53 protein-coding genes and 1 tRNA gene (2 of these 54 cut by a window edge) are annotated in these 56950 nt (G+C 61.5%); 18 read left to right on the top strand and 36 right to left on the bottom strand.

Translation table 11 applies throughout. The features are described from left to right. From WA237_RS01400 to WA237_RS01420, 5 genes are all read right to left on the bottom strand, one after another. Positions 1–204, bottom strand: partial view of an ABC transporter ATP-binding protein gene (locus WA237_RS01400; protein ID WP_336096384.1) — the 5' end (the start) only. It extends 1422 nt beyond the left edge of the window; only the first 204 of its 1626 coding nucleotides appear in the window; its start codon is at positions 202–204; its stop codon lies off the left edge, out of view. A 4-nt stretch (positions 205–208) separates the two neighbouring features. After that, positions 209–1048 (bottom strand): ABC transporter permease, encoded by an 840-nt coding sequence (locus WA237_RS01405; RefSeq protein WP_009812695.1) that lies wholly within the window; start codon positions 1046–1048, stop codon positions 209–211. Next, positions 1045–2022, bottom strand: coding sequence for an ABC transporter permease (locus WA237_RS01410; RefSeq protein WP_040617815.1), 978 nt, complete (start codon positions 2020–2022; stop codon positions 1045–1047). Before WA237_RS01410 ends, WA237_RS01405 begins: the two co-directional genes overlap by 4 nt. Positions 2023–2088: 66 nt before the next feature. After that, on the bottom strand, positions 2089–3639 hold the full coding sequence (locus WA237_RS01415) for an ABC transporter substrate-binding protein (protein ID WP_336096385.1): 1551 nt from the start codon (positions 3637–3639) through the stop codon (positions 2089–2091). A gap of 180 nt (positions 3640–3819) precedes the next feature. Next, positions 3820–4857 (bottom strand): histone deacetylase family protein, encoded by a 1038-nt coding sequence (locus WA237_RS01420; protein ID WP_336096386.1) that lies wholly within the window; start codon positions 4855–4857, stop codon positions 3820–3822. A 238-nt stretch (positions 4858–5095) separates the two neighbouring features. Between WA237_RS01420 and WA237_RS01425 the strand changes: the two genes are divergently transcribed. The 3 genes from WA237_RS01425 (at position 5096) to WA237_RS01435 (ending at position 8411) form a co-directional block, all read left to right on the top strand. Beyond that, the gene (locus WA237_RS01425; protein ID WP_336096387.1) at positions 5096–6460 is read left to right on the top strand and encodes an aspartate aminotransferase family protein; all 1365 of its coding nucleotides are present in this window, start codon (positions 5096–5098) and stop codon (positions 6458–6460) included. Between the two features lie 126 nt (positions 6461–6586). Continuing rightward, positions 6587–7333 carry an SDR family NAD(P)-dependent oxidoreductase gene (locus WA237_RS01430; RefSeq protein ID WP_009812701.1) on the top strand — a complete coding sequence of 249 codons (747 nt, stop codon included), beginning with the start codon at positions 6587–6589 and terminating at the stop codon, positions 7331–7333. Positions 7334–7586: 253 nt separating this feature from the next. After that, complete coding sequence (locus tag WA237_RS01435; RefSeq protein WP_336096388.1) at positions 7587–8411, top strand: DUF995 domain-containing protein; 825 nt, start codon at positions 7587–7589, stop codon at positions 8409–8411. 24 nt (positions 8412–8435) lie between these two features. Here the strand turns inward: WA237_RS01435 and WA237_RS01440 are convergent, their stop codons facing one another. Further along, positions 8436–9278, bottom strand: a complete 843-nt coding sequence (locus WA237_RS01440; protein WP_336096389.1) for a glycosyl hydrolase — start codon at positions 9276–9278, stop codon at positions 8436–8438. 546 nt (positions 9279–9824) lie between these two features. Between WA237_RS01440 and WA237_RS01445 the strand changes: the two genes are divergently transcribed. The 5 genes from WA237_RS01445 to WA237_RS01465 all read left to right on the top strand — a co-directional run bounded on the left by WA237_RS01445 (position 9825) and on the right by WA237_RS01465 (position 15212). Continuing rightward, entirely contained in the window at positions 9825–10868 is a 1044-nt protein-coding gene (locus tag WA237_RS01445; protein ID WP_336096390.1) for a UDP-glucuronic acid decarboxylase family protein, read from the top strand. Continuing rightward, entirely contained in the window at positions 10865–11863 is a 999-nt protein-coding gene (gene galE, locus WA237_RS01450; RefSeq protein WP_336096391.1) for a UDP-glucose 4-epimerase GalE, read from the top strand. Before WA237_RS01445 ends, galE begins: the two co-directional genes overlap by 4 nt. Beyond that, positions 11847–13694, top strand: coding sequence for a glycosyltransferase family 2 protein (locus WA237_RS01455; RefSeq protein WP_442970232.1), 1848 nt, complete (start codon positions 11847–11849; stop codon positions 13692–13694). Before galE ends, WA237_RS01455 begins: the two co-directional genes overlap by 17 nt. 3 nt (positions 13695–13697) lie before the next feature. Further along, positions 13698–14609 (top strand): beta-mannosidase, encoded by a 912-nt coding sequence (locus WA237_RS01460; protein ID WP_336096392.1) that lies wholly within the window; start codon positions 13698–13700, stop codon positions 14607–14609. Positions 14610–14927: 318 nt separating this feature from the next. Continuing rightward, positions 14928–15212 (top strand): hypothetical protein, encoded by a 285-nt coding sequence (locus tag WA237_RS01465; protein WP_336096393.1) that lies wholly within the window; start codon positions 14928–14930, stop codon positions 15210–15212. Positions 15213–15222: 10 nt separating this feature from the next. Here WA237_RS01465 and WA237_RS01470 read toward each other — a convergent pair whose 3' ends face one another. Further along, positions 15223–15861: a hypothetical protein gene (locus tag WA237_RS01470; RefSeq protein WP_336096394.1), complete on the bottom strand. Its 639-nt coding sequence runs from the start codon at positions 15859–15861 to the stop codon at positions 15223–15225. Positions 15862–15969: 108 nt separating this feature from the next. Here WA237_RS01470 and WA237_RS01475 point away from each other — a divergent pair, with 108 nt between their 5' ends. Further along, positions 15970–16413 (top strand): enoyl-CoA hydratase, encoded by a 444-nt coding sequence (locus tag WA237_RS01475; protein ID WP_336096395.1) that lies wholly within the window; start codon positions 15970–15972, stop codon positions 16411–16413. Continuing rightward, on the top strand, positions 16410–17345 hold the full coding sequence (locus WA237_RS01480; RefSeq protein WP_336096396.1) for a cation diffusion facilitator family transporter: 936 nt from the start codon (positions 16410–16412) through the stop codon (positions 17343–17345). The genes WA237_RS01475 and WA237_RS01480 overlap by 4 nt, the downstream gene beginning before the upstream one ends. Positions 17346–17362: 17 nt before the next feature. Here the strand turns inward: WA237_RS01480 and ruvB are convergent, their stop codons facing one another. Genes ruvB through ruvC form a run of 3 tightly spaced genes read right to left on the bottom strand, consistent with a single transcriptional unit; the run spans position 17363 to position 19575 of the window. Beyond that, on the bottom strand, positions 17363–18391 hold the full coding sequence (ruvB, locus tag WA237_RS01485; RefSeq protein ID WP_009812712.1) for a Holliday junction branch migration DNA helicase RuvB: 1029 nt from the start codon (positions 18389–18391) through the stop codon (positions 17363–17365). A 6-nt stretch (positions 18392–18397) separates the two neighbouring features. Further along, entirely contained in the window at positions 18398–19075 is a 678-nt protein-coding gene (ruvA, locus tag WA237_RS01490) for a Holliday junction branch migration protein RuvA (RefSeq protein ID WP_336096397.1), read from the bottom strand. Beyond that, the gene (gene ruvC, locus WA237_RS01495) at positions 19072–19575 is read right to left on the bottom strand and encodes a crossover junction endodeoxyribonuclease RuvC (RefSeq protein ID WP_009812714.1); all 504 of its coding nucleotides are present in this window, start codon (positions 19573–19575) and stop codon (positions 19072–19074) included. The genes ruvA and ruvC overlap by 4 nt, the downstream gene beginning before the upstream one ends. A 346-nt stretch (positions 19576–19921) precedes the next feature. Here ruvC and WA237_RS01500 point away from each other — a divergent pair, with 346 nt between their 5' ends. After that, positions 19922–20104, top strand: coding sequence for a DUF1127 domain-containing protein (locus tag WA237_RS01500; RefSeq protein WP_040617819.1), 183 nt, complete (start codon positions 19922–19924; stop codon positions 20102–20104). 138 nt (positions 20105–20242) lie between these two features. Here the strand turns inward: WA237_RS01500 and WA237_RS01505 are convergent, their stop codons facing one another. The 4 genes from WA237_RS01505 to WA237_RS01520 form a co-directional block, all read right to left on the bottom strand. After that, on the bottom strand, positions 20243–20584 hold the full coding sequence (locus WA237_RS01505; RefSeq protein ID WP_216015749.1) for a hypothetical protein: 342 nt from the start codon (positions 20582–20584) through the stop codon (positions 20243–20245). Between the two features lie 112 nt (positions 20585–20696). Next, positions 20697–21560, bottom strand: a complete 864-nt coding sequence (locus tag WA237_RS01510; RefSeq protein ID WP_336096398.1) for a 50S ribosomal protein L11 methyltransferase — start codon at positions 21558–21560, stop codon at positions 20697–20699. An 18-nt stretch (positions 21561–21578) separates the two neighbouring features. Next, positions 21579–22811, bottom strand: coding sequence for an MFS transporter (locus tag WA237_RS01515; RefSeq protein ID WP_336096399.1), 1233 nt, complete (start codon positions 22809–22811; stop codon positions 21579–21581). Positions 22812–22995: 184 nt separating this feature from the next. Beyond that, positions 22996–25275, bottom strand: a complete 2280-nt coding sequence (locus WA237_RS01520) for a primosomal protein N' (protein ID WP_336096933.1) — start codon at positions 25273–25275, stop codon at positions 22996–22998. 48 nt (positions 25276–25323) lie between these two features. Here WA237_RS01520 and fsa point away from each other — a divergent pair, with 48 nt between their 5' ends. The 4 genes from fsa to WA237_RS01540 all read left to right on the top strand — a co-directional run bounded on the left by fsa (position 25324) and on the right by WA237_RS01540 (position 28543). Next, entirely contained in the window at positions 25324–25977 is a 654-nt protein-coding gene (gene fsa / locus WA237_RS01525; RefSeq protein ID WP_336096400.1) for a fructose-6-phosphate aldolase, read from the top strand. A 213-nt stretch (positions 25978–26190) separates the two neighbouring features. Then, complete coding sequence (locus WA237_RS01530) at positions 26191–26898, top strand: DUF484 family protein (RefSeq protein ID WP_336096401.1); 708 nt, start codon at positions 26191–26193, stop codon at positions 26896–26898. Further along, entirely contained in the window at positions 26895–27812 is a 918-nt protein-coding gene (locus WA237_RS01535) for a tyrosine recombinase XerC (RefSeq protein ID WP_336096402.1), read from the top strand. The genes WA237_RS01530 and WA237_RS01535 overlap by 4 nt, the downstream gene beginning before the upstream one ends. Positions 27813–27847: 35 nt before the next feature. Next, entirely contained in the window at positions 27848–28543 is a 696-nt protein-coding gene (locus WA237_RS01540) for a CDP-alcohol phosphatidyltransferase family protein (protein WP_040617820.1), read from the top strand. A gap of 181 nt (positions 28544–28724) precedes the next feature. Here the strand turns inward: WA237_RS01540 and WA237_RS01545 are convergent, their stop codons facing one another. Then, positions 28725–29177: a methylated-DNA--[protein]-cysteine S-methyltransferase gene (locus WA237_RS01545; protein WP_336096403.1), complete on the bottom strand. Its 453-nt coding sequence runs from the start codon at positions 29175–29177 to the stop codon at positions 28725–28727. An 83-nt stretch (positions 29178–29260) separates the two neighbouring features. Beyond that, a complete protein-coding gene (gene trpA / locus WA237_RS01550) occupies positions 29261–30052 on the bottom strand; it encodes a tryptophan synthase subunit alpha (protein ID WP_336096404.1) in 792 nt (263 codons plus the stop codon). A gap of 245 nt (positions 30053–30297) precedes the next feature. On the opposite strand from trpA, the gene ychF reads away from it, so the two are divergent. Next, a complete protein-coding gene (gene ychF / locus WA237_RS01555; RefSeq protein ID WP_009812726.1) occupies positions 30298–31395 on the top strand; it encodes a redox-regulated ATPase YchF in 1098 nt (365 codons plus the stop codon). 242 nt (positions 31396–31637) lie between these two features. Continuing rightward, a tRNA-Ser gene (locus WA237_RS01560) sits at positions 31638–31727 on the top strand. A gap of 918 nt (positions 31728–32645) precedes the next feature. On the opposite strand, the gene WA237_RS01565 is transcribed toward WA237_RS01560, so the two are convergent. From WA237_RS01565 to WA237_RS01635, 15 genes are all read right to left on the bottom strand, one after another. Beyond that, positions 32646–33914, bottom strand: coding sequence for a glycosyltransferase family 4 protein (locus WA237_RS01565; RefSeq protein ID WP_336096405.1), 1269 nt, complete (start codon positions 33912–33914; stop codon positions 32646–32648). Next, the gene (locus WA237_RS01570; protein WP_336096406.1) at positions 33904–35109 is read right to left on the bottom strand and encodes a hybrid nucleoside-diphosphate sugar epimerase/sugar transferase; all 1206 of its coding nucleotides are present in this window, start codon (positions 35107–35109) and stop codon (positions 33904–33906) included. The genes WA237_RS01565 and WA237_RS01570 overlap by 11 nt, the downstream gene beginning before the upstream one ends. Before the next feature lie 10 nt (positions 35110–35119). Next, positions 35120–36265 carry a non-hydrolyzing UDP-N-acetylglucosamine 2-epimerase gene (wecB, locus tag WA237_RS01575; RefSeq protein ID WP_336096407.1) on the bottom strand — a complete coding sequence of 382 codons (1146 nt, stop codon included), beginning with the start codon at positions 36263–36265 and terminating at the stop codon, positions 35120–35122. Continuing rightward, a complete protein-coding gene (locus tag WA237_RS01580; RefSeq protein ID WP_336096408.1) occupies positions 36262–37398 on the bottom strand; it encodes a polysaccharide biosynthesis C-terminal domain-containing protein in 1137 nt (378 codons plus the stop codon). The genes wecB and WA237_RS01580 overlap by 4 nt, the downstream gene beginning before the upstream one ends. Continuing rightward, positions 37380–38426, bottom strand: a complete 1047-nt coding sequence (locus WA237_RS01585) for a polysaccharide biosynthesis protein (protein ID WP_336096409.1) — start codon at positions 38424–38426, stop codon at positions 37380–37382. The genes WA237_RS01580 and WA237_RS01585 overlap by 19 nt, the downstream gene beginning before the upstream one ends. Before the next feature lie 115 nt (positions 38427–38541). Beyond that, the gene (locus WA237_RS01590; RefSeq protein ID WP_336096410.1) at positions 38542–39711 is read right to left on the bottom strand and encodes a glycosyltransferase family 4 protein; all 1170 of its coding nucleotides are present in this window, start codon (positions 39709–39711) and stop codon (positions 38542–38544) included. Next, a complete protein-coding gene (locus WA237_RS01595) occupies positions 39711–40304 on the bottom strand; it encodes an acyltransferase (protein ID WP_336096411.1) in 594 nt (197 codons plus the stop codon). Before WA237_RS01595 ends, WA237_RS01590 begins: the two co-directional genes overlap by 1 nt. Next, positions 40291–41373 carry a glycosyltransferase family 4 protein gene (locus WA237_RS01600; protein WP_336096412.1) on the bottom strand — a complete coding sequence of 361 codons (1083 nt, stop codon included), beginning with the start codon at positions 41371–41373 and terminating at the stop codon, positions 40291–40293. Before WA237_RS01600 ends, WA237_RS01595 begins: the two co-directional genes overlap by 14 nt. After that, entirely contained in the window at positions 41364–42623 is a 1260-nt protein-coding gene (locus WA237_RS01605) for an O-antigen ligase family protein (protein ID WP_336096413.1), read from the bottom strand. The genes WA237_RS01600 and WA237_RS01605 overlap by 10 nt, the downstream gene beginning before the upstream one ends. A 2-nt stretch (positions 42624–42625) precedes the next feature. Then, complete coding sequence (locus WA237_RS01610; RefSeq protein WP_336096414.1) at positions 42626–44113, bottom strand: lipopolysaccharide biosynthesis protein; 1488 nt, start codon at positions 44111–44113, stop codon at positions 42626–42628. 9 nt (positions 44114–44122) lie between these two features. After that, complete coding sequence (asnB, locus tag WA237_RS01615; RefSeq protein ID WP_336096415.1) at positions 44123–46012, bottom strand: asparagine synthase (glutamine-hydrolyzing); 1890 nt, start codon at positions 46010–46012, stop codon at positions 44123–44125. 70 nt (positions 46013–46082) lie between these two features. Beyond that, on the bottom strand, positions 46083–47381 hold the full coding sequence (gene tviB / locus WA237_RS01620) for a Vi polysaccharide biosynthesis UDP-N-acetylglucosamine C-6 dehydrogenase TviB (RefSeq protein ID WP_336096416.1): 1299 nt from the start codon (positions 47379–47381) through the stop codon (positions 46083–46085). After that, positions 47374–48399, bottom strand: coding sequence for an NAD-dependent epimerase/dehydratase family protein (locus WA237_RS01625; RefSeq protein WP_336096417.1), 1026 nt, complete (start codon positions 48397–48399; stop codon positions 47374–47376). Before WA237_RS01625 ends, tviB begins: the two co-directional genes overlap by 8 nt. Beyond that, a complete protein-coding gene (locus tag WA237_RS01630) occupies positions 48387–48773 on the bottom strand; it encodes a MarR family EPS-associated transcriptional regulator (RefSeq protein WP_336096418.1) in 387 nt (128 codons plus the stop codon). Before WA237_RS01630 ends, WA237_RS01625 begins: the two co-directional genes overlap by 13 nt. A 686-nt stretch (positions 48774–49459) precedes the next feature. Then, a complete protein-coding gene (locus tag WA237_RS01635; protein ID WP_336096419.1) occupies positions 49460–50833 on the bottom strand; it encodes a site-specific integrase in 1374 nt (457 codons plus the stop codon). A gap of 900 nt (positions 50834–51733) precedes the next feature. Here WA237_RS01635 and nusG point away from each other — a divergent pair. Next, positions 51734–52243 (top strand): transcription termination/antitermination protein NusG, encoded by a 510-nt coding sequence (nusG, locus tag WA237_RS01640; RefSeq protein WP_336096420.1) that lies wholly within the window; start codon positions 51734–51736, stop codon positions 52241–52243. Positions 52244–52371: 128 nt separating this feature from the next. On the opposite strand, the gene WA237_RS01645 is transcribed toward nusG, so the two are convergent. The 5 genes in view from WA237_RS01645 to WA237_RS01665 are tightly spaced (at most 30 nt apart) and all read right to left on the bottom strand, a layout consistent with a single transcriptional unit that may run on beyond the window. Then, positions 52372–53307 (bottom strand): 3-hydroxyacyl-CoA dehydrogenase NAD-binding domain-containing protein, encoded by a 936-nt coding sequence (locus WA237_RS01645; protein ID WP_336096421.1) that lies wholly within the window; start codon positions 53305–53307, stop codon positions 52372–52374. Continuing rightward, positions 53307–54047, bottom strand: coding sequence for an SDR family NAD(P)-dependent oxidoreductase (locus WA237_RS01650; protein WP_336096422.1), 741 nt, complete (start codon positions 54045–54047; stop codon positions 53307–53309). Before WA237_RS01650 ends, WA237_RS01645 begins: the two co-directional genes overlap by 1 nt. Next, positions 54047–55465: a gamma-aminobutyraldehyde dehydrogenase gene (locus WA237_RS01655; RefSeq protein WP_336096423.1), complete on the bottom strand. Its 1419-nt coding sequence runs from the start codon at positions 55463–55465 to the stop codon at positions 54047–54049. Before WA237_RS01655 ends, WA237_RS01650 begins: the two co-directional genes overlap by 1 nt. 30 nt (positions 55466–55495) lie before the next feature. Continuing rightward, positions 55496–56431: a 3-keto-5-aminohexanoate cleavage protein gene (locus WA237_RS01660; RefSeq protein WP_336096424.1), complete on the bottom strand. Its 936-nt coding sequence runs from the start codon at positions 56429–56431 to the stop codon at positions 55496–55498. Positions 56432–56445: 14 nt separating this feature from the next. Then, positions 56446–56950, bottom strand: the 3' portion of a protein-coding gene (locus WA237_RS01665; protein WP_336096425.1) for an SDR family NAD(P)-dependent oxidoreductase. Its footprint extends 287 nt past the window's final position; the window shows 505 of its 792 coding nt (coding positions 288–792); its start codon lies beyond the right edge, outside the window; it ends in the stop codon at positions 56446–56448.

A 56950-nucleotide genomic window follows, 5' to 3' on the forward strand; every position in this document is an offset into this window, starting at 1 on the left:
TTCGATCGTGCCGGACACCGGGGTGAGCCCCGGCGGCAGCAGGTTCATGATCGTGTTGGCGGTGACGGATTTGCCCGAGCCACTTTCGCCGACGATGCAGAGCACCTCGCCCGCCGCCACGTCGAACGTGATGCCGGTCATGGCATGGGGCCGGTCGGCCCCTTCGGGCAGGGCGACGCTCAGGTCTTTGACAGAAATCACCATGGTCTCACCGTCCTTTCCGCGCCAGACGCGGGTTGAGCGCATCATTGAGCCCTTCGCCGATCAGGTTCAGCGCCAGCACGGTGAAGAGGATGGCAAGCCCCGGAAAGACGCAGATCCACCACGCCTGCCGCAGCACGGTGCGTCCGGCGCCGATCATATAGCCCCAGCTCATCACATTGGGATCGCCCAGCCCGAGGAAAGACAGCGCGCTCTCGAGCAGGATGGCGCTCGCCACCATGAGCGAGGCCAGCACGATGATCGGCGAGATGGCGTTGGGCAGGATCTGACGGAAGATGATATTCATCGGCGACAGGCCCGACAGGATCGCCGCCTGCACATATTCCCGAGATCGCAGCGACAGGAATTCGCCGCGCACCAGACGCGCCACCGGTGGCCAGCTCACGATGGAGATGGCGAGGACGATGCCGCTCAGCGAGGGTTGCAGGATGGCGACGATGACGATGGCCAGCGCAAAGCTCGGGATGGTTTGAAAGAACTCGGTGAAACGCATCAGGATGTCGTCCCAGATGCCGCCGAAATAGCCCGCGAGCGCCCCGATCGGCAAGCCGATCAACAGCGCCACCAGCGTCGAGACCAGCCCGACGATCAGCGACACCCGCGCGCCATGCGCCAGCCCGGCGCCAATGTCGCGGCCGAGAACATCGGTGCCAAAATAGAACCCGTCGAGCGCCATTGGCGGCTGAAACGGGCGCTGCACCATGGTCCAGGGCGATTGCGGATAGATGAACGGGGCGATGACCGCGACGATCACCACGATCGACAGCAGGATGAGACCGGCCACCGCGCCCTTGTTGCGGAGGAAGTTTTTCATAAACGCGTTCATGTGTTCAGCTCGATACGGGGATCGACCAGCAGGTAGATGAGGTCGGTGATCAGGTTGAAGAGGAGGACCATCGCCGAAGAGATCAAAAAGACCCCGAGCAGCACATTATAGTCGCGCTGCAACAGCGCATCGAACATCAGCCGCCCGATGCCGGGCCAGGCAAAGACCGTTTCGGTCAGCACCGCGCCGCCGACGATCTGTCCGGCCTGAAGCCCGGCGAGGGTCACCACCGGCAGGATCGCGTTGCGCAGGATATGGCGGCGGGCGATGCGCCCTTCCGACAGGCCCTTGGCGCGGGCGGTCTTGACGAAATCCTCGGCCGCGGTTTCGAGAAAGGAGGCGCGGGTCATGCGGGCATAGATGGCGGTGAAGAAGAGCCCCAGCGTGGTCGCGGGCAGCACCAGATGATGCGCCACGTCGAGCCAGTAGCGAAAGCCTGTCAGCTCGCTGCCGATGCTTTCCATCCCGTAGGACGGGAACCAGCCGAGCTGTACCGAGAAGAGAAGGATTGCCATGAGCGCCACCCAGAAGAGCGGCGTGGCATAGAGCAGGAGCGCCGCCACGGTGATCGCGGTATCGGCCCATTTGCCGACGCGAACCGCCGCCATGACGCCTGCGACCACGCCCAGCACGATCGACAGCACGAAGGCCGCGCCGGTGAGCAGGAGCGTCGCGGGAAGCCGGTCCATGATGAGATCCCAGACCGGCGCGTCCTGCCGGTAGGAATAGCCCATGTCGAGCTGCAGCAGCCCGGAGATGTATTTCCAAAGCTGGATATGGAAGGGCTGATCGAGGCCGAATTTTTCGCGCAATTGCTGCAGGAAAAGTTCGTCAGAGGCCCCCGCCTCGCCCGCCATGACCGCCGCCGGATCGCCCGGGGCCGCGTGAATGAGACAGAAGTTGAGGATGACGATGGCGAAGAGGATGACCGCCGCCTTCGCAAGCCTCATGAGAATATATCGCAGCGTTTGCATGGGTCCGCCTGTGTTGGGGTGGCCCGGACGGATGTCGCCCGGGCCGTGGGTCAATTACCGAAGGGCTCAGCGGTCGAGCCAGGCGTCCTTGAACCCGTCGTTCACGCCGATGGCGGTGGTCACGAGATCCTTGACGTCGCAGCGGTAGATCGTCGGGAAGGACAGTTCGAGCAGCCAGGCCGCGGCCACGTCTTCGACGATCTGGGCTTGGGCCTTGGTGTAGAGCTCTTGGCGCTCGGCCGCGCTGGCCTTGAGGGCCGCATCGGCAAAGAGCTGATCCACCTCGGCATTCTCATAGCCCGAAACGTTGTTCCAGGGGCTGCCCTTGGCGATGTTGGAGGAGATATAGCTCCGCCCCACGCCGAGCGCCGGATCGCCATATTGGTAGAGATAGGTGAAGCCGAGATCGAAATCCCAATCCGAGAGCTTCTGGTTCCAGCCCGCCACATCGGTGGCGACGATCTCGGTTTTTACACCAACCGCGTCGAGGTTCTGCTTGACCGCTTCGGCCCAGCGGTTCCAGGTCTCGCCATAGGGCAAGGGCAGGATGCGCACCGGGGTGCCGTCATAGCCGACGTCGTCCAGAAGGGCCTTGGCCTTTTCGGGATCGAACTCGTATTTTGCGACGTCCGTGTCGTAGAAACGGGTCTTGGACGACACCGGGCCATGGGCCACTTCGGCATAGCCGTTCCAGATCACGTCCTTCATGAACTCGCGGTTCATCGCATGCATGAGCGCCTGACGGAATTTCGGCTTGGCGGTCCAGCCTTCGCGGTTGTTCACCCACATGAAGGAATGCGGCGCGAAGAATTCCCAGCCCTCGGTGGTGGTGCAGACATTGTCCATACCGGCAAGGCGCGGCACGTCGAAATTCTCGACCGAGCCGCCGGGCAGCACGTCGATCTGGCCGGTCTCAAAGGCCACGGCGCGGGCCGCCGCATCGGGGATCACCTGCCAGTAAATCTCGTCGAGATAGGGCAGACCGTCGATGTAGTAATCCTCGTTCTTCACGAGATGGATATAGCTGCCCTTCTTCCATTCCTGAAACTTGAACGGGCCGGTGCCGATGGGCGTGGCATTGGCCGGGTTGTCCTTGAAGCTGGTGCCTTCGTAGATGTGCTTGGGCACGATCGGCATGGTGCCCGCCTCGAACATGCCGAGGAAGGGGCCGAAGGGGTTTTTCAGCTGAAACACCACGGTTTCGGCATCGGGGGCGGTGATGCTCTCGACATGTTCGAGACCGACGCGGAACCGCGCATGGGTTTCGCGCAGAAAGACATCGGCGGAGAACACCACGTCATCGGCCGAGAAGTCTTCGCCATCATGCCATTTCACGCCGCTGTGCAGCTTGAACGTATAGGTGAGCCCGTCGTCCGAGACGGTCCATTCCTTGGCGAGCGACGGCTGCGGATTGAGATCCTTGTCGTAGCGCAGCAGGCTTTCATAGATGTTGCCCGCGACGTTCTGGGTCGGGCCGTTCTGGATCAGCCCGAGCATCAGCCCCGGCGGTTCCGGCTGGACGACGACATTGATCCGGCCGCCCGATTTGGGCTCGGCCATTGCGGCTGTCGCCACCATGGCGGCGCCGATCAGGCCGGAAAGAAGTGCTTTCTTCATGGGTGTTTTCTCCTGTTGGTTCCCCGGTGTTTCCCGGTTTTTAACTTTGTGGCGAGCGGCCAGTTGGACCCTCTTTGCCAAGGCTGGCAAAGCCGGGATGGCGCCCCTGCGCACAGCGTAGCCCCCTTGATGCAACATGCAACACGATTCCTTGGGCGGGTCCGTGAACGGGCATCCGCGTCACGCCGACACGCCTGCAGAACAGGCACCCCCAAGGAAAGATGCGAGGTTTTCACTCAGTATTTCAGAGACATAACCGCCCTCCTGGCAATAGACCGTAGGAAGACCGAGCCCGGCAATCGCCGCGCCGATGCGGAAAAATCCGCCCGTTGTGACCGACGCGCCGGCATAGGGATCGGCCTCTGACGCGTCGAGCCCGGTGGCCACGACGAGCGCCGTGGGCGCATAGAGCGCGATCCGATCCAAGGCCGCATCAAGGCTGCGCATATAGAGATCATCGCCGGTCGCGGGCGGCAGCGGCAGGTTGAGATTATAGCCCTCCCCCACACCCGCACCGCGTTCGCAGGCGTGGCCCCAATGGAACGGGTAGAACTCGGCCGGGTCGCGGTGGATCGACACGGTGAGCACATCAGCGCGGTCGTAGAAAATCCCCTGGGTCCCGTTGCCATGGTGGATGTCGATATCGAGGATCGCCACCCGCGCGTGACGGGTCCGCAAGGCCTGCGCCGCGATGGCGGAATTGTTCAGAAAGCACGAGCCGCCCGCCATGTCGCCATAGGCATGATGCCCCGGCGGCCGACAGAGCGCATAAGCCTGAGGCGCGCCCTGCATCACGATCTCGGCCGCGGTCAGCGCCGATTGCGCGGACCTGTAAGCCGCCGCAAAGCTGCGCGGCCCGATGGGACAGTTGGTGTCGCTCATATGCCAGCCGGTCTGGCCGACGACGCTTGTCGGATAGGTTGCGGCATAGTGGTTGGGGTGAATATTGGGCACCACTTCGGGACCGGGATCGCCGGGAAGCGCCTGCCAGCGGTCATAGGCCGAGGTGAAATACTGCAGATATTCCGGCGAATGGACCGCCGCAATCGGCCCCATGCCGAAATCCTGTGGCATCTCGACCGGAAGCCCGAGCTGGGCCAGCCCGGCGAGCAGATGCTCTGTCCGGTCCGGCGAATCCCTGCTGCGCTCGACCCGGCCTTTGACGAGGAAAAACGATGGGTCATGCCCGGCCTGATCCGGATGGTAAATTGCCCGCAAATCCTTGGCTTTCTTGTTGAAACATTCATCCCCTGCCGCGGCAGCGCGCGGCAATTCCCGAACAGGCTGCACGATCCGTTAACCCAATGCAATAAATTTGTTGTGTGTTATATCTTATTGGCTAAGGTCGGATTGTCACCGCCGGTCATCGACTCGGCGCGATCAATTGTCATTTCAAGAAAGCCCTTGTTTTACAGCGTCGGGGATGACGCGTCGCAAGGCTCAGGGAGGCCAAAACATGTCCGTCAACCCAAACTCTATCGAGGCGCGCGACGTCGCCTATCACATGCACAGCTATACCAATGCCCGCACCCATCAGGCGAATGGCCCGGTGGTCATCGACCGTGGCGAGGGGGCCTATGTGTTCGACAGCACGGGCAAGAAGTATTTCGAGGCCATGTCGGGCCTGTGGAGCGCGGGGCTCGGCTTTGGCGAAGAGCGGCTGGTCAAGGCGGCGAGCAACCAGATGGCCAAGCTGCCCTATTACCACAATTTCAATTCCAAATCGCACGGGCCGGCGATTGATCTGGCGGAAAAGCTGATCAGCATCGCGCCGGTGCCGATGAGCAAGGTGTTCTACACCAATTCCGGATCGGAGGCGAATGACACGGTGATGAAGCTCATCTGGTATCGCTCGAACGCGATGGGCAAGCCGGAGAAGAAGAAGATCATCAGCCGTCAGCGTGGCTATCACGGGGTGACCATCGCCTCGGCGAGCCTCACCGGTCTGCCCAACAACCACCGGTCCTTCGACCTGCCGATTGCCAATGTGCTGCACACCGGCAGCCCGCATCACTATCGCGACGCGCAGGACGGCGAGACGGAAGAGGCCTTTGCCAGCCGCCGTGCCGAGGAGCTCGAACAGATGATCCTCGCCGAGGGGCCCGAGACGATCGCCGCCTTTATCGGCGAGCCGGTGATGGGGGCTGGCGGGGTGATCGTGCCGCCCGCGACCTATTGGGAAAAGATCCAGGCGGTGCTGCGCAAGTATGACATCCTGTTGATCGCCGATGAGGTGATCTGTGGCTTTGGCCGCACCGGGCAGATGTTTGGCAGCCAGACCTTCGGGATCGAGCCCGATATCCTCGTCATGTCGAAGCAGATCACCTCGACCTATTTCCCGCTCTCGGCCTTCATGATGAATGAGCGTGTGTTCGAACCCATCGCGGATGAGACGAACAAGATCGGCGTGTTGGGCCATGGGTTTACCGGTGGCGGCCATCCTGTCGGCGCGGCGATTGCGCTCGAAACCCTCGCCATCATTGAAGAGCGCGACCTCGTGGCGCGGGCGCAGGAGTTGGGCGCGCATATGCAGTCGAGACTGCGCGGGCTCTCCGATCATCCGCTGGTCGGTGAAGTACGGGGCGTCGGCATGATCGCGGCGGTCGAGCTGGTCCTCGACAAGGCAGCCAAAACCGGCGGCGAGACCCCCGGTGCACTCGGGGTTCAGGCCAATCGGCAGCTTGAGGCCAAGGGAGTGATTTCGCGCAACATGATGGATGCGATGGCGTTTTGCCCGCCGCTCGTCTCGGCGCAGGCGGATCTCGATTTCATGGTCGACACGCTGGCCGAGACGCTCGACGAGATGCAAGCAGCGATGTGACGCGACGGGGGCGCGCGCCACGGCGGCGCCCCCTTCCCCGGTCACTTCCTCCGGGCCATCCCCCCTTGCCCGGCAGGCGCGCAGGGCATAGGTCATTTGCAACGGGGCCCAACAGGACATCTGGACATGACGGCGCAAGCGGACAGACCCATCGTCGCGGTGACCGGCGCGAGCCGGGGCATCGGACATGCCATGGTGAAGGATTTCCATCAGGCGGGCTGGGAGGTATTTACCCTCGCCCGGACGCCGTTTTCCAAGGTCTGCCCCTGGGCCGAGGGCATCGTCAAACATATCGAGGTCGATCTGTCCGATCCGAGCTCGATCCTAGCCAGCTGTGAGGATCTCAAATCGCGGCTGGGGGACCGGGGGCTCAACGCGCTGGTCAACAATGCGGGGATTTCGCCCAAGGATGACGCGGGCGGCAGGCTCTCGGCGATGGAGACATCGCTGGCGACCTTTCAGCAGGTGCAGATGGTGAACCTTCTGGCGCCGATGGTGCTGAGCCAGCAGCTCCTGCCGTCGCTGCGCCGGGCGCGCGGGGCCATCGTCAACGTGACCTCTATTGCCGGTACGCAGATCCACCCCTATGCCGGTGCGGCCTATGCCATTTCCAAGGCCGGGCTGTCGGCGCTGACCCGCGAGCTGGCTTATGAGCTGGCCGAAAGCGGGGTGCGGGTGAATGCGGTGTCGCCGGGCGAGATTGCCACCTCGATCCTGTCGCCGGGGACCGATGAGCTGGTCGAGCGGCATGTGCCGATGAAGCGGCTCGGCGACCCCAAGGAAGTGGCCGAGGTCGTGACATTCCTGTGCAGCGCCAAGTCCTCCTATGTGAACGGCGCGGAAATCCCGATCAACGGCGGTCAGCACCTCTGAGCGCCCCTGATTCTCTGGCGAATTGCCGCACTCTGCCCTCCTAGCAGAGGGGGCAAACGCCCCTATGCCGTGAGATCATCAACGCCAAATAAGCGGTTGTGAAGATGCGCAAATCGCCCCCAGACGTCGGGGCGCAGAGCGGGTCGCACCTGTGCTGCGCCCGCCAACCCACTGGATTTTTTCGGGATTTTTCGATAGACTGAGGGATAGGGGAAATTTTTTAGGTAGTATCGCTATGAAGAAATTCATTCACATGGCGGCTGTTCTTACGCTGCTCGGCACGGGCAGTGCCGCAAACGCAGAGACCATTCCATCGCCATATAGCACGCTCGACGGGCAAGAGGTCATCTCGCTCTACAGCGACAAGACATGGCCTTGGAGCAAGGGCCACGCCTATTTTGGCCCGGCCGGTCAGTTTCAGGCCACCACCGGACCGCAGGACAGCGCTACGGGGCGCTGGTACGCGACCTCGAACGGCAAGCTGTGCTTTGCCGGGGAGTGGACGAGCGGCAGCACGTCATCACCGTCGAAACGCTGCTGGCAGCATGTGCGCGACAGCGATGGGCAGCTCTGGCAGGCCCCGGTCGGCGGCACTGGCCAACGGTCCAACTGGACCCGGTTCGACAGTGCCGAGATGCTGATCGACGGCAATCCGCGCAAGCATCTCTACATGACGGCCAGCGGTCAGCGCGAACGGATCGTGGCGACGCGGCTTGCCGCCGATGATCTGGCGCGGCTCTATACGGATCGGACCTGGCTCTGGGACGAAGGCTATGCCTATTTCGCGCCCGGTGGCGGGCTCACCGCCGCGATGGGGCGCGAGTCCTATGGCGAGGGGCGCTGGTTCACCAATGCTAAGGGGCATCTGTGCATCAATTCGACCTGGCACAGCCCACAATATGCGCCGCGCAGCTCGACGCGTTGCTGGCTTCATGCGCGCGATGCCGAGGGCAATATCCATCAGACCGATGCCGAGGATATGACCGCATGGTACAGGTTTGACCCGAAGGCGAAGCTGCGCCACGGCAATCCCAATGCGCGCCAATTCGCGGCGATCAAGACCCGGCTGTCGCAGTAACGCGCCGGGTCAGCCGGGCAGTGATTATTGGCGGGACGCCACCTGGCGACCGCCAAGCCGCCCGACCACCCTATCGAACCGTTTGCCCGTGGGCGTCGGCGATAGATCGTCTGAGACCAGATTGATCTGTGGCACCGTGCCCTTCCAAGGATAGGGGTTGGCCGCAAACCAGGCGTGGCGTTCGACAAAGGGCAGAGCTTCCATCATTTCAATCGCCGCCTGTGCGAAATCGGCGCTTTGACCATAGCTGACCGAGCCGGGGCGTGACCAATCGATGAGTGCAAACTCGGTCACCCAGATCGGCCGCCGGTATTCGCGATGCACCGCCTGCAGCCAGCGCCGGAATTTCCCCACATCGCCATCGCGGGAATAGTAATGGACCGCCATGAAATCGACGCGCAGCCCGCGCGCCTCGACCTGATCCATGAAGCGGCGCTGCCATGATCCAGGGCCAAGCGTGCCGTCCTGGGTCGTGGCCGGGCTGCCGAGACGCACGCCCTTGGCCATCAGGCGCGGCCAGAGCGCCACCGCCCGCTCAACCGAGAGCCCCGCCTGATGTTTGCCACTGCGCCCGTCCGGTTCGTTGAAGCCAAGAAGCGCGCGCACCGGGCCGGAGGCGCGGATCGGTTTGCCGACATCCTTGGCACTATGGATCATCGGCACGAATTCGACCTGCCGCGAGCGGCGACCGGGGGCATAGAGCTGATCCGCGCGCCAATTGTAGTACCAGCCGAGGCCCGGGCTCTGTTCGATCCAGTCGAGCATCGTGTGGCGGGAGTTTTCCCAAGCCCCGACGCCCGCCTTCTGGGCCAGCGCCGCACCGGTTAGGCAGGCGTATATCAGGAAGGCAGTGGTGATCTGGCGCATCTCGGTCCCTCGGCTCTGTCACGCCAAAGGGATGCAGGGCTGCGGCAGGTGTATCTTGCCCCAAAGCCCGCGGCATGTGCTGTCGCGGGCATGGGTTTGTGTGTACTTTCTTCGGTTTACCTGCTCGTAACCTGCCTGACCCCTTGGCCTAGCTCCTTTGATGATATATAGATACTCCTATACGCCGCAAGATATAGGCGCCCCTTGCCGAGAATCGCGCAAGATGTTGCCACTCCCCTAGGCAACGGGTCGTAAATCTATGTTGGGTGGCGCACAGGAAACCTATTTCGGGTTGAGACGCCGCTGCGCGACTCGACCTATAGTTGTATTTCCGGCCAATTTTGCCCCATTTTCAACAAATTGATTTGACGGCGTCACCGGGCCGCCGCCTAATTAAGTCATTGTTATAACTTTCTAGAACGAACGAGTGCTTGGGGTTCAATTCATAATAATTGGCGTGGGCGGCCAGTCACCGCAGGGTTTAGATAGCGGCTAGGTAACATCTTCGAGCAGGCGCTTTAGCTAGAACTTCGCGAGGGGGAAGCGATGCTCGGTTTTGATAAGTCACACCATGGCCAGACGGCCAGCTATACGAAATATGATATTGGCCAGATGCGGCGCAGCGTGCTCATCACAGGCGGCGCCGGTTTTCTCGGCTCGCAGCTCTGCGATGTCTATATCGCGCGCGATTACCGGGTGATCTGTCTCGACGATCTGTCGACCGGGCGCCTGGCGAATATCGGCCATCTTCTCGACCATCCGAATTTCGAATTTGTCGAACAGGATGTGATCGAGCCATTTCAGCCCTCGGGCTGTATCGACCTGATTTTCAACATGGCCTGCCCGGCATCGCCGCCGAAATATCAGCGCGATCCGATCCATACGTTCAAGACCAATATCCAGGGCGCGGAAAACATGCTGCGCCTCGCGCATAAACATGGGGCGCGCATCCTTCAGGCCTCGACCAGCGAGATCTATGGCGACCCCGAAATCTCGCCGCAGAGCGAGAGCTATCATGGCAATGTGAACACGCTCGGCCCGCGCTCTTGTTACGACGAGGGCAAGCGGGCGGCGGAGACGCTGTTCTATGATTTTCGCCAGCAATATGGCGTGGATGCGCGGATCGCCCGCATCTTCAACACCTATGGGCCGCGGATGGACCCGGGCGACGGGCGCGTGGTGTCGAATTTCGTGACCCAGGTGCTGCGCGGCGATGACATCACCATCTATGGCGATGGCTCGCAAACCCGGTCCTTCTGCTTTGTCGATGACCTCATTCAGGGGCTGTGCGCGCTGATCCATCTGCCGAAACCGCCGGGCCAGCCAGTGAACCTCGGTAATCCGGAGGAATTCACCATCCGGGAATTGGCCGAGATCGTGATCGAGGAGACCCACAAGGACGCGCGGATCGTCTACAAGGACCTGCCCGTCGACGACCCACGGCAGCGGCGGCCCGACATCAGGCTGGCGCATCAGATGCTCAACTGGCGTCCGCAGTTCACCCTGCGCGAAGGCCTCCGGTCCACGATCCCCTATTTCATGGCCGAGCTGTCGCGCAACAGCGCGCCCAGCCCGATTGCCGCGCAATGACCCGGCCGCCCGTCATAGTCACGGGGGGCGCCGGATATATCGGCAGCCACACCTGTAAGGCCTTGGCGCAGCGAGGCTATCTGCCGATTGCGGTGGATGATCTGCGCACCGGCCATGCGGATGCGGTGCGATGGGGGCCTCTCGAACAGCTCGATCTGGCCGAGACCGACAGGCTCAGCGAAGTGATTGCCCAGAGCGGCGCGCGGACCGTGATCCATTTCGCCGCCAGCGCCTATGTCGGCGAGTCGATGCGCGAGCCCTTGCGCTATTACACGAATAACGTCGCAACCACCGTCTCATTGCTTCGCGCGATGGAACGATGCGATGTCACGCGGATGATCTTTTCCTCGAGCTGTGCGACCTATGGCATCCCCGACCGGATGCCGATCGCCGAGTCCACATCTCAGCATCCGGTCAATCCCTATGGGCGCACCAAGCTCATGTGCGAAGAGATCATCCGCGATCATTTCAACGCAGTCGGCGGGCAATTCGCCCTGCTGCGCTATTTCAACGCCGCCGGGGCCGACCCGATGGGCCAGCTGAGCGAGCGGCACGACCCCGAGACCCATCTGATCCCGCTGGCGCTTATGGCGGCGGCGGGGCTGCGACCACCGCTCGAGGTGTTCGGCACCGATTACGACACGCCCGACGGCACCTGCATCCGCGATTACATCCATGTCAGCGATCTGGCGCGGGCGCATGTCTGTGCGCTCGAACATCTCAGCAATGGCGCGGGCGCGCTGGCGCTCAACCTCGGGACGGGCGAAGGGCTCTCGATCCTCGAGATTGCCGATGCGATCGAGCGCCTGACCGGGCGTCCGATGCCCTGGACCCCCGCGCCGAGACGGGCCGGAGACCCGCCCATCCTCGTGGCCGATCCACGCGCCGCGCGGGAGGTGCTGGGCTTTTGCCCGAGGCTGTCGGATATCGACACGATCCTGCGCCATGCCGCGCCGCAGTTCGGGCTGGAGGTGCAGCATGCGCGCGTCGCCTGACACCATGACAGCCGCCCCCCGGCAACGGCAGCGCGATCCGCGCTTTACCCGGCCGCTGCTCACCGGGGCGAAACGGCTGAAATACGATGTCATGGCGCTTGGCTGGCTGGTGGCCGCGATATGGTTCTGGAACTGGTGGTTTCAGCCGGAGCATATCCTGCCCGGCGCGAGCTATTGGATCGTGACTGCCTGTTTGGGCTGGCTCTTTTTCCTGCAGGGGTTTTTCGTGACGGTCATTCGCAAGGCGCGGGTTCCCGATGGCCCGCCCCCCGATCCTGCCATAACGCGGGTCGCCATGGTGGTGACCAAAGCCCCGTCCGAGCCGTTTTCGATGGTCCGCCGCACGCTTGAGGCGATGCTCGCGCAGGACTATCCGCATGACACGTGGCTCGCCGATGAAGACCCGCAGCCTGCGACCATTGCCTGGTGCGCGGCCCATGGCGTGCGGATTTCGACGCGCAAGGGCTGTGCCGCCTATCACCGGGCGGAATGGCCGCGGCGGACGCGCTGCAAGGAGGGCAACCTCGCCTATTTCTACGATCATTACGGCTATGAGCTGTATGATGTCGTCTCGCAGCTCGATGCCGATCACGTGCCGCAGCCCGGCTATCTCACCGAGATCCTGCGCGGGTTTCGCGATCCGGCCGTGGGCTATGTCAGCGCGCCGTCGATCTGTCGCCAGAACGCGGGCCAGAGCTGGGCCGCGCGCACGCGGCTTTTCACCGAGGCCGCATTTCACGGGATGTTTCAGGCGGGCTATAGCGGGGCCCTCGCGCCGATGTGCATCGGGTCGCATTACGCGGTGCGCACCAAGGCACTGCGCGAGATTGGCGGGCTCGGGCCAGAACTGGCCGAGGATCATTCCACCACCATGCTGATGAACGCGGGCGGCTGGCGCGGGGTGCATGCCCTGGATGCGATTGCCGAAGGCGACGGCCCGGCCACCGCCGCCGATCTCTGCACGCAGGAATTCCAATGGTCGCGCAGCCTCTTGTCGCTGCTTTTGCACCACACGCCCCGCTACCTTGGTCAGATGCCGTGGCGGCTGCGGGCGCAGTTCCTGTTCTGTCAGCTGCTCTACCCGCTGTTCGCGCTGTTCATGACGGCGTTTTACCTGCTGCCCATCGCGGCGGTGATCTTTGACATCCGCTATGCCGATGTGACCTATCCCGCCTTTCTCGGGCATATGGCGCTGCCGCTGCTGATCCTCGTGATCATCGCCTTTGCGATCCGGGCCGATGGGTTCTTTCGGCCCCGCGATGGCAAGGTCATTGCCTGGGAAAAGGCGCTCTTCATGGCGCTGCAATGGCCTTGGGTTCTCTGGGGCTGCGTCATGGCAGTGCGCGACCGGATCGGCGGCGGGTTTGTCGATTTCCGCATCACCCCCAAGGGCGAGGCGGTCGAAGCGCAATTGCCGCTGCGGGTCACCCTGCCCTATGCCGCGCTGGCGCTGGGCTGTCTCATCCCCGTGCTGCTCTGCGCGGAGGTGACGCAAGCCCGGGGCTTTTACATGCTGACCCTGATCAACGGCATTTTCTACAGCCTGATCGTTGCCACCATCGTGTTTCGCCATCTGCGCGATCATCGGCTGCGGCCGCGCGATCTCTTGGGGCATCTCGCCTTTCCACCGCTGCTCGCCGCGCTGATCGTGGCGGCGGTGGGTTTGCGCGGCGAAGACGGGCTCTTTGCGCTGGCTTACGGCGTCGCGCCGGTCGGCATTGTCGATCACCATTATGTCGTCGCCGGCGCCGGGATGGGAGACCCCGGCACCGTGCGGTTCGAATGGAATCTTAACTGGGTGTCAGACCTTGTTTCTGGCAGAAAGGAGTAAACCATGACCCGTTTCATGCACCATATCGTCAGATGTACCATCATGGCAGGCTCGATGACCCTGCCGCCTCTGACAAGTTTTGCAGCACCTCCGGGCGATCTGCCCTTTGGGGTTTATGACCCCCATGGCGATTTCGCGGATGATCCCAATGTGCAGATTGAACATCTGTTTCTGCCTTGGGAGGATGTCTATCTGCCCTCGCTTCTCGAGGCCGATCAATATGCGCGGGACCGCAACCGGTCGGTGCTCGTGACCATCGAGCCCTGGACCTGGACACGGTCGGATCGCAACACGCCCGCCGTGCTGCAGGCGGGGATTTCCGATGGCAGCTATGACGCGAACATGTCGTCGATCTGCGGCATGCTCAACCAGTTCCAGAGCCCGGTGACCGTGCGTTGGGCGCAGGAAATGGAGGATGGCTCGGGTCAGTTCATCTGGGCCGATTGGGAGCCGGAAACCTTTATCGCCGCCTATCGCCGGATGGTCGATGTCTGTCGCACCGAGGCGCCCGAGATCGATTTCATGTGGTCGCCTCTCGGCCTGGAAGGGTTCGAGGATTACTTTCCCGGCAAGGATTATGCCGATGTGGTGGGCCTGTCGGTCTTTGGCCTGCAGCCCTGGGAAGAACAGGTTCTTGGCACCGCGCAGAGCTTTCGCGACATTCTCGTGCCGCGCTATGAACGGGCGCTGCAATTCGGCCTGCCCATCGTGGTGGCCGAGGTCGGCTATTCCGGCAAACAGACCTATGTCGAGACATGGCACAACGACCTGCGGCAGGATCTGGCGGATCTGACCGAACTGCAGGCGGTGATCTATTTCAACCAGCAAGAGGTCTATCCATGGCCCGATGGCTTTGGTCTGCCGAATTGGCAGGTCAACAAGAATGTCATCCTCGAAACCGCGATGGGGCAATAATTCGCCCCCTCGCCCCGCCCCACGGGCGGATTTCGGCCGGTCCCCGAGGGGATCGCGGCCCCGGCTTTCCATAACATCTCAGATCAGCCATGAGGCCCGGATCGGTTGCACCCCTCTCGATCTTGGGGACGAGAGCGCGGCCGGTGCGGCCAATGGTGCGGTGCCATCCTGTTGCCTCCAAGACACGCGGGGGAGGCTTGGTGCAAACCGGATTAGGTCATCGATCAAGAGTTCATTAAACTAACCCATGTAGACACGTTCAGGCCCGCCAGCACAACGAGTTGGCCAAACGTCAGGCAAACAGGCAAAGGAACGGATATGTTTCGCGCAAACCTCGGAACCGCGCTTCGCGGCTCTTGCACCCTATTCACGGCCCTCATCATCCTTCACAGCGCACCGAACGCGGCACAGGCGCATTCCGAAAAGACGCGCGCCGCAACCATTTCGACCAAATCGGCAGAGCGGACACCGGCCCGGATCAACCTGCTCGCAGGTCCCCGCGCCGCCAAGCGGACAACCATTCGCGCCTCGCAGGTCGGCAATGGCAGCTATATCTGCTCGCCCGCCGGGTTTGGCCGCAAATCGCGCTGCTACAGCAACTAAGCGCGACTGATCACTCGGGACGCGCACCGGCTTGCAGCCGCGCGAAGAGGCGCAGCGCGTGGCTCGGGTCTTGGGACATGGCGGGCATGACCGGCGCATAGCCTGCGGCGATCAGACCGGCGATCTCGGGGCGCAGGATCACCCGATCCGTATCGGGCGCGATGGCCAGCGGCGACAGCGATTGAAACGCCGTGTCGGACCAGAGCAGCATGATCTGCACCACCTGGCTCAGCGCCAGGGTTTCGGCCGGCATGTTCGACAGCGCCTCATCCATCCGCAGAAAAACAAAGCTCGCCCGAATGGCGCCATCCTTGTCGAAACGGAACATCCGGTATTGATTGGCCCCCGCCCCCTTGAGCCGCGCGACCAGCGGCGTGAGATCGGGCACCAGCCGGTCGAGATCGGGCACCTCGAGCAGCTCATCCCAATCGCGGAAGAAGAAGAACATGAGATTGCTGCCAAGCTCGGGATCGGTCTCGGCCATCTGGTGACCGGCCAGCGTCACCACCGCCTCGAGCGCGCCCTTGACCACCTCGAGCGTGGCATCCTCGACGCCAAAGACGATGGGCGCGATGGGTCGCCCCCAACGCGCGAAGAGGTAGCTGCCGTCGGAGCGGGTGAAAAGCCGGGCGATGTCGTCATGTGTCATGGCGCCCTGCTACAAAGTCAGCCCGCGCCGCGCAACCCCTTGGGCGGAACCGGGAGCGGGACCTCGCGTTGACTAGGCGCGAAGAGACAGCCCCGGCGGAGACCCCACGTGACGCGACATCTGAGACCATGGCTCTGGCTCATCGCTGCGCTGGCGATGCTGGCGGGCTGCTATTTCCCCGATGATCCGAAACACACGCTCGCGACCATCGAGCGTCACGGCGTTCTCAAGGTCGGGGTGCTGGCCGAGCCGCTGCCCGAAGCCGATGCCAAGGCAATCGCACGCTTCGCCGAGAGCCTCGGCGTGCGCACCGACTATGTCAGTGGCCCAGCCCATGCGCTGCTCGCCGGGTTGGAAGAGGGCAATATCCATCTGCTGGCAGGCGACATTCCCGAGGACACGCCGATGGCAAGCCACGCGGCGCTGAGCAATCCCTATCCGCCGCGCGTTATACTGCCCGGACGGTCGGAGAAGCGTGTGCTGTTGCTGCGCAAGGGCGAGAACCGGTTGCTTCTGCGGCTCAACCGTAGCCTGAGGGAGGCCGGGCAATGAGTGATCGGCCGCCGCTGCCCCCGCATATCCGGCAGAGCCTCGACCGGGCGCGGCGGCTCGAATGGTGGACGTTGGGCTGGCTCGTCAGCATCGTGGCGGTGATGGCCTTCGTGATGGGGTCGAGCCAGGCCATGCAGGCCGCCTGGATCGAGGATATGCTGTCGCTCCTGCCGCCAATCCTCTTTCTTCTGGCGGTGCATTTCGAAGGCAAACCCGCCTCGCCCGCCTATCCCTTTGGTCTCGACCGGCTCGGGTCGCTGTGCTTTTTGCTGGCGGCCGGGGCGCTCACCCTGATGGGCGGTTATCTCATCTATGACGCGCTGCATGTGCTCATCGCCCAAGAACATCCGACCATCGGCAGCGTCTCCCTCTTTGGGCATGAGATTTGGCTCGGCTGGCTGATGATGGCGGCGCTGGCCTATTCGGTGGTGCCGCCGGTGATCCTTGGCCGCAAGAAACGCGCGCTGGCGCCGGAGCTGATGGACAAGGTGCTCTTTACCGATGCCGAGATGAACGCGGCCGATTGGAAAACCGGGCTGGCCGGGATCGTCGGGGTGATCGGGATCGGCTTTGGCATATGGTGGGCGGATGCGCTGGCGGCAGGGGTGATCGGGGCCGATATCCTGCGCGATGGCCTGCGCGCCTTGCGGATTTCGGTGGCAGAGCTTCTCGATGGCGCACCGCGCGAATTGAACTCGCCCGAGGTGTCCGAGGCCGTCGCGAAAATCCGCGCGGCCGTGCCCGTAGACCGGCCCGTGCGGGTCCGCGAAACGGGGCGCTTCCTGCATGTGGAGATCGCCGACGATCAGGACACTGCCCCGTCAGACGCGTTTCAAACCAAGGCCTTGGGCAAGGATGGCTGGCGCATCGTGAATGTCACCGGCCCCGCCCCGCCGGACATCCGCAAGGACGCGCGCCGCGACGACGAATAGCGCCAAAAGCCCGCCGGTTACTTGCCGAAGAGATCCGTGCTGCCCCGCGCCACCGGCGGGGCCAGCCCGAGATGGGTCCAGCCGCCTTGGGCCAGCATCCGGCCGCGCGGCGTGCGCTGAATGAGCCCCTGCTGCAGCAGGAAAGGCTCGATCACCTCTTCCAAAGCGTCGCGGCTTTCGCTCAGCGCGGCGCTCAGCGTTTCGATCCCCACCGGGCCGCCTTGGTAAGCCTCGGCGATGAGCCGCAGATAGCGCCGGTCGGCCCCATCCAGCCCGAGATGATCGACCCCGAGCCGGGTCAGCGCATTGTCGGCCAGCGCCTTGGTGATCTTGCCATCGCCCTCGACCACGGCGAAATCCACCACCCGGCGCAACAGCCGCCCGGCGATCCGGGGCGTGCCGCGCGAGCGGCGGGCAATCTCCATCGCGCCGTCGCGTTCGGCGGGCACTTTGAGCTTGTCCGCGTTGCGCCAGACGATCTCGTTCAGCTCCTCCACCGTGTAGAATTGGAGGCGCGTCGGGATGCCGAACCGGTCGCGCAGCGGCGTGGTCAGCAGGCCGAGCCGCGTCGTCGCGCCGACCAGCGTGAAGGGCTGCAGCTCGATCCGCACGGTGCGCGCCGCCGGTCCCTCGCCGATCACGAGATCGAGCTCGAAATCCTCGAGCGCCGGGTAGAGCACCTCTTCCACCGCCGGGTTGAGCCGGTGAATTTCGTCGATAAAGAGCACATCGCGCGCCTCGAGATTGGTGAGGATCGCCGCCAGATCGCCCGCCTTGGCGAGGACCGGCCCCGAAGTCATCCGAAAGCCGACCCCCAGCTCGCGCGCCATGATCTGTGCCAGCGTCGTCTTGCCAAGCCCCGGCGGCCCGTGAAACAGCGTGTGATCCATCGCCTCGCCACGCTGGCGGGCGGATTGGATAAAGATGCGCAGGTTCGAGCGGGCCTCGGCCTGACCGATGAAATCCTCGAGCGCCTGCGGACGCAGCGCGCGGTCGAAATCCTCGGCCATCGGTTCGGGGCGCAATGTGGGATCGGGTTCGCTCATCTCCGGTTATCCCTGTGGTGCCAAGAGCTTGAGCGCGGCGCGGATGAGCGCGGGCGTCTCCGCCTCCGGCGCGGTATCCGCGGCCTGGGCCACGGCGCTTGCCGCCTCGCCCGGCGCATAGCCGAGATTGCTCAGCGCCGAAAGCGCCTCGGCCTGGGCCGATTGCGAGGCCCGGGCGGGCGTCGGCGCGGCGGCGGCGGCGCGCGGGGTCTCGATCACCTCGTCCTGATCGTCAGGAGCGGACATTGGGGCGGTGGCGGCCCCGGCCCCCATCGCCATCACCTGTGGTGCTTTGTCCTTGAGCTCATTCACCACGCGCTGAGCGGTCTTGGGGCCGACGCCCTTGGCCGCCTTGAGCGCGTTCCAATCGCCGAGATTGATGGCGCGGCTCACCCCTTCGACCCCGAGAGTGCCGAGAATGGCGAGCGAGGCCTTGGCCCCGATGCCCTGCACCCCCATCAGCAGGCGGTGCCATTCCTTTTCAACGAGGCTGGTAAAGCCGAAGAGCTGCAACAGGTCCTCGCGCACCAGAAGATCGGTATAGAGCGCCGTATGTTCGCCCACCGGCGGCAGCGCCTGCAATGTCCGGTCGGAGCAATAGACGAGATAGCCCACCCCCCGCACATCGAGCAAAACGTGATCCTCGGCGCGGTAATCCACCCGACCTGCCAACCGTCCGATCATGCCTGTACCCTTCCTGCTTCGCGCAATTCCTGTCCGCCCCGTGTATAATGCGCGTGGCAAATGGCAATGGCGAGCGCGTCGGCGGCGTCCGGGCTTGCCGGGTTGGCGCCGGGCAGTTGCATCTTGACCATATGGGCGATCTGACCCTTGTCGGCATGGCCGACGCCGACCACGGTTTTCTTGACCCGGTTGGGGGCGTATTCGCCGACAGAAATCCCCGCCTGCGCGGGAACCAAGAGGGCGATCCCCCGCGCCTGACCGAGCTTGAGCGTCGCCACCCCGTCCTTGTTCACGAAGGTCTGCTCAATAGCGGCCGTGTCGGGCGCGAAGCGCGCGACAATCTCGGTGAGCTGGATGTGCAGGGACAGGAGGCGCTGGGCGAGATCGTCGCCGGTCGAATGACAAACACCGTTGGCCACATGGCTGAGCCGGCTGCCAGAGACATCAATGACGCCCCATCCGAGGTTCCTCAGCCCAGGGTCGATCCCGAGTACGCGCATGCCTGCCACCCTGCTCTCTTGGTGTTTTGTGTTTTCTCTCGCATAGCACGAAACAAGAACAAACGCCAAGCACCATCGCAGCGATGACCCAAGCCTTGCCCCGGCTCGGGTCCTTCTGTGACCGAAAGGATGCACATTTTTTAGGCAGGCTTCTCGGGGGCCACGCGGGGCCTTTGGCAGGCGGCGCGCCAGAGCCCTTTTATACAAGGCCATGGGCGTACAAACGATCCATGCACGCACTGCATAAGGACTATGCAATTTGCACAGTTGTTACATTCCGCGCCACCCCCTAAATGGCGCCTTAGCAACAGACAACATAATACGCTCCGATAGAAGGAATGGCCCCATGGCTGCAATTGAAATGACCCGCCCCGTCGCTCACCGTCCGCTGGCCCGCCTGATGGAACGCCTGAGCGCTTGGAATGCCGCACGCGCCACCCGCGTTGCCCTGTCCCGCCTCAGCGACCGTGAGCTTGAAGACATCGGTCTCGAGCGTGGCGACATCCACAAAGTCGCCTACACCCGCTAAGACTGGGTTCAGGCGTGGATGCGCCTGTGCCACATGAACAAAGACCCTACGCCGCACTGGCGCAGGGTCTTTTTTAATGCCCTGAGAGATGGGCCAACGCACTGTCACATCTTGAGAGAGATGCTGGAGGGTGAACTTTTAGAAATACGGGGCCACGTTGCGGGCGACCACTTCGGCCAGGGGATCGGGCTGCATCACAAAGGCGCCGATCTGCTCTTGCAGCGGGCCCTGGGACATTTCGCTGATCCGCTGTTCATAGCTCGCCTCGCCGATCTGCGCGATCACCAGCCCTTTGAAGGCGAGAAAGCCGACCACGATCAGCGCCAGGCTGCGCCAGGGAAAGCCGATTTTGCGGCGTTTGGGTTTGAAGACGATGAGACCATCGCGGCCAACCTTGCAGGAATATCCCCGTGCGAGTTTGGCGTGTTTGCGTTCCACCGCCTTGAGCCGGTTGGAAAAGCTGTTCGTTGCATCGGACATAGCAGCATCCTGAAATCCGGCCCCCACCGGTTCAGAGACAAAACTAGGTTGGAAATGTGGCAATTTCGGGGCAAGCGCCCTGAAATAGCTCTTATTTATCGGAGATTTAGGCTTACTTTTGGAGGATTAGCGTCGTCCATTCACCAATCTCGGTCCGCTGGACCAAACTGTTTCCAAGACCTTCATAAACCGCCACGACCTCATCCGCCTGCTCGTTGAGAATCCCCGAGAGAATCGCATAGCCGCCGGGCAGACGCCGCTCTGTCATTTCCGGCGCGAGGTCGATCAGCGGGCCTTTGAGGATATTGGCGAAGATCAGATCGAACTGGGTCGCTTGCAGGGTTTCATGGTCGAACCCCATCGCCTCGAGGCAGTTGACCCGCCCCTCGAGGCCATTGGCCGCGACATTGGCCTCGGCCACCTCGACCGCCACCGCGTCGATGTCGCTGGCCAGCATCACACCGGGCCAGATCCGCGCCGCCGCCATCGCCAGTACCGCCGTGCCACAGCCGATATCGGCCACGGATGTGCCGACAAAGCCCTGATTGGCCAGATGATCCAGCGCCTGAAGACAGCCCTGCGTCGTGCCGTGATGCCCGGTGCCAAAGGCCATGGCGGCCTCGATCAAGAGCGGCTCGGCCCCGTCTGGCACCTTGTCGGCATCATGGCTGCCATAGACAAAGAACCGCCCCGCCTCGACCGGGGTCAGCTCGCGGCGCACCTTGGCGACCCAATCCTGATCCGGCACTTCGGAGACGGCAAAGGGCTTCGCCCCATAGGCCGCCGCCAGCAGTTCGAGCCCGGCGATATCGGGCTTTTCGATGAAATATCCGCCCACTTCCCAAGTGCCCGAGCCATCTTCGACCTCGAACACGCCAACGCCGGTGGGCTCGGGGTCGAGCATCTCCATCGCCTCTGCCAATGCCTCGGCGGGCTCTTTTCCAGTGAGGGTCGTGAGGGCGGTATAGGTGGACATGACGGGCCTCTGTCAGAGTTATTCTGCGGGGCGGACCAGCGGGTTGGTCAGCCTTGTTTCATTGCCGATAGCCGGATGGCGCGGGATAAGCAACGCCAGCAAGAGCGACACTGTCGCCATCGCGGCCGCCAGAATGAACACGGCGGCGGGCGACACGAGCCACAGATAGCCCAAAAGCGCGGGCAAGAAGACGGCGGCGATGTGGTTGATGGTAAAGGCCACGGCAGCGGTGGGGGCGATGTCGGCGGGATCGGCGATTTTCTGGAAATAGGTCTTGAGCGCCAGCGCCAGCGCGAAGAGCAGGTGATCCACCACATAGAGCACCGCCGCGAGCAGCACGCCCCAGCCGAACATGTAGATGCCGCCATAGGCGAGGAAGACCAGCGCCAGCCCGGCATATTCGAAAACCAGCGTGTTGCGTTCGCCGAACCGGGCCACGGCCTGGCCCATCAATGGCGCGAAGATCATGTTGGCGACGAGGTTGATGAGGAAGAGCGCGGTGACTTCATGGACGTCGAAACCGAACTTCTCGACCATCATAAACCCCGCAAAAACCACGAAAATCTGACGTCGGGCACCGGCCATGAATTGCAGCGCGTAATAGAGCCAGTAGCGGCGGCGCAGGATCATCTTCTTGACCTGCGGGGTGGGCGATTCAAACTGCGGGTAGGCGAAGAGGGCAAAGAGCGCGACCAGCGCGGTAAAGCCGCCCGAGGCCATGTAGACGATATTATAGCTCAGCCCGAGCGTGTCCCAGAGCGCCACGATGATCACATAGACCACCAGCGTCGCCGCCGAGCCCGCCGCCACCAGCCAGCCGAGCAGTTTGGGCGCGCGGACCTTGTCGAGCCATTGCAGCTGAAGCGACTGGTTGACCGTCTCGTAATAATGGAAGCCGATCGAGCTCAGCATGGTGATGGTGAGGATGCCGCCCATGGTCGGAAACCAGGCGGTGATGGCGGTCGCCGCCCCCAGAAGAGCCAAGGAAACAAGGCCTAGGACCTGTTCGCGCATGAAGATGATGATGGCGATGACCCCCACCGCCAGAAAGCCCGGGATCTCGCGCACCGTGTGCAGCCAGCCGATGTCGGAGCCGTCGAAGCCGGCGACTTCGATGGTGAAATTATTGAGCAGCGCCGACCAGGTGGAGAAGGCGATGGGCATGGCGGCGGCCATCAGGAACAGAAGGGTCACGGGCCGGCGCCAGAAAGGCAGGTGGCGGGCCTCGCCGAGGGGGACGATCTGGGTCATGGCAATGGCTTTACGCCCAAACACCGGGCTTGGCGAGAGGCTTTGGCGCCAAGCGGCGGGCCGGGGGATTTGGGTATTTGACACCAGAAAGAGGCCGGAAATGGCGCATCGGTGACACGTCGGTATTACGGCGGTATCGCGACAGTGCAGATTTTGGCCCGGATCGGCGGGGTCAGCAGGCGCGTCAGTAGAAGCTTTGCGGGTCGATATCGACGCTCATCCGCAGGTTGGGACCGGGGCGGATCTGCGCCACCCAGCGCGCCACCGCGCCTTGCAGCGCCGCGCCTTTCGGGGCCTTGACCAGAAGCCGCACCCGATGACGGCCGCGCACCCGGGCGATGGGGGCGGGGGCGGGGCCATAGACCTGCGCCCCGATGGCGCGGATCGGCGCATCGCCACGGGCCAGCGCGAGACCTGCGTCAAACGCCTCTTGCGGGTCAGGCGAGGACAGCACGATCCCCGCCATGCGACCATAGGGCGGCACGCCCGCCGCCTCGCGTTCGCGGGCCTCGGCCCGCCAGAAGCCCTCTTCGTCGCCCGAGAGAATGGCGCGGATCACCGGGTGTTCGGGCTGAAAGGTCTGGAGGAGCGCGGTGCCCGGTTTCTCGGCCCGGCCAGCGCGGCCCGCCACCTGACGCATCAGCTGAAAGGTGCGTTCGGCCGCGCGCAGGTCCGAGCCCTGCAGCCCGAGATCGGCGTCGATGACGCCCACCAAAGTGAGATTGGGGAAGTTATGCCCCTTGGCCACCAGCTGGGTGCCGATGACGATGTCGGCGCCGCCCTGCCCGATGGCGGCGATCTGTTCCTTGAGGGCGCGGGCCGAGCCGAAGAGATCCGACGACAGCGTCGCCACCCGCGCATTGGGGAAAAGCGCCTGCGCCTCTTCAGTGAGCCGTTCGACACCGGGGCCGACCACCGCCAGCTTGCCCTCGACCTCGCAGGATGGGCAGGCCTCGGGGATCGGGGCGGTTTCGCCGCATTGGTGGCACATCAGCCGTTTCAGAAACCGGTGCTCGACCATGCGCGCGTCGCAATCGGGGCAGGCGATCTGATGGCCGCAGGCCCGGCAGATGGTCACCGGGGCATAGCCGCGCCGGTTGAGAAAAAGGAGCGACTGTTCACCTGCCTCGATGCGGCGCAGCACCGCCGATTGAAGGCTGGGCGAGATCCAGCGGTTCGACGGCAGGGTTTCGGCCCGCATGTCGATGGCGCGCAGTTCCGGCATGACGGCGGGGCCAAAGCGGGCGGTGAGATCGAGCCGCGCGTATTTACCGGCCTCGGCATTGGCCCAGCTCTCGAGGCTCGGAGTGGCGGAGGCGAGCACCACCTGCGCGTCACAGATCGAAGCGCGCAGCACCGCCATGTCGCGGGCATTATAGAGCACGCCATCCTCTTGCTTGTAGGAGCTGTCATGTTCCTCGTCGACGACGATGAGCCCGAGATCGCGGAACGGCAGGAAAAGCGCCGAGCGCGCGCCCACCACCACCTGACAGCCGCCCTGCCCCACCATTTTCCAGATCCGGCGGCGTTCGGTCATGGTCACGCCGGAATGCCATTCGGCGGGCTGCGCGCCAAACCGCGCGCCGATGCGGCGCAGAAATTCCTCGGTCAGGGCGATTTCCGGCAGAAGCACCAGCGCCTGCCGGTTCTGGCGCAGACACTCGGCCACCGCTTCGAGATAGACCTCGGTCTTGCCCGATCCGGTCACCCCGCGCAGAAGCGTCGTGCCATAGCGCCCGGCGCGCAAGCCCTGCGCCAGATGGGCGGCGGCGCGGGATTGATCCTCGGTGAGCTGGGCGGCGGGCAGGCCGGGATCGAGACGCGGGAAGGGCAGATCGCGCGGCGTGTCCTCTTCGGCCACCGCGCCGAGCTTGACCAGCCCCTTGACCACGGAGGAGGTGACGCCAGCCTGATCGCTCAGCTCCTTGAGGGTGAACGAGAGCCCGCCATAGTCGCGCAGCACCTCGAGCACGCGGGTGCGGGCGTCGGTCATCCGGTCGGGGGTGGCGTCGCCCAGCCGGTAGACCTTGCGCATCGACGGCGGGTCGGAGAGCCCCGGCGCGCGGGCCGCGAGCCGCAGCATGGCGGGCATCGGTGTCAGCGTGTAATCGGCGGCGCGGGTCAGAAACTCCTGCATCTCGGCGCGCATCGGCGCCACGTCGAGCACCCGCAGCACGGCGCGCACCTTGGAGAGGTCGAAATCACCGCGCCCCCGGCCCCAGACCACGCCCAGCACCTTGCGCGGCCCGAGCGGCACCTCGACGAAAGCGCCCAGGTGACAGCCGCCGTCGGGTGCGCGGTAATCGAGCGTGCGATCGAGCGGCTGGGTGGTCAGCACCGCGATCAGCTCTCCTCCGTCAAAATATCCGGGGGCGTCGGCATATCCGGGGGCGGTTTGCGGCAAATTATCCTCGTCTCCTGCGGGTGATCGGGCCGCCTTCGGGGTTTCGGCAGGCTGCACCATGAGGTACACGGGATGCAAAGGAAACGCCAATCCATGAAGGGGGCCGTTATGAAATTTTTCGTCGATACCGCAGAGGTCGATCAGATTGCCGAGCTGAACGATCTCGGAATGGTGGACGGGGTCACCACCAACCCGTCGCTGATCATGAAATCCGGGCGCGACATTCTCGAAGTGACCAAGGAGATTGCCGGGATGGTAGAGGGCCCGGTGAGCGCCGAGGTTGTCGCCACCGAGGCCGATGACATGATCGCCGAGGGCCGCAAGCTCGCCCAGATCGCCGAGAATATCGCGGTCAAGGTGCCGCTCACCTGGGCCGGGCTCAAAGCCTGCAAGACGCTCTCGGATGAGGGCAATATGGTCAATGTGACGCTGTGCTTTTCGGCCAATCAGGCGCTCTTGGCGGCCAAGGCGGGAGCCACGTTCATTTCGCCCTTTATCGGGCGTCTCGACGACATCAACCTCGACGGGATGGAGTTGATCGCCGACATCCGCCAGATCTATGACAATTACGGCTATGACACGCAGATCCTCGCCGCGTCGATCCGCACCGTGAACCACGCCTATCAATCGGCGATGATCGGGGCCGATGTGATGACCGCGCCGCCGAAAGTGATCAAGCAGATGGCCGAGCATGTGCTCACCGATAAGGGGCTCGAGGCGTTCATGGCGGATTGGGCCAAGACCGGTCAGAAGATCCTCTGATCGCGCCCAAAGCGCGACGATTGCGATGCGATGCGCCCGGTCCCCTCAGGGGGCCGGGCGTTTCCATTTCGGGCAGAGGTTGAGGCATAGGTTGAGGCACGAGGCCGGGGCAGCGGGGCAATTTCCCGGGGGGCGGGACCAGAAAACCCTTTAAAAATTCGGCCCGAGAGGCGATAAGACTAGGCAAATACGGCAATGAAGACCGAGGCAGATATGAGCAGCACCCCCCGCATGGACGAACCCTTGCGCGAAAAGATCATGACGCAACCCGATGTGATTCTTGACGACAAGGAGCTTATGCGGGCGTTGATCGCGGCGAATGAGCGGGCGATGGGCGGCAATATCGTCGATCTGCGCGGCATCGCCATGGATCGGCTCGAGACGCGGCTCGACCGGCTTGAGGACACCCATCGCAGTGTCATCGCCGCCGCCTATGAGAACCTTGCCGGCACCAATATCATCCATCGCGCGATCTTGCGGATGCTCGACCCGGTGGAGTTCGAGTGTTTCCTGCGCGATCTTGGCGGCGATGTGGCCGAGATCCTGCGGGTCGACAGCGTGCGGCTCATCCTCGAATCGGCGCAGAATGACAATGACCCGAGCGTGCAGCGCATGGGCGATGTGCTCTCGGTGGCGGAGGTCGGGTTCATCGACCGCTACCTCGCCGACAGCCGGAGCGGGCCGGGGCGGATCGTCACCTTGCGGCAGCTTTCCGACGCGGATGCGCGGGTGCATGGCGAGCGGGCAGCGTTCCTGCGGTCCGAGGCCTGTATCCGGCTCGATCTCGGGCAGGACCGGCTGCCGGGGATGCTGGTGCTGGGGGCGGAAGATCCGCATCAGTTCACGCCGCAGCAGGGCACCGATCTTCTCACCTTCTTTGGCGGCGTCTTTGAACGTGCGATGCGGCGCTGGCTGTCATGATGTCGCCCGCCGCCCGCGATGCGTTGCAGGGCTGGCTCGACATGTCGCGCGCGCTCAAGGGGCAATCGGAGAACACGATCGAGGCCTATGGACGCGATGTGGCGGAGTTTCTCAATTTCATGAGCCTGCATCTCGGCGGTGAGGCGGGGATCGCCGCGCTGGGCCGGATCAGCGTCACCGACATGCGGGCCTGGATGGCGCAGATGCGCAGTGGCGGCGAGGTCGGGCCACGGTCGCTGGCGCGGAAACTGTCGGCGGTGAAATCCTTTATCCGCTGGCTGGCCGAGCGCGAGGGGTTCGATCCCACCGCCGTGCTGTCGATGCGGTCGCCGAAATTCACCCGCAAGCTGCCCCGGCCGCTTAGCGCGGAGCATGCCCGCGAGGTGATCGCGACGGCGGGCCAGCAATCGAGCGCGCCGTGGATCGGGTCGCGGGACATGGCGGTGATCACGCTGCTTTACGGCTGTGGGTTGCGGATTTCCGAGGCGCTGTCGCTCACTGGCGAGAGCCTGCCCTTGGGCGAGATGCTGCGCATTCGCGGCAAGGGCGGCAAGGAGCGGCTGGTGCCGGTCATCGGGGCGGCACGGGCGGCGGTGGCGGAATATGCCAAGCTCTGCCCCTACCCTCTCGACGAGAACGCGCCGCTCTTTCGCGGGGCGCGCGGCGGGCCGCTCAGCCCGCGGATCGTGCAGAAGGTGGTGCAGCAGGTGCGGGTGCAGCTTGGCCTGCCCGCCAGCGCCACGCCCCATGCCATGCGCCACAGCTTTGCCACCCATCTGCTCAACGCCGGGGGCGATCTGCGCACCATTCAGGAATTGCTCGGCCATGCGTCGCTCTCGACCACGCAGGCCTATACGGCGGTGGACACCGCGCGGCTTCTCGAAGTCTACCGCGCCGCCCATCCCAAAGCCTGATTGAACCGCCCGGCGTTTTGCGGCAAGAAAGCCCAATGACAGATCGTATGAAGGCGCTGAGCGTCCATTTTTTCACGGCCACCGGTGCGGTGTTTGCCATTCTCGCCATGCTGGCCGCTGTGGACGGGAAATGGAGCCTGATGTTTCTCTGGCTCGTGGTGGCCTTCGCGGTGGATGGGATCGACGGGCCGCTGGCACGCCGCTATGACGTGGCGCGCAACGCGGCCGAGTTCGACGGTGTGCTGCTCGATCTGATCATCGACTATCTCACCTATGTGTTCATCCCGGCCTTTGCGCTGTTCAAATCGGGGCTCTTGCCCGGCTGGACCGGCTGGTTCGCGATCATCGTGATCACCTATGCCTCGGCCATGTATTTCGCCGATACGCGGATGAAAACTAAGGATAATTCATTCTCTGGCTTTCCCGGCTGCTGGAACATGCTGGTGTTGGTGATCTTTGCGGTCGAGCCGAATTTCTACATCAGCCTGTTTCTCGTGGCGACGCTGGCGTTGGCGATGTTCCTGCCGCTCAAATTTATCCACCCGGTACGCACCGAGCGCTGGCGCAAGCTGTCGCTGCCGATGGCGCTGGCCTGGACGTTTTTCGCGGGCTGGGCGGCCTGGGTCGATTTCCACCCCGAAAGCTGGGCGCATTGGGGGCTTGTCGTGACCTCGATCTATCTGGTCTTCGTCGGCATCGTGCAGCAGATCGTGCCGGAGCGGCGCGGGTAAGCATCAGCCGGGTAGCGACGTGCCGGGGGACGGCGATGTCCCCTGTCGGCATGGCACTTTATCCCTGAGCATTTCGTAGACCCTCGCAACCTTGTGCCGAGCTTGGCCAAATCGCCGTGCCCGGGGACGGCACGGCGATGCGCGGCCGGCCAAAGGCCCTATGCTCCGCGCGGGGTTTCCCTCAGATCAACAGCCCCGCCGCCCCTTCGTGGCGCAGGAGCCAGACCTTGGTCTCCACCCCGCCCTTGGCCGAAAACCCACCCAGAGACTTGGCGCCGAGCACCCGGTGACAGGGGATGATGATGGCGATGGGGTTGCCGCCACAGCCCGCGCCGATGGCTTGGGCCGGTGCGCCAAGCTCGCGGGCGAGATCGCCATAGGTCAGGGTGTCGCCAAAGGGGATGGCCTGCATCCGGGCGCAGACGCGCTGTTGAAACTCGGAGGCCTCGACGCGCAGCGGCAGGTCGAACGCCTGTCGTGTGCCGGCGAAATAGGCGTCAAGCTGGGCCTCGGCTTCGCAGAGCTCGGGCGTGGTGTCGCGCGCGCCCTGGCGCCAGTCGAGCGCGGTGATCGCGCCATCGCTGGCGGTGAGGGTGATGGGCCCCAAGGGCGTCTGGATCATGCGTTCAGCCATGCGGCCACATTGGCCCCGCATGGGCGGGACAGGCAACCCGGAACCTGCGGTTTAGAGCGATCTAAAGCAGCTCAGCCCGTGGCTCAGGCGGAATGCGCGCCGTCGGCCAGACCTTTGACGAAGTCGAGCACCTCGCCGACCGGCTTGCCCTCGGCCATGGCGCTCACGATGGCGGAGCCCACGACCGCGCCATCGGCAACGCTCGCCATTTCGCGGCTCACCTCGGGGGTGCGGATGCCAAAGCCGATGATCACCGGAAGATCGGTCGCCGCCTTGATCCGCGCCACTTCGGGCGCGACGTCGCTGGCCTGCGGCACGGCGGCCCCGGTGATGCCGGTGATCGAGACGTAATAGACAAAGCCCGAAGTGTTTTGCAGCACTTTCGGCAGGCGTTTGTCATCGGTGGTGGGGGTCGCGAGACGGATGAAGTTCAGCCCGGCCGCCTGGGCGGGAATGCAGAGCTCTTCGTCCTCTTCTGGGGGCAGATCGACCACGATGAGACCGTCGATCCCGGCCTCTTTGGCGTCGGCCAGAAAGCGATCGACGCCGCGGTTATAGATCGGGTTGTAATAGCCCATCATCACGATCGGGGTGCTGTCGTCGCCTTCGCGGAACTCACGCGCCAATTGCAGCGTGCGGTCGAGCGTCATGCCGCCTTCGAGGGCGCGCTGACCGGCGAGCTGAATGGTCGGGCCGTCGGCCATCGGATCGGTGAAGGGCAGGCCCAGTTCGATGATGTCGACCCCGGCGCCCGGCAGACCTTTGACCAGCTCGAGCGAGCGGTCGTAATCGGGATCGCCCGCCATCACATAGGCGACAAAGGCTTTCTTGCCCTCGACCTTGAGCTGGGCGAATTTGGCGTCGATACGGGTCATGGCGGTCATCCTTCAAAACGTCGCCCTCCTTTGGCGCATAACGTGGGTGAATTCAATGGTCCCTGCGGCGCAGGCGGTGCAATTTGCGCCATATGGGCGGGGTCTGTGGCCTTGCTGCGCAAGTTCCGGTCCCTATCTGGGCCAATGACTGGACCAGCAACGGGGCCAGTATGAGGACCAGTAACGGGGCTTGTATCTGGGGCCTTGCGGCCCTAGAAGCGGCCCGTCGCTAGGAAAGGTGCATCATGGGCTTTAAGATGGGGATTGTCGGGCTGCCGAACGTGGGCAAATCGACGCTGTTTAACGCGCTGACGAAAACCGCCGCCGCGCAGGCTGCGAATTTTCCCTTTTGCACGATCGAACCCAATGTCGGTGAGGTCGCCGTGCCCGATGCGCGGCTCGACCGTCTGGCCGAGATCGCCGGCAGCCGTCAGATCATCCCGACGCGGATGACCTTTGTCGATATCGCCGGTCTCGTCAAAGGCGCGGCACAGGGCGAAGGGCTCGGCAATCAGTTCCTGGCCAATATCCGCGAAACGGATGCGATTGCCCATGTGCTGCGCTGTTTCGAGGATGGCGATGTGACCCATGTCGAAGGCCGCGTTGATCCGGTGGCCGATGCCGAGACCATCGAGACCGAGCTCATGCTCGCCGATCTCGAGAGCATCGAGAAGCGGCTTCAGAACATCATCCGTAAGGTGCGCGGTGGCGACAAGGAAGCGGTGCAGCAGCAGCGCCTTCTCGAGGCTGCCAAGGCGGCGCTCGAAGAGGGGCGCCCGGCCCGCACCGTGGCGGTGGATGACGACGATATGCGCGCCTGGAAGATGCTGCAGCTCTTGACCACCAAGCCGGTGCTCTATGTCTGCAACGTCTCTGAGGAAGAGGCCGCCACCGGCAATGCCCATTCCGCCAAAGTCGCCGAGATGGCCGCCGCGCAGGGCAATTCGCATGTGGTGATCTCGGCCCGGATCGAAGAGGAAATCAGCCAGCTCGACGACGAGGAAGCGGCGATGTTCCTTGACGAAATGGGGCTCACCGAGGCCGGGCTCGACCGGCTGATCCGGGCGGGCTATGAGCTGTTGCATCTCGAGACCTATTTCACCGTGGGCCCCAAGGAGGCGCGCGCTTGGACCATCAAGACGGGCACCTCGGCGCCCAAGGCGGCGGGTGTGATCCATGGCGATTTCGAGAAAGGGTTCATCCGGGCCGAGACCATCGCCTATGATGATTTCGTGAGCCTCGGCGGCGAGCAGCCGGCCAAGGACGCGGGCAAGATGCGGGCCGAGGGCAAGGGCTATATCGTCAAGGATGGCGATGTGCTGCACTTCCTGTTCAACACCTGATCCCCCCGTCGCAGCGAGAGGTTAACAAGGCCGGGCCAAGCGTCCGGCCTTTGTCTGTGAGACGTCGGTATTGCGACGGTAAAGCGACGGTGCGCATCTGGCGGCGCGCGCCAAGTCTTAACGCAGCGCCTGTCAGCCGTCCGGCCCCCTGCCCTGCCCCAATCTGGCACATCGGCAAGAGATCGAAAAATCGTCCAGATTGCCCCTTGCCCCCCCGCGCCATGGTCGATAAACACGCCAGCGGAGCTGTGGCCGAGTGGTCGAAGGCGCTCCCCTGCTAAGGGAGTAGGCCCGGAAGGGTCTCGTGGGTTCGAATCCCATCGGCTCCGCCATTTCCCAGAGAAAAACCTTTCTCTTAGGTGAGATGGCGCTAATTTTTCCTTATATTCAAAGGCCTTAGTAGATACCGCATTTACCTCGCGCGTGCTGTGGGACGCCGTGCCCTCTCTCTATCGGCCGATATTTTCCGCAGCGGGTCACACAAAAATCGCGCTACATTCAGTGTAACACATTGGAAATGAGCTATTTTTTACGATCTCGCGGCTTGTTTCTCTGGCGTAAGCGCGATTTCAACTTGGGGCCTTATTATTTCTATCTCAACGTAAGCTCGTGCTTGAGGCTCTCCTTAAGCCTCCTTGGCCAGCCCGAGGCTTCCGGTCGAAAAGGGGGCTAGTTCGTTCACAGCTACCATCAACGGCCACAAACAAACCCGTATCGAAGATACTCCTCCTCTGGAACCTACGCCCCCAACGTGTGATTGTCGCATCGCTTACGGTTCTCGATCCACCGAGCGACAACGGCCTTGTCCGACAGCTTTTAGGTTGCGCTGAAGGGAAATCAATCCGGCCATCAGGCGCGGATGTCTGGCGGGCTGGCCGGTCGGCGCCGAAGAGAACCCGGCCCACCCACCAGTTCCAGTTGATCAGGCCCGCAAGCTACACCAACTCGTGGCGCAGGCCGATCTCGTCGACGAGGCGCAGCCTCTGAAGATCATCCTGCTCAGAGGCGGGATCACGACGTTTCATGCTGGACCTAACATTGCAAGGTTTCGAATACCCGACTACGAAACCCTGCGCTGGGCCATGAGTAAAATCACCAGTTTCGCCAACACTATCAGTATCATACGAGTTGTTCAGGCCGAACTATTTACACGTTTGCTCAATTGGAATGTATGGGCGTGTTTGAACCGCTAATGGGTTAACGAAAATGCTGGGCGGCGGCCCCCGGTGGTGGAGATATCTAACAGCGTTTCACGGTGCGTCGCCGGCGAGAACGACCTCGAGCGCTCCAAAGACGGCAGTTTTTGAGTAGTGAATGTCGAACCAACGACGCGCGGCCTGCCCCATTGCGACTCGCTCACCGTCACTAAGGGCACAGAAACGCTTCAAAGATTTTTCTAGTTCCCCCACGTCTTCAGCGGGGGTAACAAAACCACCTCCACTGCGCTGAATTATGCGCGCCCCTTCGCCATTGAGCATGGCAATAATTGGCCGTCCGCAAGCCATGTAGCATTGCACCTTATAGGGAACGGTCAGCGAGAATATATCTTTGTCCTTTAGGGCGACGATCAAAGCATCTGCGTTGGCAAAGAAATTGGGCATGCGATCTTCTGGATGGCGTCCCAAAAATGTGATTCTGTCCTCAAGCTCCTTGTCGAACACGCGTGCTTTGACGTTCTCCAGATTGCGGCCAGACCCAATAATATAGAAATGTGCGTCCATTCCATCATCAAGCCGAGCGAATGCATCAATCAGCCCTTCGATATCCTGGCTCTCTCCAATATTGCCGGCGAAGACTAATTTGAAGCGGCCCGCTTGCATCAACTTCGTCTCGTCCCAGTTCGGATCAGGATTTAGCGGCACATATGTTTCAGGGGCAGTATTGGGTAGCACGGCTATTTTTGCAGCGGAGACGCCGAACCGCTCTATTCTCTCGGGAAAGCCCGCACTTTGAACCAGAACTGTGTCGGCTTTGCGGTAAAGCCAGCCGCAGATCCATGACAGGGGGCGAACTAAGAGCGGATTTCTGAGACCCAAAGTGAGGGTTAAACTCTCAGGCCATAAGTCTTGCACCCAATAGACGCATCGCGCGCCATACCGGGCCTTTATAACCAGCCCGACAAAGGCCTGAAAAAGAGGAGACGGCATCGATACAAACACCACGTCCGGCGGCGTTTGCCCTCTGTAAACCGAAAACGCCCGCAGACTTCCAAAAAAAGGAAAGGCGACATAGTTGAGCATTAAGCGTAGCTTGCCTTTGCCTCGGGCCACAGTCCAAGCCCTATGCACGCGCGCGCCATTCCACTCTTCTGAAGCGCGCGTTTTATTCGAATAGCCGTCAAAAAATTTGTCCTGACCGTAATTTGGGACACAGCAGATCACATCGACAGAGTGACCTTGTTGGACTAGGTGCCTGACGATCTCGTTGTTAGAAAACTGCTCTGGATAAAAATACTGAGAGACGAAAGCAATTTTCAGAGCCTGACATGCGTCTCCGTTGGTGCTCTTGCTACGTGTCACGGGTCTTGTCCCCCTGACCGCTACCAGTCGCTGTTGCTAGGATGATTTTCAGCTCCAATGGTAGCGAGCGCAGCGCTATGTACTCGGCATCGGATTGGGCAAGTGCCTTGGGCGTGCTCATGTCAATATTCCGTATTTGGGACAGTCCCGAGATACCGGGGCGGACATCAAGCACACCAAGCGAGCGCCGAGCCTCTATCAACTCGATCTGCGTGGGTAAGCATGGCCGAGGACCGATCAAGCTCATGTCGCCTTTCAGAAGATTGATTATTTGCGGGAGTTCATCGACTTTTGTCTTGCGCAGTAACTTTCCTATCTTGGTAACTGATGTGTTAGTCAATTCATGTGTTCCGGCCTGTTTGGTGTCTTTCTTCATTGTGCGGAATTTATAGCATATGAACGGCTTTCCATGCTGGCCGACACGTTGTTGGGCAAAAATACCAGGCCCTTCCGATGTCAGCTTGACCGCCAACCAAACAATCGCGATGAGCCACCAGAATAGAAGCCCTACCGTAGCCGCGAACACTAGGTCCATGCCGCGTTTGCATAGAGTAAAGGCCGGATTATCGCGCTGCTGATCCGTGAGAATTTTCCGCTCTGATCGAGGGTCGTTCACAGCATTCAATATCTCATCAGCCAACCGCCGCGCTTGCAGCGTCGGGCGGAGCGCCCCCAGTATTTTCAATAGGGCGGGCCGCACGGGTGTGGGAAGCTTGGTGACGATGGCAAGATTGCCAGCCAATTCAGTGCCATAGACAGCTGCCAATTGGTATATTCGGAGCGCCAAGCTGCACTGGTCTTCCAACAGTTTCTCTGCGGCCATCTTAGACGTTGCATAATGGCTTTTGCTCGCTGTTTCAGGTCGGGCATGGAGCGAAGAGGCAAAGATTAGTTGCGCAATACCCGACTTCTTGGTTTTTCTCAGCACATCGCGCAACAGGCCGACATTGACGTTATGGAAGGTCTCGGCGCCCCCATCCGCATCGTTGTTCTTGGCCGCCAGATGCAAGACGGCATCTACTCCTTCTGCCAAGCTGTCCCAAGCGTCATAGTCCCCGCTCGCGCATTCCGGATAGTGGGCACGAAGCGCAGCCACATCGCGGCTGATCAATACAAGCTCGGCTCCACTCGCGCGCAGATGTGGGATGATTTGACTTGCAACAAAGCCGGAAGCGCCGGTGATCAGTATTTTCACGGGAGAGTCCTCAATGTTCCCGAATCCCGTCCCAGTGATTGGACAGCCGCGCTGTCCCTAGGATAAGATTGGTCACCCGCTCAGCGGTATTGGAGACACAATAATCGGCGGGCACGGGATGCGCGCGCCCTTGGGATTCACAGTCCGCAAATCCGCGCGTGATGGCTGCAATTCCATCAAGGATCGTGTCCGGATTCAGTCCTGTCATGATCAGGCTGCCAACATCCAATCCCTCGGGCCGCTCAATGGCGTCGCGGGGGGTGAGCGCGGGAAAGCCGAGAATGGAGCTTTCTTCTGCGATCGTGCCGCTGTCGGAAATCGCGCAGAAGGCCCGCATTTGGAGCTTGTTGTAGTCGTGAAAGCCGAACGGCTTCATCCATTGCACGCGGTCATCGAAAGTCATCCCGCTCAGCTCATCCAGTCGTTTTCTGGTACGCGGATGGGTCGAAACAATGAGCGGCATATCATACTTTGTGGCAATGCGGTTCAACGCATCGACCAACGCAGACAGGCGAATTACACTGTCGACATTCTCCTCACGGTGCAAGGAAACGATGAAATAGCCACGATCGTTCAGCCCAATCCGCGAAAGAACATCCGAAGCCTCGATCCGCTCGCGGTAGTGATCAAGCACTTCGCGCATCGGCGAGCCGGTCAGGTAGATGCGGCGATGCTGGATGCCTTCCGACAACAGATGCCGGCGCGCGTGTTCGGTGTAGACTAGGTTGAAGTCAGAGATGTGATCCACTAGCTTGCGGTTGGTCTCCTCGGGAACATTCCGGTCAAACGAGCGATTGCCAGCCTCCATGTGGTAGACCGGGATTTTCATGCGCCGCGACATCATGGCTGAAATCGCTGAGTTGGTGTCACCCAGAACCAGAACCGCGTCTGGGCGTTCCTCGGCCAGCACTTTCTCGGTTTCTGACAGGATTTTGCCCAGCGTCTCGCCCAGTGTGCCGCCGCCGGTGCCGAGGAAATGGTCGGGCTTGCGCACGCCGAGATCTTCGAAGAACACCTCGTTCAGCTCGTAGTCCCAGTTCTGGCCGGTGTGGACGATCACGTGGTCGGTGTAGTCGTCGAGGCGTGCCATCACGCGGGAAAGGCGGATGATCTCGGGCCGGGTGCCGAGAATGGTCATGACTTTTAGGCGTTTCATTTTAAAACCTTGTCGGCAAAAGTGTCAGGACTGGCTGGGTCGAAAAGATCGTGCGTCCAGAACAGTGTCAACAGTTCGGTGTCCCCGACGTTCTCGATCGAATGGGTGTGCAAGCTTGGCATATCGACGGGTGCCGGGGCGGTGCCCGACACACGATACTCCCAGACCTCGTCACTCAGCACCTTGCGGATGCGGATCACCGCCTCTCCCTGAACGACCAGGAAACGTTCGACCTTGTTAAGGTGAAAATGGTCGCCGCGGGTTACGCCCGGTATGGTCGTCGAGAGAAAGGTCTGTCCGCCGCCGCCGCCCTTCACCGCTTCGAACAGCGTGCCGCGGGTATCCGTGCTGAGCTTCAACGGTCGCGGAAACCCGTCCGGATACAGCGCCGCGCGATAGCTGTTGAATAACGCGACGGTGAACGGATCCTGGAGATCGGGATAGATATTGCCCTGGTAGTCGGAGTGAAAACGCCACAGGAGATCAAAAAGCTCTTTCACCGCGATATCGCGCGAGGCAGGCCTAAGCGTGCCGGTCTGGCCCTCGATGATCGCCTCCAGCGCCGCTTGCGCGGCGGCGCCCGCGTGTAGGAGCGAGACCCGCCCCTCTGGGTTGATCTCAGGGGTTTCCCCCGCGATCACGGCCTCGATGAAGGTCGCCGTGACGTTGTTGTAGCGCGGGCGGGCGCCTTCACCAAAGATGTGTGGCAGCACCAGTTCGGAATAGCGACCACCGATCCCCGACAGTATTTCACCTGCGATCCGCTTCGACCGCCCGTAGGGTGTATCACTAGTCGCGTGTGTGGAGTTGGCGTAGACAACGTGCGGACGGCTTTTGGTGATGCTGCATGCCTCGGCAAGGCGTCGCGCGATGGTCGGGTTCGCGGCCTCGACTACGTCGTCGGGCGCCCGGTTCACGCCTGCAAAATGAAGCACGGCATCGGCACCGGTGATCGCGGCGTGCAGCGCGGCATCGTCATCGAAACCGGAGTGGTCCAGCATCACAAGATCGTAGGGTGTCGCAGTTCCCTTGAACTGGGCCGCACAGTTTGCGGCATGTACCCTAACAGCGGCGTGCCAGCCGATTAGGCCCCCGGCGCCAGTGATTACTATTTTCATGCCTCCGCATTCCATGCAGCCAGTTCGGCCTGGACTTCAGGCAACGACAGCAGTAGGGCCTTCACGCCCTCGACATTGAGCCGCTGGGTGTTGTGCGAGTGGTAGTCCTCGTGGTGGACGGTCTCGTGTTCGCCTTCGCTGAAATAGGCCTTGTAGTTGAGATCCCGTTCGTCCATCCGGATACGATAATAGTCGCCCATGTCCTCAGACTGTGTGAGTTCCTGTGCGGTAGCCAGGGTTTCATACAGCTTCTCAGCATGGCGCCAGCCAATTTCCTCGACGGGATGGTTGGGCACGTCGAACAGCTCTAGGAGCGCTGTGACCAAGTCCTTGATGGTTGAGGCCGCGGCCTTGCGAATAAACAAATCACCCTGACGTGCGTAATTGAAGGCGTGATGCACCAGCGCGACCGAGTCCCGCAATGGCATCAGGAAGCGCGTCATCTTGGGTTCGGTTACGGTGATGGGCTCACCTGCCTTGATCTGTCGGATGAACAGCGGAATCACCGAGCCGCGCGAATACATCACGTTGCCATAGCGCACCATGGACACGGTGGTGACGGCATCGGAGCCTATGGCACGGGCCTGCGCCTGAGCCAACTTCTCCATCATCGCCTTGGACATGCCCATGGTGTTCACAGGCAAAACTGCCTTGTCGGTCGAAAGGCAAACAACCGATCGGACATTCTGGTCCACTGCCGACCGTATCACGTTTTCTGACCCCAAAATATTTGTACGGACCGCTTCGATCGGAAAGAATTCGCATGAAGGCACCTGCTTAAGTGCCGCTGCGTGAAACACGCAATCGACGCCGGACATCACCCGTTCGACACTGTCGCGATCCCGGATGTCACCGATGTAGTAGCGGACATTCGCATGGCGCAGGGTCGTGCGCAGCATGTCTTGTTTTTCCTCGTCGCGGCTGAGGATGCGCACCTCGGGACATCCCTTGTCCAAGAGGTCTCGCAGCATCGTCTTGCCGAATGACCCCGTGCCACCGGTAATCAATACTGACGAAGTTCGAAGTTCAAATTCTGAAGTCATTCCTTATCCTTTCAAACAGGTACTGTTCGATAGACATGGGTAGTCCCCGATACAATCTGTGTAAAAAAGCTGCCTGAACGCCGAAAACCGCGGACAGCGGTAGGCTTTCCATGAATTATTCATTAGAAGCACCCATTATTTCGAACAGCGCCCGGTTGGCGGCCAGCGCTGCATCGACATTTCTCAGCCCGGCAGCATATGCCGCGATAGCGGCTTGCCGCGCCTGCCAGTCGGCTTCCGACTGCCAAGCCACGGCCTCAATGGCCGCGGCGAATGCCTGCTGGTCGGACAGGGGCAGGTCCCAGCCGAGCCCCTGTTGCGCGAGCCCGCGCCACGGGGTCTGGTCAGAAATAAGCAACGGCAGTCCGGCCTGCAGCGCCTCAGCTATGACGTGGCCGAAGTTTTCTCCTCGGGTGGGCAGGAAAAACAGATCGTGCCCGGCCAGACTGTCATGCACCTGTTCGGCCAGAATCGGCCCGTGCTCTGTGACCGAAACATTCGGCGGCAATGCATCGATGGCGCGGGCGCAACGGGCCCAATAGGTGGCATCCTCGCGCGGACCGAAAATCGAAAACGCGACTGGCGCGCGGACCCGCTCCAGCACTTTCAACGCAAATAAGAGGTTCTTCATCGGCGCGATCCGCCCCAGAAAGGCAATGCGAAGCGGGCCGCCGCCGCGATCGGCGTGTGCTGGACGGGGCGCGGCGGCGGCCCGCGGCAGAACCGGTGCGATGCGAATGTCAGAGGCCACATGCGCCATGGTGCGGCGAATATCTTCAGCTTCGGCCTCGGATGAAGCCTGCCATATTAGCCCCCTATGCAGACCGAGCAAGCCGCTCGCGGCGCGATATGCGCGTTTCTTCCCCACTTTCAGCGACAACGCGCCGCTGGAGAATTCGCCACGCGGCGCGAGCACCACCTGAGAGCGCGGGGCCAGCCCCAGACGCTGTGCCAGCAGCGGCCGAGTTGTGAAGCGCGGGTCCAGAAAGCTGTTAAGGTAGAGTACGTCATGCGGTGTCTCACGCAGCAGCCGAGCCAAAGGATGCAGGCGAAGTTGCTTCGGCGCTAAGTAACATACCTCAGCCTTGCCGACCCTGTACCAGCGGCCCGGCTCTATGTCGCGATAGGGCTGGGTCTCGCCGAAATCGCGATCGGCAGTGATGATGCGAAACTGGTATTCATCCCCCAGATGCTCTACCAGATTGGCAGTGCTTCGTACCGGGCCGCCGGCCTTGAACCCCGGAAGATAGGCCGCAACACTGATCAGGATCGTGCGCGTCGTCATCACTTTTCAGGGTTGAGCATTCTGATAACACGCGCCGGCACACCGGCAACTAGCGCATGATCGGGCACTTCGCGTGTCACAATGGAGCCGGCCGCGATAACCGACCCCGTGCCTATCCGCCCGGCGCCTTCAACAATCATTGCCCCGCTGCCAATCCAGGCTCCTGCACCGATAACCAGAGGCGACTTCGCGGGAATGGATTTAGGGTCGAGCCTATGGTCGTGAGTATAAACCTTCGCGTCTTCCGAGACGACAACGCCATCCTCCAGAACAAGCCCGCCACTGAAATCGAGCCGCGCCCGGCGTCCGATTATACAATCGGACCCAATCTCGCATAGCGAGCCGGATAGTTCGCTGCTCAACTCCACACCGGTCGCGACGGTAGTGCCCGCGGCGATTCTGATACGGCCCGGATGCCGGATGGTCACACCTCTCTGTATCTGCGTACCCTTGCCGCAAAATCCCAGATTCTGGCTCCAAAGGGCAGATACAAGCCTGTCCCCGATCTGCTTGAGCACCACACCAATTGCAAGCACCAGCGCCCCTGGCAGACCCGCCAACCGGCCGTTCCAGATCTTGTCATGACTCCTCATGCAACGCCTCCTGAAATGCATCGAAGTGCGATGGGCGTGTGGCCAAGACGTCTAGAACCGTCAGGCGTGCGGCATCAGACATGGCCTGCATCTGAGCCCGGTCTCGGCTCAGCCGTAAAATCGCCTCCACTATCCCTTGCGGGTCCTTTACATCAAGACGGATGCAATTCCGTCCGTCCTTCATCAGCGAGGGGATCCCGCCAACGAAAGTTGTCAGGATAACGCAGGACTTAATCATTGCTTCGTAAAGCACGCGCGGAAAACCCTCGTGATGGGTCGGTAGAACAAAGACATCGGCCCATTCGTACAGCGACATCAGTGTGACTTTCTGGTCGATCAGCCCGGTCAGCCGCACCGGCGGCGCGTCAGGCCCGGCCAGCGTCTCCGCCAACCCTTTGTAGAGTGGCCCACCGCCTACAAGCTGCGCCTCGAAATGAAATCCCTGCCGGTGCAGGATACGCATGGCCTCAATCAGTTCCGGAATGCCTTTTTCTACCTCGAGCCGGCCGGTAAAGAGTATGCGCAGGGGCCGGTCGCCGCCAGCCCGGAAATCCCGGCTCAGCTGATCCTCAGCGCTCAGATCCAGCATCGGTGCGATCGGAATCGTCCAGCTCTGCTGTACCCCGGCTCGGGTCTCCATCCCCGCTACGGTGCAGACAAAGGCAGCGCGCCGCAACAGCTGCGCATCTGCGTCGGTATCGGAAAACTGCGCGCCCCTGAGATAGACACCGAAGCGCTTGCCGAACATCTGGCACAGCCGCCCGAAAAGCCGCGACCACGACCCCGGGAAGAAAAGATAGACGAAATCGGCCCGAACCAGTGCCACAAGCCCGCGCAGCATTGGCAACGGCCTGTTCTTTGCCAGTTGCAGCGAGCTTATCTGACCCTTGGGAAGAACACCGTCGTTGAGACCGGCCTCGGAAGTGTCATGCACAAACGGTTGCGCCAGTGTAATGACATGACCGTGTCGGGCCAGGTCCGTCAGGAAATTGGCGGTGTGACGATTCACATAATGGCGGTTTGCAGGGCCGAGCCTGGTGAACCCGTTTCCAACGATCATTATACGCATGTTTGGTTACTCCCAAGCATTGATCCCGCCGGCAAGCTGCCTTTCAGCGGCGCCACGGTCTGATAGCGGTGCAATATAAGTGAAATCGAAAGCGGCGCCCAAAAGATGGCGTAAATATAAGCATCGGTACCCAGCCCAAGGAACGCGGCGAACAACCCGGTTGCCAATAGGAATGAAAACCGTTCTGTCGATTTCTCTGAGAGCTCGAAAAGGAATGTCAATACGAACCCGATATAGAGGAAAAAGAAAATGATCCCTCCATGAATATAAGATAGGATAAACGCGTTATGCGGCAGTTGTTCTATCTCCACTTGCTGCAGCAATGTCGAGGTGCTGTCCAACCCAAACCCAAAAAACGGCACGTCTAGAGCAAGATAACTCCCCCAAATCGTATCCCTTCCCGCAGTCGCGTCGGTTGCGCTAGATAGCTCAATGGTGGCGAGGATTCGACTATAAAAACGTTCGTCGATTTCGAAACTGGAAAATACGGCAACGATGATTCCGACAAGAATCAGGGTCACGGCCAGCAAGCGCAGAAAGAAAGGAATGAAATTCCGCAAGATCTTTATGCGCCCGTTCCACAACCTGATCGATCTATATGACTTCAGGCAGGCAGTCAGGCCCAGTGCAATAATCAGCGCTATCATCGCGTTCCGCGACTGTGAAAGTACCAGCGACACCACCAAAATCGGGACCGACGCGGACAGCACCAACCCGCTGATCCGCTTCTGTCCATAAAGCCAGCCCATCAGAAGCAGCGACGTCGCTAGGTTCGAACCGAATGTCGTGGGATTGTGCTCCGCAGCGAAGGTTAACCGCCCAGCGTAAAATATCTCACCCGCAAAGAACAGCTGCAGGGCATAGATAGCTGAGGCCACGCTGCCGAATGAGAACCATCTGGCGGCCACCACCGGAGCCTCCGGCGCAATTGGTAGGGCAAGCAGCAGAACAAAATAGGGGATCATCATCGTGAATAGCCGGATATACCCCGTCAGTATCAATTCGATATTTGTTGAGAAAATGCTCACAGGCGCAATAATCGTAATAGAGACAAGAAATAGTGCGATAGATATATTGAGTCGGGGCATCCGTCCGCAGAATAGCGTCAACAGAATCAGAGAAACAAACAAAACTCCGAACAATAGCGCGTGAGCGGAAAAGGGCGCGTGAAAACGATAGATGAAGAGCATCGACAGCGGCATGAAGAAGAAGGAAATCGCCGTTAAGGTCTCAACACTCTTAGAAAGCATCTTCAGAACTTCCTTCCCGACACAAAGTAATAAATCGCGCTGCAATCGACATTAAGCACTCTTTTGGCGCCCCACCAGTACATGAGGTGCAGCACCGTCGTCGTCAGCGCGTTCGCAATCGCGGCTCCTATCGCTCCCCAAAGTGTAATCAGGACAAAGTAGGTCGGCAAACTGAGGCAGGTGGTCATCACGAGCATGTGCATTGCCTTGCGCTCATGCCCGGTCATCATCAGAACCGAACCGACAGAGCCCAAAGTCGCATTCACTGTTTGCCCGGTGGCCATGATCAGAACCAGCGGCCAAACACCTCTGAATTCGGCGCCAAACACAATTGAGATTATGCTTTGCCCCCAAAAGATCATGATCGTGACAAGCGTCAGCATCACCGCTAGGCTCACCGCCGAAACCCATGAGGCCAGTGACTGTAAATGTTCTCGATCCCCGGAATAATGCGCCCGGGTCAACCGAGGCTGAACGACCGCGATGATCGCCACCTGCCCGAACATCAATAAATTGGCGACCATAAAGGCAATCCGGAACAGAGACACATCTTCCGAAACCGAAAGCATACCAAGTAACACAGCCCCCAGATTTACATTCAGAACCTGGATCGCGCTGGACGTCCCCATCGGGATTATCGACATCAGCCAGACGCGCCAATGCCCAGTATTGCCCCGTACCCCAGACAGACCATCGGGGGCTAAAACAAACAGAATCGTCGCCCCGACGGTGAAACTGATAATTGCGACCACGACATGCAGGGTCATCGCAGTTTCCGGTCGGACATTCTCAAGAACTAATGTTGCGGCGATCAGAAATACAGCCAACAGCACCGGCCGCAGGACCAGATCAGGAAACTGGCCGTAAATCACGTGGCCTAGACCTTTCAGCGCCGCGGAGCGAAGCTCCGACAAGGCGATAAGCGGGATCAGCGCCAAGCCGACGAGAAATGCCTTCTCCTGGTAGCCTAACAGAAGCGCCGCCACCGTGGCGCCGAGAAAAACCGCCGTGACGCCGCCAAACAGCGCGATGAGCGAGGCCCATTTCCAAAGCCCCTTCATCCCGGCGAAATCCGGAATGGAATCGAATTTTGCAGTCTCCCGCAAGACCAGCATCGGCAAACCGGCCTGAACCGGAATCGCGAGCAAGGCGATGCTCGCATAGGCGAAGACATAGATGCCATAGCCTTCGGCCCCGAGAATCCTGGCCAGCAGGATGGTGGTTGCCAATCCCGCGGCCAGCGCGCTAACCTGAAGCCCCGCGCTGAACAGACCTGTTCGCACTGGTAGATTAACTTTCATCGACAAGCCGTTTTTACCACCGGTTTCACTGTCCCGGGCGCCAAAGTGCGTCTTTTCACCCGCGAAGGCACGTATTCCGGATTCTGACCTCTGACTAGGTGAATGCCCCAGTGTTCCGGACGTGAAACGATGCGGCAGAAAGGATGGTGTGAGAAGTGGGCGGACCTGCGCGAGAGACAGTATCGCCATCGCCGACCGTTAGAACGATGCCCCATATTCGCGTCTCCAAAATTCGAAAATTGCTAGGCAAAAAAGGTGACCGTGAACAGGACGCCCCGCATTGACCCCCGCGAACAGCGACTGGACTTCTTTCCGGTCGAAAAGCGAATCCGCGTCGAAGAGCACATCCTCGAAGGCACTCTTCCAGGCCCCCCCGCGCAGCCAAGTTCCCAGAGGAAAGCCAAACCCTTGTTTGCGTGTCTTATCAAAGGTTGGCGGCAGCAGCTTGGAGCTAAGCTGCTTGAGAATGATCTTGCGGTCCATCGGGCTGGCCTTGAGGCGCGAGGGCACACAGCGGAAAGCCAAATCGATGACCGAGGGATCAAGGAACGGCGCCCGTAATTCGAGCGAGTTCAGCATGCTCGCCCGGTCGATCTTAACCAAGATATCCTCGGGCATGTAGTTCTTGAAATCGAACCGCGTAATGCGCTGCACGCCGTCGGCGACGTCCGGCACCCGGGAGCTGCGGAAGTCCTCGGCAAAGGTACTATTGTCCACATGACCTTTCAGCAACCGCGCCCGTTGATACCGGCCGAAATAAGGTGCGAAGACCGGCAGTTCGTGGCGCAAGTCAAAACCGATCATAGAGAGATAAGCCCGCCCCTTCATGCCCAGCGACATATGGCGCTGGGCCAGTGCGCTTACCGCGCGGCGTGGTCCAACAGGAATGCGGCAGAAAAGGTGCTGCAGTTCCGCCATGCGGCTGGCAGAATAATAGCCACCGAACAGCTCATCGCCGCCATCGCCGCCCAATGCGACCTTGCAATGAGTCCGGATCGCCCGCGACACCAGATAAGTTGGGATCATTGAGGAGTCGTTGACTGGCTCGTCATACTGGCGCGCCAGCAGCGGCAAAAGATCCGGCGTCGCATCGGCCGCGTCTAGGACTGTATGATCGGTGTTGAAATGATCGGCGATCAGTTGCGCATACGAGGTCTCGTCATAGGCGCGATCGTCAGGATTGCCGACCGTGAAGGTTCTTAGTCGTGGCGCTTCGCGCGCGGCTAGTGCCGTAATAATGCTGGAATCCACCCCACCGCTGAGCAGCACGCCAGCCGGCACATCGGCGACCAGTTGCCGTCCAACCGCGGCCGACAGCCGCCGCTCCAATTCCTCAAGAAGCTCAATATCGTCGCCGCCGAAGGCATCGGCGTCATAGTCGGGAAGGTCCCAGTAGCGCCAAACCCTGACATCACCACTCGCGAGGTCAAAGGTCATCGCATGCGCCGGCGGCAGCTTTTTCACGCCGGTCAGAATACAGCGGTCTCCCGGGATGTATCCAATCGACAGATAGACATCGAGAGCTTCACGGTCGATCCGGCGCTCGAAGGCTGGATCGGCCATCAGCGCCTTCAGCTCCGATGCGAAACGCAGCTCGCCATCCTTCAGCCGATAGAACAGGGGCTTCTCCCCGGCCCGGTCGCGAGCCAGAAAAATGCGGTTGTGTGCCATGTCATGAATGGCAAAGGCGAACATGCCCTCCAACCTAGACAAGCAATCCTCACCCCAGGCCTTGTAAGAGGCAATGATCACCTCAGTATCGGAACTGGAGCGAAACGCGTATCCTCGCTCCTCTAGGATCTGTTTAACCGCTCGGTAATTGTAGATTTCGCCGTTAAAAGTGATCCGGACGCGTCCTTCTTCGCAGACCATAGGTTGGTGCCCGCCGGGCGAAAGGTCGATGATCGCAAGACGCCGGTGGCCAAAGCCGACAAGGCCATCATTTGAATAGTATTCGCCAGCGCTGTCTGGGCCGCGATGCTCCATCATATCGCGCCCGACTCGCAGCCAGGACCGATCCGAAGGCCGCTGACTCGCGGCGAATCCCACTATTCCGCACATGGCTGACCGCTCATCCCGATAACGCATGACGAAAAAACAAACCAGCTGCGGAAGAGCGGTTGCACGCGGCGATCCTGCTCGGAACCGATCACCTCTGTCATAGCCTTTGATCCACCGCGGCCCGCGGCAAAACGTATTTCAGATCGAACAGTACGCTGTTAGATTTGCCTAGGGCACGGATCGCATCGGCCCCCATCTCCGCGAACTGCTTATGGGCCACAGCCACGATAATTCCATCATACGCACCCAGCTGCGGCGCATCAATCAGATCCAACCCGTATTCGTTCGCCGCCTCGGCCGGGTGGACCCAAGGATCCCAGACATCAACCCGTGCCCCGTAATCACTAAGTTCCGCAATGACATCAACCACCCGCGTATTGCGCAGGTCGGGGCAGTTTTCCTTGAAGGTGAGTCCCATGATCAGCACCCGCGCGCCCAGGACGTGAATGCGTTTGAGCAAGAGCCCCTTGACCAGCTGACCCGCCACATAGGCGCCCATGCCATCGTTCAGCCTGCGACCGGCGAGAATGATTTGCGGGTGATAACCGATCGCTTCGGCTTTCTGTGTGAGGTAATAGGGATCGACGCCGATGCAGTGCCCCCCCACCAAACCGGGACGGAAGGGAAGGAAGTTCCACTTAGTCCCCGCCGCCTGCAGCACCGCCTCGGTGTCGATGTCCATGCGATTAAAGATCATCGCCAACTCGTTGATCAGTGCTATATTCAGGTCGCGCTGAGTGTTTTCGATGACTTTGGCGGCCTCGGCCACGCGGATGGATGGGGCCTTGTGGGTCCCCGCCGTCACGATCGATGCGTATAGATCGTTGATTAAATCCGCGACTTCGGGCGTCGAGCCCGAAGTAACCTTAGTGATAGTGGTCAAGCGGTGGGTCTTGTCGCCCGGATTGATTCGCTCTGGGCTGTAGCCCGCGAAAAAATCCGTGTTGAAGGACAAACCCGATACGCGCTCTAGGACAGGTACGCAGTCCTCTTCGGTTGCCCCGGGATAGACGGTAGATTCATAAATCACCACATCACCGCGCTTGAGTACCTTGCCGATGATTTCCGACGCCTTGATCAACGGCGTCAAATCAGGACGTTTGTAATCGTCGATGGGCGTCGGGACTGTGACGATAAATGTGTTGCATCCCGCGACGTCGGAGAGGCTCGATGAAAACCGAAGATGCCCTGCCTCTGTCAGCTCATCGTCGCTGACTTCAAGCGTCGAGTCATGCCCTGCTTGCAAAGCCTCGATGCGTTTAGTGTTGATGTCAAAGCCGACCACCGGCCGGTGTTTGCCAAATTCCACCGCAAGGGGAAGCCCGACATAGCCGAGGCCGATGACGGCAATCTTGGCGTTTTCAAGGGATAAGGATTGCATATTGACCTCAGACATTGTAATAACTCCGGTACCAATCGACAAAGTGCGCAATACCGTCTCGAAAATCTGTTTGCGGACAATATCCCGTTAGGCTTTGTAGAAGAGAAGCTTCCGCCCAAGTCGCGGGCACGTCACCCATCTGCATCGGCATGTAATTGCGGATGGCCTTCTTGCCGAGCACATCCTCGATCGCCTCTATGAAGTCCAGCAGCTTGACTTTGTCCGAATTTCCGATGTTCACCACTCGATAAGGTGCCACCGGAGACAGGCTGTCTCCCTCTGGCACGACGCCATCCTCGCAGCGCTCTGGCACCGCGTCGATCAAGAGCCGGATGCCGCGCACGAGGTCTTCAACGTAGGTGAAGTCACGATACATGTCGCCATGGTTGTAGATGTCGATCGGGCGATCCTCGAGGATTGCGGCAACGAATTTGTAGAGCGCAAGATCGGGGCGCCCCCATGTGCCGTAAACCGTGAAGAAGCGAAACATTGTGGTCGGAAGGTCCCACAGATGCGCATAGGAGTGCGCCATGCTTTCATTGGCCTTCTTCGTCGCGGCGTAGATCGTAAGCTGCGTATCAGCCTTCTCGGTTTCCGTGAACGGCATCTCGGTGTTGGCGCCGTAGACCGAGGATGTCGATGCCATGAGCAGGTGATCCACTTCTAGCCTGCGGGCCGCTTCCATGACATTGAAGGTTCCGATGACATTGGAGTCGAGGTAAGCGCGGGGGTTTTCTAGGCTATAGCGCACCCCTGCCTGTGCTGCGAGGTGGACGATGACGTCTGGCTGGAATTCGTCGGCGAGCTTGTCGAATTTATCCTGATCCTCCAGCATTCCTTCTGTCGCAGAAAAGGCGGAGTTTTGCAGCAGCATCCCATGGCGTCGATGCTTTAGGGTGACGTCGTAGTAGTCGGTCATCCCGTCATAGCCGTGCACCCGAAACCCCTCTACCAACAGAAGCTTGGCCAGATGAAACCCGATGAATCCGGCAGTCCCGGTGATGAGTACTTTGCGCTGCTTCACTTCGGGCACACTCCATTAAGCTTTGTTGAAATGGTAGTCGCCTCACCATTTCCCAACTCCGAACTCAGCGCCTCGATCTCTTCCCTCAACGCCTCGTATTCTTCCATCTTCCGCACTAGAAACGCGCGCGTTAGCGCTGCCCTCCGCGCGATGCCTTTCGGTGTCAAAGCGTACGCATACCGCCGCTTATCTTCTGCCGCTGTGAAATTCCCTAGCTTCACCAGCCCTTTGTCGATCAGGGCGTTCAGCACGTAGTGGATCCCGCCGACACTGACGCCAACCGCCTCAGCCAGTTCACGCTGGGACATTTCAGGGTTTTCTTGAAGAAGGCGCAGCACGCGAAAATGCGTGTCCTCCCGCAGCTTGGTACGCTTGCTGGTCATTTTGGGATTTTCTCAGGCTACCGCACAAGGACTGCCCATGGGGCGCCTTGTTAGATGCAATGGTGATGATGAGAATAGATTCCACATCGCTCAGATTTGAGCGGTAGCAGATGCCGCGCGCGCCAACAAGCGAAATTTCAGAGTTCAAGAGGTTTTCGTCACTTCGGACGATGAAGTAGCGAACGACCCGAGTCGTGCAAGCCTAGCCAGAGAGGACCCTCACTCACGTTGAGGGCATCAGCAGGCATTCAACCGCGCCACCAATAGATAGACTGAATATGTAACAAGTTCTCAAATGAACGACTTTATCAGCGCAAGCCTAGTTCATGGCTGGCGCTCTTTGTCGATACCTAGCGGGGCGTAGTGGTTGCTCCATGAAACTCGGCCCCATGTCGCAAAGGGAAAAGTCAATTTGGAAAATCTCCTGCAATCTGACCCCAGGCAAACCCTTCACCCGAGTCGGCCACTCCTCACCTGGTCAGACGTCGAACTACTGTCGTCTTTCGCCAGTTGGGCTTGTGCTGCCGCTTCGGCGGCGCTTGGGCTATCTTTCCGCTCGGCCTGTTCCACTGCTTCCTCCATGCTGATTGTGTTCAGCACCAGCTCGAACCGTTCAAGGTTCTCGGACGCATGGGTCACGCGCGCCGCGGCTCATGCGTGCCCACCCGGATATGGGCAGATCCTCGTTAGGCTCCCTGGCCTCGCGCCACCAAAGAGTCTGGCTCCACTCTGGCGCGGAAGGGGCGGTTGGGAGATCGAACAGCGTCGCTGGCCTCGACCGCGCGAATTTGACACGCAAAGGGGCTGGCCTCTCTGCGCAGCCGCTTTGAGCTTCCATAATGCTGTTGGGTCCGATCGCTTTGATGCCCGAGAATTTGCGCCACCGCCTCGGGAGAGTGGTTCGATGTCCCGCGAAGGTCCGACGCCAAAGCATGACGGAACACGTAGGGTGTCAGGTGCTTGCGCATGCGTGGATAGGCCTGTTTGCCGATGCGGCGACAGAGCTTGCCTAGCCGTTGGGACACCCTGCGGCTGCGTTCCACCCTCGTCAGTGGCTTGCCTCCGGCATCAAAGCGCGGGGTCTTTAGGCGGAAGAGGAAGCGTTGACCAGGATACTTCAGAGCTGTCTCCGCCAACCACTTCGCCATGGGAGTCTGCGCGCGGAGGTGAAGATGGCGGTGGGTCTGGCCCTTGCCTGCTGTGCGCCGGGTCTCGCTGCCGCATTTGGCGCCGCGAACCGTGATGATGAGGCGTTTACCATCGGGGCTTGCCCATATGCGGACCCCATGCCTGTCACTGAGCTCGCTCGGGCGCGCACCCGAAACCATCAGGATGGCCATGGCTGCTTTCTCGAACGGGCCTATGTGGCGGTCCCGGCAGACCTCCTGCCAAAATCTCAGACGCCAGCAATAGTCCGGATCGTCAGATCGCTTGCGCCGTTCATGAATGCGAAGGGCTGTGAGCGTGGCGTAGGCCCCGGAAGATTGCTTCTTGCGGATCGCTTTGGGGGGCCTGACGGTCTTTTGCGGAGGCCCGGCTGCAGCCCTTGGTGGAACCTCAAGGAGAAATCTGGTCATCTTAAGGACCCCAGCAGTGAGAGGCTCGTCGGGAGCATCTTCATCGGAGACAGGCGTCAGGTTGAGATCGGGAAAGAGGTCTTTGATCAGCGCTTGCCGCCGGTCCGATCTTGGCTCGTTTGCCAGCGCCCAGCGCAGGAAAGAAGGCAGCTGCTCAAGCAAGTCATAGGATCCCAGACGCGTCAGCGCCGTGCGGAAATCCTGCCTTTGAGAGGGGCTCTTCCAGTCTTCGCGTTGGTCTCGATCCAGAAAGGCCAGGTATGCATCGCGGGACCGGTGGGTGCGCGCCAAGGCGGCGGCCCGTTTGCCATAGGCTTGCCAGCTCCCAGTGGCCGCTAACTCTGATGGGGTGCGATCGGACAGGGCATTGACGGCCAGATCGACTGCTTGGCGCACCCGTTGCAGGTCCTCGATTGTGAGCTCAGGACAGAGCGCTTTGCCTAGCCTCTCGCAAAGAGAATACGGGGCGTCCTCCATCCTCATTGGGCGGGCCCCTTGCTGCAATTTACATTTGGCGGCGACAAGCTCTGTGTCGCGGGCTGCGCTGCGTCGAAAGAGAGTAGATGTCCATAGTGATCACCCTCTCGAACAGCACCATGATCATCCCCCTCTGAGGGGCCGAGGTAACAGGAATGTTGAGTTTGGTAACGGGAATATGGAGGGCGTTCATTCCGTGTCCTCATCTCTCAAAGCTCCCTAGTCAGAAGCTCGAGAACGGCCACATAAAGCGGACGATCGGCATGTGTCCTGTGCTCGTGAAGGGAAAGCCGCAGGCCAATATGCGCGTGCCAGATGGCTCCGGATAGAAGCGCCACGTCCGTTCCAGCCTCGAGGGGTATGAGCTTTAGAGCCCGGCTGAATATCGGGGAGCCAAGGCGGGCCTGCCACAGAGCCTCTGATCGCTCGTCCTTCTGCGGGTTTGGCACCCGCATAATCTGAACCCGCAGCGGGCGCTTGGGAGGGTCCAGTAGGAAATCGCAGACCCATCCCTGCGAGGTCTCATTCAAGACACCAGTGTAAAAGGGTCGCTCAAACCCCGCGACAGCTAGCTCGGCAAGTTTGCCGTTGATCTCGCGACGTTGTCGTTGAACGCCTTCTCGGATCTTCTCTGGGTCAGAAGTCCAATTGTGGTCTTGTGGCCGTTGTTGAAGTTTGCGTTGGGGGTTCTGGACCATCGATTATCGCTCCGCGTTTTGTGCTGCGGAGGAGGTAACTGATCGTGATTAAAGGGAAATAAAAAGGGCCATAAGGTCACCAATTCGACTACGTCATATAGACTTTGTACCGTCATCAAAGTTTCACGTTTATTGAGAAAATAGACTTGCCATCGCTCAATTTTGAGCGATATGTGGGGCCGTGCTGTTTTAACGAGGACTCAGAATAATGTACCATGATTGCCGTGAAAATTGGTTTCTGGCCCAAGTAAAACCGAACTGCGCCAACATCGCGGACAAGAACCTCAAACGGCAGGGGTTCAAAACCTTCCTCCCGCTCGAAGAAGAGACACGCCAGCGCAATGGCAAGTTTGTCACTGCCATGCGGCCACTATTTCCCGGTTATATATTCGTGGCATTCGATGCGGCTCGCGGATTCTGGCGCACGGTCAACTCAACCTATGGCATCACGCGCTTGGTGAGCTTTGGCAATGAACCGACAGCGGTTCCGCTGGATCTAGTCTCGTACCTGATGCAGCGTTGCGATGCGAAGGGCAAGCTGTTGCCAGCGACGCGTCTGTCGCCCGGCGATAAAGTGACATTGACAACAGGGCCCTTCGCCAATTTTGTGGCAGAGGTGGAAAAAATCGCGCCGGACCGGCGCGTTTGGGTCCTGATGGACATCATGGGTGGCCAGACCCGCGTTGCGGTCGGGGCGGATCAGCTCCGGGCGGTGTAAACCGAAGTACCTGCGAAGCCTGATCATTGATTACGGATCACCCCAGCGGTCCCAATGATCCTTAGGCCAATCCCCTCAGCCAGAGGCAAAGGGGATTGAAATACAGCGCCACTCAAGTGAGCCGCCCCCTACCCGTCCTGACGCAGGCCAGCGGTGGCTTTTTGCATCGCGAGGATGAGCGCGTCGCGGCGGGCCGACAGCACGGCAAGGGTGTCGCCGCGTGCCTCGTCATTGACGCCGCGGATCAGGGTTTCGGCCACCTCCGGGGTCAGTTGAACCTGTCCCAGATCGTCCCACCAGCCGTTGAACGTGTCGCTGAAATGGTCGCAAAAGGCGCGCAAGCCGCCCGCACCCGCGCCCAGATTGAAGAGCATCGTCGGCCCCATCGCCGCCCAGCGCAGGCCCGGCCCGGCCCAGACCGCCTTGTCGACATCCTCGACGCTGGCCACGCCTTCGACCACGAGGCTGATCGCCTCGCGCCAGAGCGCCGCCTGCAGGCGGTTGGCGACATGGCCGTTCTTTTCCTTGTTGAGCCGGATCGTCACCTTGCCGACCGCGCGATAGAACTCTTCGGCCCCGGTCACCGCCTCGGGTGCGGTGCGCTCGTTGCCCATCACCTCGACCAGCGGGATGAGATGCGGCGGGTTGAACGGATGGCCCAGCACAAACCGCGCGGGATCGCGCCAGCCGCCCTGCATCTGGCCCAGCGTCAGCCCCGAGGCCGAGCTCGCCACGATGGCGGCGGGATCGAGCGCCGGCTCAATCTCGGCAAAGATGGCCTGTTTGATCGGCAGGCGTTCGGGCACGTTTTCCTGCACAAACCCCGCGCCTGCGACCGCCTCTGCGGCGCTTTGGGCAAAGGTGATCGCGTCGGGGCGGCCCTCTGTGGTCAGCCCCAGCTCGGTCAGCGTGGGCCAGGCCGTCGCGATATAGTCGCGCACCGCGCGCTCCGCACCGGGGGCCGGATCATAGAGGGTGACAGAGCGGCCGGAGGCCAGAAACAGCGCTGCCCAGCTCGCGCCGATGACGCCGCCGCCGAGACAGGCGGTATGTGAAAAATCCATCAAAACAACCCCGGTTGCAAAGGGGAGGCCGCCGTCAGGCCGCCATCCACGGTGAAAAACTGCCCCGAGACGAACCGCGCCTCGTCCGACGCGAGCCAGACCGCCATGGCGGCGATGTCCGCCGGTTCGCCAAAGCGCCGCGCCGGGTGGCGGCGGATCGCATCGGCGCGCGCCGCCTCCGGGTTCTGGGCGAGGTCAAACCCCGCCTCGAGCATGCCGGTGTTGATCCAGCCCGGACAGATCGCGTTGCAGCGCAGCCGCGGCCCGTGATCGACCGCAATCGAGCGGGTGAGCCCATGCACGAACCCCTTGGACGCGTTGTAAAGCGCCATGGAGGGATCGGCGTGATTGGCCGAGATCGACCCCATGTTGAGGATCACCCCGCCGTCGCGCAGCACCGGGATAAAGCCCCGGCAGGCGTTGAACACGCCCCGGCAATTGGCCCCGATCACCAGATCCCAATCGGCATCCGTGCTGTCGGCCACGGTCTTTTCCACCTGCACGCCCGCGTTGTTGACGAGAATGTCGATGGCACCGGCCTCAGAGACCAGCTGTGCCACCTGCGCCGCGTCCGAGACATCCGCCGTCACCCAGCCACAGCCCTCGGGCAGCCCTTCGGGCCGTGCCCCCCGGCCACAGGTGATGACCTCTGCGCCCTGGTCGAGAAAGGCGTCGACGATGCCGCGCCCGATGCCCTGCCGTCCGCCGGTGACGACCGCCCGTTTCCCCGCGAGCCGCATCAGTGGGCCACCATCACATGGCGCACCGACGTATAGGCGTCGAGCGCGTAGATGCTCATGTCACAGCCGGTGCCCGAACCTTTCATCGCGGCCCAGGGCATTTCCGGTGTCGGCACGCCATGGGTGTTGACCCAGGTCATGCCATAGCGCAGCTGCGAGCTGAGCCGCATCGCGGCCGAGAGATCGCGGGTCCAGACCGAAGAGGCGAGCCCAAAGGGCGCGGCATTGGCGATGCGAAGCGCCTCGTCGGCATCCTTGATCCGCGACAGGGTGACCACCGGGCCGAAGACCTCGGAGGCGGCGATCTCGGCGTCATTGTCGACATTGGCAACGACGGTCGGTTGATAGAAATACCCCGGCCCTTCGCCCGAGGCGCCGCCGGTGGCGATCTCGGCATTGCTCCGCGCCCGGTCGATGAACCCCGCCACGCGGTCGCGCTGCACGCTCGAGACGATCGGTCCCATCTCGGTGCCCTCGGCGCGCGGCGCGCCGATGCGGATCTGGCCGACCTGATCGGTCACCGCCTGCAGCACCTTGTCATAGACCGAGGCCTCGACCATGAGGCGGCAGGGCTGGGCGCAATCCTGACCGGCGTTGAAAAAGCTGCCATAGCGGATGGTTTCCGCCAGCGCGCCGATGTCGGCATCCCCCAGCACGATCACCGGGGCCTTGCCGCCCAGTTCGAGATGGACATGGCGGATCTGACGGCTCGCGGCACGCATCGCGGCCATGCCGGTGGCGGGCGAGCCGGTGATCGAAATCCCCTCCATGCGGGGATCATTGATCAGCGCGTCGCCCACCGAGGCCCCGCCGCCATGTATCACGTTGAGCACACCGCGCGGCAGCACATCGGCCAAGAGATCGGCCAGACGCAGCGTGGCGAGCGGGGTGATTTCCGAGGGTTTGAGCACCATGGTGCAGCCCGCCGCCAGCGGCGCGGCGATCTTCCACGCGGCCATCATCAGCGGGTAATTCCACGGCGCGATGCTGGCCACCGGCCCGATAGGATCGCGGCGGATCATGCTGGTGTGACCGGCCACATATTCGCCCGCAGCCGAGCCACCCATCGTGCGCGCGGCCCCAGCCATAAAGCGGAACGTGTCGATGGTGAGCGGCATTTCCTCGTCCCGCGCCATCGGCCAGGGCTTGCCCACGTCGAGGGTTTCCAGCTCGGCCAGCTCTTCGATATTGGCCTCGATCACATCGGCGATGGCCAAAAGATGCGCCGCCCGTTCCGATGGGGTCGAGAGGCGGTAGCTCTCGAAGGCCTCATGGGCGGCGCGCGTGGCGGCCTCGATCTGCTCTGGCGTGGCCTCGGCCACCTCTGCCACCTGCCTGCCGGTGGCCGGGTCAAGCACCGGCAGCGCCGCGCCCTGCCCCGCGACCATTTCGCCATTGATCAACATGTCTGTCTGCATCTCGCCCCCCATATAATCCTTGTCGCGCCCTTAGAATGAAACCTGATCGCCGCCCTTGAGCCCGAGCCGCGCGCGCGCCTGCTCGGGCGTGGCGATGTCGAGACCGAGGCTTTCGATGATGCCACGGATCTTGGTCACCTGATCCGCGTTGGAGCGGGCGAGCTGCCCCGGCCCGATGTACAGACTGTCCTCGAGCCCGACGCGGACATTGCCGCCAAGAAGCGCCGCCTGCGTGGCAAAGCGCATCTGATGCCGCCCGGCGGCCAGCACCGACCATTCGTAACTGTCGCCAAAGAGCCGTTGCGCCACCCCGTGCATATGCACGAGATTGTCGAGATCGGCCCCGACCCCGCCGAGAATGCCGAACACCATCTGGATGAAGAACGGCGGCTTGACCCAGCCCTGATCAATCACCCAGGCGAGATTGTAGAGATGGCTCAGGTCGTAGCATTCAAACTCGAACTTGGTACCATGGCCATCGCCCAACTCGCGCATCGCGTATTCGATATCGGCGAATGTGTTGCGGAAGATGAAATCGCGGGTCATGTCGAGGAACTCGGGCTCCCAGTCATGTTTCCACTCGCTGTATTTCGCCTTCATCGGGAAGATGCCGAAATTCATCGACCCCATGTTCATCGAGGCCATTTCCGGGCTGGCCCGGAGCGCGGCGCGCAGCCGGTCTTCGCGGCTCATGCCGAGGCCGCCGCCGGTCGAGACATTCATCACCGCGCCCGTCGCCTGCTTGATGCGTGGCAGGAACTGCATGAAGAGATCGGGATCGGCATCCGGCTGGCCGGTTTCGGGGTTGCGGGCGTGCAGATGGATGATCGACGCCCCCGCCTCGGCCGCGCCGATGCTCGCCTCGGCGATCTCGCTCGGGGTGATCGGCAGATGCTCGGACATGGTGGGGGTGTGGATGCCGCCGGTGGGCGCGCAGGTGATGATCACCGGGTTCGGTTTGGCCATGGTCGCGGTCCTTGTCAGAGTTTCATCTGTTGCACTTGCGCCGAGAGCCCGCCGTCGAGCACCCAGAGCTGACCGCTGGCATAGCGGGCCTCGTCGGAGGCGAGCCAATTGACGAGATTGGCGATGTCGTCGGGCGTGCCATAGCTGCGCATCGGGTGCACATCGCGCACCGCCTGTTGCAGCTCGTCGATGCCCTTGCCGCCGCCGCCCGAACCATCGCCGGTGAAAAAGCTCTGCAGCATCGGCGTGTCGATATAGCCGGGGCAGATGGCGTTGACGCGGATGCCTTCGGGGCCATGATCGCAGGCCATGGCGCGGGTCAGCGCATGGACCGCGCCCTTGGTCGCGCAATAGGCGGCGAGGCCGGGATCGGCGATGAACCCGTCATAGCTGCCAAAGTTGATGAGGCTGGCGGTGGTGCCACCCTGGGCCGCCGCCCGCATCAAGGGCAGCGCATGTTTCGAGGTGAGAAACGTGCCGGTGACATTGACCGCAAAAGACCGGTTCCATTCCTCGAGC

Origin of the sequence: Roseovarius sp. CH_XMU1461, assembly GCF_037027165.1 — a bacterium.
Taxonomy (GTDB): domain Bacteria; phylum Pseudomonadota; class Alphaproteobacteria; order Rhodobacterales; family Rhodobacteraceae; genus Roseovarius; species Roseovarius nubinhibens.

Coding starts and splice junctions, on each gene's coding strand:
- WA237_RS01405 (WP_009812695.1), bottom strand. CDS start 1,048: ATGAACGCGTTTATGAAAAACTTCCTCCGCAACAAGGGCGCGGTGGCC.
- WA237_RS01410 (WP_040617815.1), bottom strand. CDS start 2,022: ATGCAAACGCTGCGATATATTCTCATGAGGCTTGCGAAGGCGGCGGTC.
- WA237_RS01415 (WP_336096385.1), bottom strand. CDS start 3,639: ATGAAGAAAGCACTTCTTTCCGGCCTGATCGGCGCCGCCATGGTGGCG.
- WA237_RS01425 (WP_336096387.1), top strand. CDS start 5,096: ATGTCCGTCAACCCAAACTCTATCGAGGCGCGCGACGTCGCCTATCAC.
- WA237_RS01430 (WP_009812701.1), top strand. CDS start 6,587: ATGACGGCGCAAGCGGACAGACCCATCGTCGCGGTGACCGGCGCGAGC.
- WA237_RS01435 (WP_336096388.1), top strand. CDS start 7,587: ATGGCGGCTGTTCTTACGCTGCTCGGCACGGGCAGTGCCGCAAACGCA.
- WA237_RS01440 (WP_336096389.1), bottom strand. CDS start 9,278: ATGCGCCAGATCACCACTGCCTTCCTGATATACGCCTGCCTAACCGGT.
- WA237_RS01445 (WP_336096390.1), top strand. CDS start 9,825: ATGCTCGGTTTTGATAAGTCACACCATGGCCAGACGGCCAGCTATACG.
- galE (WP_336096391.1), top strand. CDS start 10,865: ATGACCCGGCCGCCCGTCATAGTCACGGGGGGCGCCGGATATATCGGC.
- WA237_RS01455 (WP_442970232.1), top strand. CDS start 11,847: ATGCGCGCGTCGCCTGACACCATGACAGCCGCCCCCCGGCAACGGCAG.
- WA237_RS01460 (WP_336096392.1), top strand. CDS start 13,698: ATGACCCGTTTCATGCACCATATCGTCAGATGTACCATCATGGCAGGC.
- WA237_RS01465 (WP_336096393.1), top strand. CDS start 14,928: ATGTTTCGCGCAAACCTCGGAACCGCGCTTCGCGGCTCTTGCACCCTA.
- WA237_RS01470 (WP_336096394.1), bottom strand. CDS start 15,861: ATGACACATGACGACATCGCCCGGCTTTTCACCCGCTCCGACGGCAGC.
- WA237_RS01480 (WP_336096396.1), top strand. CDS start 16,410: ATGAGTGATCGGCCGCCGCTGCCCCCGCATATCCGGCAGAGCCTCGAC.
- ruvB (WP_009812712.1), bottom strand. CDS start 18,391: ATGAGCGAACCCGATCCCACATTGCGCCCCGAACCGATGGCCGAGGAT.
- ruvA (WP_336096397.1), bottom strand. CDS start 19,075: ATGATCGGACGGTTGGCAGGTCGGGTGGATTACCGCGCCGAGGATCAC.
- ruvC (WP_009812714.1), bottom strand. CDS start 19,575: ATGCGCGTACTCGGGATCGACCCTGGGCTGAGGAACCTCGGATGGGGC.
- WA237_RS01500 (WP_040617819.1), top strand. CDS start 19,922: ATGGCTGCAATTGAAATGACCCGCCCCGTCGCTCACCGTCCGCTGGCC.
- WA237_RS01505 (WP_216015749.1), bottom strand. CDS start 20,584: ATGTCCGATGCAACGAACAGCTTTTCCAACCGGCTCAAGGCGGTGGAA.
- WA237_RS01510 (WP_336096398.1), bottom strand. CDS start 21,560: ATGTCCACCTATACCGCCCTCACGACCCTCACTGGAAAAGAGCCCGCC.
- WA237_RS01515 (WP_336096399.1), bottom strand. CDS start 22,811: ATGACCCAGATCGTCCCCCTCGGCGAGGCCCGCCACCTGCCTTTCTGG.
- WA237_RS01520 (WP_336096933.1), bottom strand. CDS start 25,275: ATGGTGCAGCCTGCCGAAACCCCGAAGGCGGCCCGATCACCCGCAGGA.
- fsa (WP_336096400.1), top strand. CDS start 25,324: ATGAAATTTTTCGTCGATACCGCAGAGGTCGATCAGATTGCCGAGCTG.
- WA237_RS01530 (WP_336096401.1), top strand. CDS start 26,191: ATGAGCAGCACCCCCCGCATGGACGAACCCTTGCGCGAAAAGATCATG.
- WA237_RS01535 (WP_336096402.1), top strand. CDS start 26,895: ATGATGTCGCCCGCCGCCCGCGATGCGTTGCAGGGCTGGCTCGACATG.
- WA237_RS01540 (WP_040617820.1), top strand. CDS start 27,848: ATGACAGATCGTATGAAGGCGCTGAGCGTCCATTTTTTCACGGCCACC.
- WA237_RS01545 (WP_336096403.1), bottom strand. CDS start 29,177: ATGGCTGAACGCATGATCCAGACGCCCTTGGGGCCCATCACCCTCACC.
- trpA (WP_336096404.1), bottom strand. CDS start 30,052: ATGACCCGTATCGACGCCAAATTCGCCCAGCTCAAGGTCGAGGGCAAG.
- ychF (WP_009812726.1), top strand. CDS start 30,298: ATGGGCTTTAAGATGGGGATTGTCGGGCTGCCGAACGTGGGCAAATCG.
- wecB (WP_336096407.1), bottom strand. CDS start 36,265: ATGAAACGCCTAAAAGTCATGACCATTCTCGGCACCCGGCCCGAGATC.
- WA237_RS01580 (WP_336096408.1), bottom strand. CDS start 37,398: ATGGAATGCGGAGGCATGAAAATAGTAATCACTGGCGCCGGGGGCCTA.
- WA237_RS01585 (WP_336096409.1), bottom strand. CDS start 38,426: ATGACTTCAGAATTTGAACTTCGAACTTCGTCAGTATTGATTACCGGT.
- WA237_RS01590 (WP_336096410.1), bottom strand. CDS start 39,711: ATGACGACGCGCACGATCCTGATCAGTGTTGCGGCCTATCTTCCGGGG.
- WA237_RS01595 (WP_336096411.1), bottom strand. CDS start 40,304: ATGAGGAGTCATGACAAGATCTGGAACGGCCGGTTGGCGGGTCTGCCA.
- WA237_RS01600 (WP_336096412.1), bottom strand. CDS start 41,373: ATGCGTATAATGATCGTTGGAAACGGGTTCACCAGGCTCGGCCCTGCA.
- WA237_RS01605 (WP_336096413.1), bottom strand. CDS start 42,623: ATGCTTTCTAAGAGTGTTGAGACCTTAACGGCGATTTCCTTCTTCTTC.
- WA237_RS01610 (WP_336096414.1), bottom strand. CDS start 44,113: ATGGCGATACTGTCTCTCGCGCAGGTCCGCCCACTTCTCACACCATCC.
- asnB (WP_336096415.1), bottom strand. CDS start 46,012: ATGCGTTATCGGGATGAGCGGTCAGCCATGTGCGGAATAGTGGGATTC.
- tviB (WP_336096416.1), bottom strand. CDS start 47,381: ATGTCTGAGGTCAATATGCAATCCTTATCCCTTGAAAACGCCAAGATT.
- WA237_RS01630 (WP_336096418.1), bottom strand. CDS start 48,773: ATGACCAGCAAGCGTACCAAGCTGCGGGAGGACACGCATTTTCGCGTG.
- WA237_RS01635 (WP_336096419.1), bottom strand. CDS start 50,833: ATGAGGATGGAGGACGCCCCGTATTCTCTTTGCGAGAGGCTAGGCAAA.
- nusG (WP_336096420.1), top strand. CDS start 51,734: ATGTACCATGATTGCCGTGAAAATTGGTTTCTGGCCCAAGTAAAACCG.
- WA237_RS01645 (WP_336096421.1), bottom strand. CDS start 53,307: ATGGATTTTTCACATACCGCCTGTCTCGGCGGCGGCGTCATCGGCGCG.
- WA237_RS01650 (WP_336096422.1), bottom strand. CDS start 54,047: ATGCGGCTCGCGGGGAAACGGGCGGTCGTCACCGGCGGACGGCAGGGC.
- WA237_RS01655 (WP_336096423.1), bottom strand. CDS start 55,465: ATGCAGACAGACATGTTGATCAATGGCGAAATGGTCGCGGGGCAGGGC.
- WA237_RS01660 (WP_336096424.1), bottom strand. CDS start 56,431: ATGGCCAAACCGAACCCGGTGATCATCACCTGCGCGCCCACCGGCGGC.